The 56,570-nt window shown below is 43.4% G+C and carries 44 protein-coding genes and 1 other RNA gene; 39 read left to right on the forward strand and 6 right to left on the reverse strand.

What is annotated here, in order from left to right; translation table 11 throughout:
* Window positions 1–179: 179 nt before the first annotated feature.
* Window positions 180–650, reverse strand: coding sequence for a COG2426 family protein (locus HMPREF2926_RS10130; protein ID WP_003002130.1), 471 nt, complete (start codon window positions 648–650; stop codon window positions 180–182).
* 154 nt (window positions 651–804) lie between these two features.
* On the opposite strand from HMPREF2926_RS10130, the gene HMPREF2926_RS10135 reads away from it, so the two are divergent.
* The 16 genes from HMPREF2926_RS10135 (at window position 805) to HMPREF2926_RS10205 (ending at window position 22,656) form a co-directional block, all read left to right on the forward strand.
* Window positions 805–1,326: a Dps family protein gene (locus tag HMPREF2926_RS10135; RefSeq protein WP_003001978.1), complete on the forward strand. Its 522-nt coding sequence runs from the start codon at window positions 805–807 to the stop codon at window positions 1,324–1,326.
* 489 nt (window positions 1,327–1,815) lie between these two features.
* A complete protein-coding gene (locus tag HMPREF2926_RS10140; protein WP_070587769.1) occupies window positions 1,816–8,652 on the forward strand; it encodes an Ig-like domain-containing protein in 6,837 nt (2,278 codons plus the stop codon).
* 104 nt (window positions 8,653–8,756) lie between these two features.
* Entirely contained in the window at window positions 8,757–8,885 is a 129-nt protein-coding gene (locus HMPREF2926_RS10815) for a YSIRK-type signal peptide-containing protein (protein WP_141751792.1), read from the forward strand.
* 70 nt (window positions 8,886–8,955) lie between these two features.
* Window positions 8,956–12,468, forward strand: coding sequence for an alpha-L-fucosidase (locus HMPREF2926_RS10145; protein ID WP_070587771.1), 3,513 nt, complete (start codon window positions 8,956–8,958; stop codon window positions 12,466–12,468).
* A 217-nt stretch (window positions 12,469–12,685) separates the two neighbouring features.
* On the forward strand, window positions 12,686–13,150 hold the full coding sequence (locus HMPREF2926_RS10150) for a CtsR family transcriptional regulator (protein WP_070587774.1): 465 nt from the start codon (window positions 12,686–12,688) through the stop codon (window positions 13,148–13,150).
* The gene (locus HMPREF2926_RS10155; RefSeq protein WP_070587776.1) at window positions 13,151–15,580 is read left to right on the forward strand and encodes an ATP-dependent Clp protease ATP-binding subunit; all 2,430 of its coding nucleotides are present in this window, start codon (window positions 13,151–13,153) and stop codon (window positions 15,578–15,580) included.
* A gap of 9 nt (window positions 15,581–15,589) precedes the next feature.
* Window positions 15,590–16,078: an ECF transporter S component gene (locus tag HMPREF2926_RS10160; RefSeq protein WP_070587780.1), complete on the forward strand. Its 489-nt coding sequence runs from the start codon at window positions 15,590–15,592 to the stop codon at window positions 16,076–16,078.
* Complete coding sequence (locus HMPREF2926_RS10165; protein WP_070587783.1) at window positions 16,056–16,463, forward strand: DUF4430 domain-containing protein; 408 nt, start codon at window positions 16,056–16,058, stop codon at window positions 16,461–16,463. The genes HMPREF2926_RS10160 and HMPREF2926_RS10165 overlap by 23 nt, the downstream gene beginning before the upstream one ends.
* Window positions 16,464–16,782: 319 nt before the next feature.
* Window positions 16,783–17,517: a hypothetical protein gene (locus tag HMPREF2926_RS10170; protein WP_070587786.1), complete on the forward strand. Its 735-nt coding sequence runs from the start codon at window positions 16,783–16,785 to the stop codon at window positions 17,515–17,517.
* 164 nt (window positions 17,518–17,681) lie between these two features.
* Window positions 17,682–18,743, forward strand: a complete 1,062-nt coding sequence (locus tag HMPREF2926_RS10175; RefSeq protein ID WP_070587790.1) for an AAA family ATPase — start codon at window positions 17,682–17,684, stop codon at window positions 18,741–18,743.
* Between the two features lie 10 nt (window positions 18,744–18,753).
* Window positions 18,754–19,536, forward strand: coding sequence for a nicotinamide riboside transporter PnuC (pnuC, locus tag HMPREF2926_RS10180; protein ID WP_070587866.1), 783 nt, complete (start codon window positions 18,754–18,756; stop codon window positions 19,534–19,536).
* Entirely contained in the window at window positions 19,537–20,313 is a 777-nt protein-coding gene (locus HMPREF2926_RS10185; RefSeq protein ID WP_070587793.1) for an NUDIX domain-containing protein, read from the forward strand. It abuts the gene before it with no gap.
* A gap of 316 nt (window positions 20,314–20,629) precedes the next feature.
* Window positions 20,630–20,824 carry a helix-turn-helix transcriptional regulator gene (locus tag HMPREF2926_RS10190; protein ID WP_021154050.1) on the forward strand — a complete coding sequence of 65 codons (195 nt, stop codon included), beginning with the start codon at window positions 20,630–20,632 and terminating at the stop codon, window positions 20,822–20,824.
* Window positions 20,825–20,841: 17 nt separating this feature from the next.
* Window positions 20,842–21,384, forward strand: a complete 543-nt coding sequence (locus tag HMPREF2926_RS10195) for a DUF6773 family protein (RefSeq protein WP_070587796.1) — start codon at window positions 20,842–20,844, stop codon at window positions 21,382–21,384.
* Between the two features lie 10 nt (window positions 21,385–21,394).
* Window positions 21,395–21,730 (forward strand): hypothetical protein, encoded by a 336-nt coding sequence (locus HMPREF2926_RS11375; RefSeq protein ID WP_045759986.1) that lies wholly within the window; start codon window positions 21,395–21,397, stop codon window positions 21,728–21,730.
* Window positions 21,731–21,969: 239 nt separating this feature from the next.
* The gene (locus HMPREF2926_RS10205) at window positions 21,970–22,656 is read left to right on the forward strand and encodes a YoaK family protein (protein WP_070587799.1); all 687 of its coding nucleotides are present in this window, start codon (window positions 21,970–21,972) and stop codon (window positions 22,654–22,656) included.
* A gap of 37 nt (window positions 22,657–22,693) precedes the next feature.
* Here the strand turns inward: HMPREF2926_RS10205 and dusB are convergent, their stop codons facing one another.
* Together dusB and hslO are read right to left on the reverse strand one after the other, a co-directional pair.
* Window positions 22,694–23,671 carry a tRNA dihydrouridine synthase DusB gene (gene dusB / locus HMPREF2926_RS10210; protein ID WP_003012894.1) on the reverse strand — a complete coding sequence of 326 codons (978 nt, stop codon included), beginning with the start codon at window positions 23,669–23,671 and terminating at the stop codon, window positions 22,694–22,696.
* Complete coding sequence (hslO, locus tag HMPREF2926_RS10215) at window positions 23,658–24,530, reverse strand: Hsp33 family molecular chaperone HslO (RefSeq protein ID WP_070587802.1); 873 nt, start codon at window positions 24,528–24,530, stop codon at window positions 23,658–23,660. The genes dusB and hslO overlap by 14 nt, the downstream gene beginning before the upstream one ends.
* 319 nt (window positions 24,531–24,849) lie before the next feature.
* Here hslO and HMPREF2926_RS10220 point away from each other — a divergent pair, with 319 nt between their 5' ends.
* The 17 genes from HMPREF2926_RS10220 (at window position 24,850) to HMPREF2926_RS10300 (ending at window position 42,336) form a co-directional block, all read left to right on the forward strand.
* Entirely contained in the window at window positions 24,850–26,142 is a 1,293-nt protein-coding gene (locus HMPREF2926_RS10220) for an adenylosuccinate synthase (protein ID WP_070587805.1), read from the forward strand.
* 210 nt (window positions 26,143–26,352) lie between these two features.
* Window positions 26,353–26,997, forward strand: a complete 645-nt coding sequence (locus HMPREF2926_RS10225; RefSeq protein WP_003002091.1) for an HAD family hydrolase — start codon at window positions 26,353–26,355, stop codon at window positions 26,995–26,997.
* Between the two features lie 118 nt (window positions 26,998–27,115).
* The gene (locus HMPREF2926_RS10230; RefSeq protein WP_003009004.1) at window positions 27,116–27,394 is read left to right on the forward strand and encodes a hypothetical protein; all 279 of its coding nucleotides are present in this window, start codon (window positions 27,116–27,118) and stop codon (window positions 27,392–27,394) included.
* A gap of 144 nt (window positions 27,395–27,538) precedes the next feature.
* Window positions 27,539–29,116: an ATP-binding cassette domain-containing protein gene (locus HMPREF2926_RS10235; RefSeq protein WP_049498605.1), complete on the forward strand. Its 1,578-nt coding sequence runs from the start codon at window positions 27,539–27,541 to the stop codon at window positions 29,114–29,116.
* A 302-nt stretch (window positions 29,117–29,418) separates the two neighbouring features.
* The gene (gene tadA, locus HMPREF2926_RS10240) at window positions 29,419–29,928 is read left to right on the forward strand and encodes a tRNA adenosine(34) deaminase TadA (protein WP_176745542.1); all 510 of its coding nucleotides are present in this window, start codon (window positions 29,419–29,421) and stop codon (window positions 29,926–29,928) included.
* Window positions 29,929–29,969: 41 nt separating this feature from the next.
* An RNA gene (gene ffs / locus HMPREF2926_RS10245) (signal recognition particle sRNA small type) lies at window positions 29,970–30,055 on the forward strand.
* Window positions 30,056–30,482: 427 nt separating this feature from the next.
* Window positions 30,483–31,832, forward strand: a complete 1,350-nt coding sequence (locus HMPREF2926_RS10250) for a glucose-6-phosphate isomerase (protein WP_070587807.1) — start codon at window positions 30,483–30,485, stop codon at window positions 31,830–31,832.
* 297 nt (window positions 31,833–32,129) lie between these two features.
* Entirely contained in the window at window positions 32,130–33,017 is an 888-nt protein-coding gene (locus HMPREF2926_RS10255; protein WP_256263037.1) for an LPXTG cell wall anchor domain-containing protein, read from the forward strand.
* 118 nt (window positions 33,018–33,135) lie between these two features.
* A complete protein-coding gene (locus HMPREF2926_RS10260) occupies window positions 33,136–34,221 on the forward strand; it encodes a hypothetical protein (RefSeq protein ID WP_070587812.1) in 1,086 nt (361 codons plus the stop codon).
* A 117-nt stretch (window positions 34,222–34,338) separates the two neighbouring features.
* On the forward strand, window positions 34,339–35,037 hold the full coding sequence (locus HMPREF2926_RS10265) for a hypothetical protein (protein WP_256263038.1): 699 nt from the start codon (window positions 34,339–34,341) through the stop codon (window positions 35,035–35,037).
* Window positions 35,038–35,042: 5 nt separating this feature from the next.
* Window positions 35,043–35,732, forward strand: coding sequence for a hypothetical protein (locus tag HMPREF2926_RS10270; RefSeq protein WP_070587816.1), 690 nt, complete (start codon window positions 35,043–35,045; stop codon window positions 35,730–35,732).
* A gap of 14 nt (window positions 35,733–35,746) precedes the next feature.
* A complete protein-coding gene (locus HMPREF2926_RS10275; RefSeq protein WP_256263039.1) occupies window positions 35,747–36,661 on the forward strand; it encodes a hypothetical protein in 915 nt (304 codons plus the stop codon).
* Window positions 36,662–36,726: 65 nt separating this feature from the next.
* Window positions 36,727–37,425 carry a 2,3,4,5-tetrahydropyridine-2,6-dicarboxylate N-acetyltransferase gene (gene dapD / locus HMPREF2926_RS10280; RefSeq protein WP_070587822.1) on the forward strand — a complete coding sequence of 233 codons (699 nt, stop codon included), beginning with the start codon at window positions 36,727–36,729 and terminating at the stop codon, window positions 37,423–37,425.
* Window positions 37,426–37,478: 53 nt separating this feature from the next.
* Window positions 37,479–38,612: an N-acetyldiaminopimelate deacetylase gene (locus HMPREF2926_RS10285; protein ID WP_070587824.1), complete on the forward strand. Its 1,134-nt coding sequence runs from the start codon at window positions 37,479–37,481 to the stop codon at window positions 38,610–38,612.
* A 109-nt stretch (window positions 38,613–38,721) separates the two neighbouring features.
* Window positions 38,722–39,261, forward strand: a complete 540-nt coding sequence (locus HMPREF2926_RS10290; protein WP_070587827.1) for a 5-formyltetrahydrofolate cyclo-ligase — start codon at window positions 38,722–38,724, stop codon at window positions 39,259–39,261.
* A complete protein-coding gene (locus tag HMPREF2926_RS10295) occupies window positions 39,245–39,922 on the forward strand; it encodes a rhomboid family intramembrane serine protease (protein WP_049491404.1) in 678 nt (225 codons plus the stop codon). Before HMPREF2926_RS10290 ends, HMPREF2926_RS10295 begins: the two co-directional genes overlap by 17 nt.
* Before the next feature lie 449 nt (window positions 39,923–40,371).
* Window positions 40,372–42,336: a C69 family dipeptidase gene (locus HMPREF2926_RS10300; protein WP_070587830.1), complete on the forward strand. Its 1,965-nt coding sequence runs from the start codon at window positions 40,372–40,374 to the stop codon at window positions 42,334–42,336.
* 160 nt (window positions 42,337–42,496) lie between these two features.
* Here the strand turns inward: HMPREF2926_RS10300 and galU are convergent, their stop codons facing one another.
* Window positions 42,497–43,405, reverse strand: a complete 909-nt coding sequence (gene galU, locus HMPREF2926_RS10305; protein ID WP_070587833.1) for a UTP--glucose-1-phosphate uridylyltransferase GalU — start codon at window positions 43,403–43,405, stop codon at window positions 42,497–42,499.
* 45 nt (window positions 43,406–43,450) lie between these two features.
* Complete coding sequence (locus tag HMPREF2926_RS10310; RefSeq protein WP_070587836.1) at window positions 43,451–44,467, reverse strand: NAD(P)H-dependent glycerol-3-phosphate dehydrogenase; 1,017 nt, start codon at window positions 44,465–44,467, stop codon at window positions 43,451–43,453.
* Window positions 44,468–44,740: 273 nt separating this feature from the next.
* Between HMPREF2926_RS10310 and HMPREF2926_RS10315 the strand changes: the two genes are divergently transcribed.
* Window positions 44,741–45,430 (forward strand): gamma-glutamyl-gamma-aminobutyrate hydrolase family protein, encoded by a 690-nt coding sequence (locus tag HMPREF2926_RS10315; RefSeq protein WP_070587839.1) that lies wholly within the window; start codon window positions 44,741–44,743, stop codon window positions 45,428–45,430.
* 149 nt (window positions 45,431–45,579) lie between these two features.
* Here the strand turns inward: HMPREF2926_RS10315 and HMPREF2926_RS11465 are convergent, their stop codons facing one another.
* Window positions 45,580–48,486: a SpaA isopeptide-forming pilin-related protein gene (locus HMPREF2926_RS11465; protein WP_070587842.1), complete on the reverse strand. Its 2,907-nt coding sequence runs from the start codon at window positions 48,484–48,486 to the stop codon at window positions 45,580–45,582.
* A gap of 417 nt (window positions 48,487–48,903) precedes the next feature.
* On the opposite strand from HMPREF2926_RS11465, the gene HMPREF2926_RS10325 reads away from it, so the two are divergent.
* The 5 genes from HMPREF2926_RS10325 to HMPREF2926_RS10345 all read left to right on the forward strand — a co-directional run.
* Entirely contained in the window at window positions 48,904–49,350 is a 447-nt protein-coding gene (locus HMPREF2926_RS10325; RefSeq protein ID WP_009731797.1) for a dUTP diphosphatase, read from the forward strand.
* A gap of 1 nt (window position 49,351) precedes the next feature.
* Entirely contained in the window at window positions 49,352–49,891 is a 540-nt protein-coding gene (locus tag HMPREF2926_RS10330) for a histidine phosphatase family protein (protein WP_070587845.1), read from the forward strand.
* Window positions 49,892–49,904: 13 nt separating this feature from the next.
* The gene (gene radA, locus HMPREF2926_RS10335) at window positions 49,905–51,266 is read left to right on the forward strand and encodes a DNA repair protein RadA (RefSeq protein WP_083307965.1); all 1,362 of its coding nucleotides are present in this window, start codon (window positions 49,905–49,907) and stop codon (window positions 51,264–51,266) included.
* A gap of 134 nt (window positions 51,267–51,400) precedes the next feature.
* On the forward strand, window positions 51,401–51,895 hold the full coding sequence (locus HMPREF2926_RS10340) for a beta-class carbonic anhydrase (RefSeq protein WP_070587849.1): 495 nt from the start codon (window positions 51,401–51,403) through the stop codon (window positions 51,893–51,895).
* A gap of 220 nt (window positions 51,896–52,115) precedes the next feature.
* Window positions 52,116–56,570 (forward strand): Spy0128 family protein (locus tag HMPREF2926_RS10345; protein WP_141751795.1); only part of this gene is annotated, 4,455 nt, incomplete at its 3' end.

The raw sequence follows: 56,570 nt of genomic DNA on the forward strand, positions 1-56,570 counted from the left end.
TCTAGCACTTTTCTCACAGCGGAAAGTTTTAGTAGATGACTGAGTAATTCTAATAAATAAATTTTTTTGTTTTATAGAATTTATTAGATTTTAAAAAAAAACAGTTTGTCTATACTCTTAGAGGAACGGAAGCCTCTTTTTTGTATGCAAAAACTGAAGCCGTTGCTTCAGTCTTTTGCTTAATGTGCGAAGGTATCGATTCCTAGGAGCAGGGACAGGGTTCCCATGATGAGGCCGGCTAGTATCACTCCGAGCATGACTGCGAGGCTACTGCGTTTGAAGTCCCAGTCAAGGATAGAAGCTGCAAGGGCACCGGTCCAGGCACCAGTTCCCGGAAGAGGGATTCCAACAAAGAGCAATAAGGCCCAGAAGATTCCCTTGTCTCCTGCAGCTTTTTCTAATTTCTGTCCGCCTCTATGGCCCTTATTGAGACACCAGCTAAAAAAGCCTCCGATAATTGGTTTTTTTGCCCCCCAAGTAAGAATATGGCGGGCGAAAAAGAAGATCAGAGGGACAGGGAGAAGATTTCCGATCACTCCGATCAGGAGCGCTGTCCATAAGGGAATACCATTTGCAATGGCAAAAGGGATGGCCCCGCGCAATTCAACAAGGGGCACCATGGAGATCAGGAAGGTAAAGATATATTTCATTAGTCAAGCCTTTCGATTAGTCTTCTTCATTCTATCGTATCTTTTCTCAATTGACAACTATGATCTTTTTTAATCTTTTATCTTGACTTTCTGGTGGAGGAAGCATATAATAAAGACATAGTTAATTAGAATCATTATAAAAAGGAGAAATGACATGACAACTATGAAACATGAAGCAGCTACTGATGTAGCAACTTTTGCACCTTCAAATAAAGAAACTCTTCCAGAAACAAAAGCTCTCTTGAACCAAGTCGTAGCAGATCTCTACGTGGCTCACATTGCCCTTCACCAAGTACACTGGTATATGCGTGGACGTGGCTTTATGGTTTGGCATCCAAAAATGGACGAATACATGGACAGCTTGGATGCAACCTTAGATGAAGTGAGCGAACGCTTGATCACTCTTGGTGGTGCGCCATATTCTAGCATGACTGAATTTTTGGAACACAGCAATATTGAAGAACGCCGTGGAACATTTACAAAAAATGTAGAAGAAAGCTTGACACGTGTTCTTGAAATCTTCCATTACCTTGATGGCCTTTACCAAAAAGCTTTGGATGTTACCGATGCTGAAGGCGACGATGTAACCAACGATATCTTTGTTGGGGCTAAAGCAGAACTTGAAAAGAACATTTGGATGGTGGCTGCTGAACTTGGTCAAGAACCAGGATTATAAGATCATAAAAAATAGAAGCCGTTGGCTTCTATTTCAGACTGAAGACAAAGTCTTCTTAGAAACTTTCCTTAGGTGAGTACGGACGTCAGCGAACTTCTTTGAAGTTCCATGACTAATTATTGAGCCTAAGGTCTCAATAATTCCGAGTGCCTGAAACGTTATTGTTTCAGGCACTTTTCTCACAGCGGAAAGTTTCAGTAGATGATTGAATAATTCTAACGAATAAATTTTTTTATATTATAGAATTTATAAGATTTGTAAAAAAGAACAGTTTGTCTATGCTCTCAATAGGAGCCGTTGGCTTCTATTTTTTGCCTCGTAGGGGATTTCCACTAATTAAAGGAATTCTTAATCTAACTATAGTTGGAGCGAAATCGAGGCCTATCGCTCCTATTTTTTTGGTATAGTTAATATGTGATTTTCTGTAAGTGTTCGCAGACAGAAGAAAGCGCTTACAAATTTAATTGTTAATCCTAAGAGGAGGTTTTTATGGGAAAGTCTTTTTTTGAAAAGCGTCCTGTTTTTAGTATTCGTAAGCTCTCAGTTGGAGCTTGTTCTGTTGTGATTGGGATTTCTGCCTTGGGTCTTTCAAGGGTCCATGCGGAAGAAAAGCCAGCCCTCGAAAGTGAACCGACTTCGATTGAGACACCAAGTGTTGTGACGGAAAACTCAGAAGCGGAAGTTCCTGGAGCTGGTGCAAGGGTTTCAGAAGCTCCAGCTGTCATCACCCCTACCAGAGCTGAGGAAAAGCCGGCGCCTCAAGGCGAAGGCCAGCCCGTTTCAGCTTCATCTGAGCGTGCTACAGGAACGGAAGAAACAGCTGCTCCAGATCAAAATCGTGTAGCGGAGGATATTGTGCAAGATCGAGAACGTGATTTTAATAAAGATTGGTATTTTAAATTAAATGCAGCTCCTGGTGCAGAAGGGCGTCAAGTGGATGTCAAGGATTGGAAAAAATTAGATCTTCCTCATGACTGGTCTATTTTCTTTGATTTCGATCACAACTCTCCTGCTCAAAATGAAGGGGGGCAATTAAACGGAGGGGATGCTTGGTATCGTAAGACCTTCCGTTTGGACGACAAGGATCTAGATAAGAAGGTCCGCTTGGAATTTGGCGGGGTTTATATGGATTCCAAAGTCTATGTAAACGGACAATTCGTTGGTCATTATCCAAATGGCTACAATGCCTTTTCTTATGATATTACTCCTTATTTGAATGCGGATGGAAGCGAGAATACCATCGCCGTTCATGTGGTCAATCAACAACCAAGTAGCCGTTGGTATTCTGGTAGCGGGATTTATCGGGATGTTAAGCTGAGTGTAACGGATAAGGTTCATTTAGCGCAGTATGGGACAACGATTACGACCCCTCAGTTGGAAAAACAGCAAAATGGGGCAGTGGATACAGTAGTGAAGAGCCGCATTGTCAACCAAGATGATCAAGCCCATAGTATTTATGCGGAATATGAAATTGTCGATCAAAATGGCCAAGTGGTGAGCGAAAAAACGCGCAGTGAAGCACAAGCTGTTTTAGCAGGTCAAGAGATCAACCTTTCTCAAACCTTGCATGTTGAAAAACCAACCCTCTGGGATGTGAAAACGGATCATCCAGCTCTCTATACCTTGTATACACGTATCTATCGGGATTCGCAGTTGGTAGATGTGCAAAAGGAACGCTTTGGTTATCGCTATCTCAACTGGACGCCAGAAGGTGGCTTCTTCCTCAATGGGGTGGCGACGAAATTCCACGGGGTATCTCTTCACCATGACCACGGGGCTCTTGGAGCTGAGGAAAATTACAAGGCTGAATACCGTCGTCTCAAACAGATGAAGGACATGGGAGTCAATGCCATCCGGACGACTCACAACCCAGCCAGTGAACAAACCTTGAAAATTGCGGCTGAGTTGGGCTTGATGGTCCAAGAAGAAGCCTTTGATACCTGGTATGGTGGCAAGAAGCAATACGATTACGGTCGTTTCTTTGAAAAGGATGCCACTCACCCAGAAGCTCGGAAAGGCGATACTTGGTCCGATTACGATCTACGGACCATGGTAGAGCGGGGCAAGAACAATCCAGCCATTGTCATGTGGTCAATCGGTAATGAAGTCGGTGAAGCAGATGGTTCAGACAAATCTGTCGCAACTGTTCGTCGGTTAGTCAAGACCATCAAGGACGTGGATGCAACCCGTTATGTCACCATGGGAGCTGATAAATTCCGCTTTGGTGATGGCTCAGGAGGCCATGAAAAGGTAGCAGCAGAGCTTGATGCGGTTGGATTTAACTATTCAGAAGCCAACTATGAAAGCTTACGGGCAAAACATCCAAACTGGCTCATTTATGGTTCTGAAACCTCTTCTGCAACGCGGACACGGGGCTCTTACTATCACCCTGAAAGAGAATGGGTAGGAAGCAACCAAGAAGACCGCCATTATGAACAATCAGACTACGGCAATGACCGGGTTGGTTGGGGTCGGACAGCGACCGCCTCTTGGACCTTTGACCGTGAACATGCCGGCTATGCAGGACAATTTATCTGGACCGGTACGGACTATATCGGCGAGCCAACACCATGGCACAACCAAAATGACACACCTGTAAAAAGTTCTTATTTCGGTATTGTCGATACTGCCGGCCTTCCAAAGAATGATTTTTATCTCTACCAAAGTCAATGGGTGTCAGCTGAGAAACATCCAATGGTCCATCTCTTGCCACATTGGAACTGGGACAATCCAGAATTAGCCAATCGTGTCATGGATGAAGAAGGACGGATTCCTGTTCGGACCTTCTCCAATGCCCACAGTGTGGAATTGATTGTCAATGGGGAATCACAAGGAGTGAAGACCTTTACCAAGAAGACCACAGCTGATGGCCGGACCTACCAAGAAGGGGCAAATCCGGATGAACTCTATCTAGAGTGGTTGGTCCCTTATGTACCAGGTAAAGTAGAAGCTATTGCGCGCAACGAAGCAGGAGAAGTGATCGCGAAAGATCAAGTCGAAACAGCCGGCAAGCCTGCGGGTGTTCGTTTGTTGAAAGAAGAACATGCGATCGCAGCGGACGGTAAGGATTTGACCTATATTACCTACGAAATCATCGATGAAGCAGGTCGTGTGGTGCCAACTGCCAATAATTTGGTGCATTTCCATTTGCATGGACAAGGCCAAATTGTCGGTGTCGATAATGGGGAACAAGCCAGCCGTGAACGCTACAAAGCGCAGGAAGATGGCTCATGGCAACGCAAAGCCTTCAACGGCAAAGGGGTGGTCATTGTCAAATCAACTGAGCAGGCGGGTGCCTTTACCCTGTATGCAGACTCAGATCGCTTGCAATCAGACCAAGTCAGCCTCTTTACAGGTAAGAAGGACCAAGCAGAACGCACTGTATTAGGTGTGGAACCTGTTCGACAAAGTGCTTATCTAGGAGAAAAACCAACCTTACCAAGTAAGGTCAATGTGGTCTATAGCGATGGCAAGGCCCAAGAAGAAGCCGTTGAATGGGATGCGGCAGACTATAGCCGTGCAGGCCAAGTCCGTGTGACAGGACATGTTCAAGGACGCACGGTCGAAGCTCTGGTCGATGTGATCGGCGTGGAACAAGTCCTTCCAGTCATCAAACAAATCCCACAGGGAGCAGATCTAGCAACGGTGGATAAAGCTGTGCAATTGGTCTTCACAGATGGCCGGACAGTTAACTATGAAGTCGATCAATGGACCTTGGAAGCTGGTCAAGAAGATCAGTTGTCCACACCAGGAGCACGCTTGAAAGCGACAGGACTCCTAGGCAATGGGGAAACGGTCCAAGCGACACTAGTGGTTGCAGGAGGAGATGTAGCCAAGGCTAAGAAACCAACGGTTCAGCTAGATGGAGTAGCTCTTCCAAAATTTGGTAGTGGCAACCATACCATTTTCCGTTCCCTCGCTTATGGTCAAGAGCCAGGTCAAGTCACAGCAAGTGCAGAAAATGCTCAAGTGACGGTCCTACAAGCTAGCCGTGAAAATGGTTTGAAAGCTCAAATCTTTGTGACTGCTCAGGATACGGGAGCTGTACAGACCTATGTGGTCCAATTCCAAGAAGAAAGTCCACAGATCGAGCGTTTGGAATTGCGTCTGCCAGAAGGACAGGAACTCAAGGAAGACCAAACGGTACCACTTGAAGTCATTGCCCATTACCAAGATGGTAGCCAGGCAAGTCTCAAAGCAGATCAAATCGATGTGAAAACAAGAGCTGGTAGCCAAGGAAAAGCCGTCGCAACCAATAAAGGTTTGGAATTGCGAGAAGCAGGATTGGTTCATTTAGAAGCCAACTACCAAGGACAAACGGGAGAAGTCACCTTTACCATCACGCCAAATCCAGAAGAAAAGACGGTTGTCAAGGTGCGTCCTGTACGGATTAGTACGGATCGAAACGTTTTGCCAGCTCTTCCAGAGACCGTCTTGGTCGAGTATGACAAGGGATTCCCGAAAGAAAAACGCGTGACCTGGGATGCTGTGACCGCAGATCAAGTCAAGGATTACCATAGCTTTACAGTTACCGGTCAGGTAGAAGGAGTGGAAAAAGAAGCCCAAGCTCAAGTGACCGTTGAAGGCATTATCGCTGTAGAAGAAGTCAGCACCACCACTCCAGTCGGAGAAAAACCAGCCCTTCCAGAAAGCATACGGACCTATCACTCTAATGGCAAGACCTATGCTGCCAAGGTAGCCTGGGATGCGGTAGATCCGCAACTCTTGGCCCAAAAAGGAGAAGTTGTTGTCTCCGGTCGTGTAGAAGGAACCAACCTTCCAACACGTCTTCATATTCGTGTTTCCGCAAACACAGTCAAAGGGGCCAATGTAGCAGAACAATGGACAGGCTCTGTCTTGCCACTCGCTTTTGCAAGTGATTCTAACGATGCGGATCCAGTTGCTAAGGTCAATGACAAGGCCATCTCCTTTACTGATGCTCCAGCCAACCGTTGGACCAACTGGGGCCGTAACAATGCGGAAGATTCTGTCGGTATCTTGTTTGGGGACTCTGGTATCTTGACCAAGCGTGCAGTGGACAACCTCCATGTTGGTTTCCATGAAGACCACGGTGTTGGAGCTCCAAGTGAGTATGTGATTGAGTACTATACAGGGGAACAAATCCCAACGGTTCCAAGCAATCCAAATCGCGTCAAAGATGAAACAGACCATCCATTTAACAACCCAGCTAACTGGAAAGAGGTCAGCCACCTAACCGTTGAAGAACCGGTAGCAGCTGGCAAGATGAATCATTTCAGTTTTGATAAAGTTGACACCTATGCTGTTCGGATCCGTATGAAGACGCCAGAAGGCAAGCGTGGAAGCTCTATTTCAGAGATTCAGATCTTTGCCAATAAGGTTGCGCCAGAAGAAAAGAGCCAGGTGACCATTCGTGTCAATGGTGAGGTATTGCCAGGTGTCAACCCAAGTGTGATAGATTACTACATCGATGCGCGTGATCGGGCTTATCCACAAGTGGAAGCGACAGCCAGCCATCACGGCCTTACAACGGTTGTGCCAAGCGTTCATGAAGGGGAGCCAATCCGTGTCATCCATAAAGCGGAAGATGGTACTATCTTACAAGAATACCGCCTCCATCTCACAAGCGATGCAGAAAAACTGAAACAAGCTGCCCCAGTAGCAGTGGAAGCAGGTAGCCGTTTTGTGAAAGTCGGTCAAGATCTGGTTCTACCATCTACTGTAGGTGTTTACTTTAAAGGGGATACAGGCTATGAACGCAAGGATCTCACTGTGGATTGGCAGGCTGTCCCAGCTGATGCGCTTTCTCATGAAGGAAGCTTCACGCTGGAAGGAAAAGTCATCGGCTATGATCTGAGAGCTCAGCTGACCGTCCGGGTGTCAGAAAAGACAGGAGAAATCCTCTCTGTGAACCGTGACTACAATGCAGAGGATAGCAGAGCCTTTGCCAGTGAAACCAATGATCTCGATCCAAACCAAATCGACTATATCGATTACATCAATGATGGTGGCTACAACGAGTACTATCGTTGGACCAACTGGAAGAGAGAACCAGATCAAACAGAAGTGTTTGCTGGTCTCATCTTCAAGAAAAATGGTCAAGTAACAGAGCGTTTGGTCAATAAAGTAGCAGTCGACTTCTTTGCAGATCAGGAAACAGGCCTGCCAACGAAAACGGTTCTTGAACGCTATATTGGTCCAGACTTTGATGTCCCAGATGACTATGGCAATCTGAAAAATCTTCCAGATCACCCATTTAACCAGGCCTCTAACTGGGAAGAAATCCCGTACAGCTTGGATTATGCCTTTGAACCTGGTTATATCTCTAACCTCAGCTTCAATGAAACCAGAACCAAAGCCATCCGTTTAAGAATGGTTCGTGATGAAAATCTTAAAGGAATCGGAATTATTGAATTGAGTGCCTACGCCCCAACAGAAGAGGCTCAGGCAACAACTGATGTCACCATCCAAGTGAATGGCAAAGACCTAGAAGGCTTTAAACCAGATGTGACAGATTATCATCTAGAGTATGAGGGAGAACGTCCAATCGTTTCAGCACAAGGCAAGAATGGAACAGCCGTTACGGTCATCGATGCTAAAAGTGCCAATGCTCCGGTTCTTGTCAAGGTTGTCTCAGAAGATGGCAAGCTCGAAAAAGTATATCAACTTTCTCTATCCGCAAAAGCACCTACAGGCTCAGCTATTCCTGAAGAAGGGGTTAAGAATCTGGTTCATACCAAACCAGAGTTGGTGATTGAGCCAGAAGAGATGGACTTTGAACGCCTAGAACGTCCAAATGCGGATCTTCCAAAAGGTGAGAAACGTGTGGTTCAAGAAGGTCAAAAAGGCCGCAAATTGCGCTTGGTGGAAGTCTCTCAAGAAAATGGTGTAGAAAGCCGGAAGGAACTAGATGCCTTTGTAGAGCTAGATCCAGTGGCAGAGATCACAGAGGTGGGCACGAAAGAAGTACTTCCAGATACTCCACAACCAGAGCCACAGCCAGAGCCACAGCCAGAACCACAACCAGAGCCACAGCCGCAACCACAACCACAACCGCTTCCGAACCCAGAGCGCCCTCATGTCTTAGAAGGACCAGAGCCAACAGAAACTTCTAAGTCATCTGTTGGGGTGGAACCTGTCAGTCAGAAAGGAATCGTTTCAGAAAGGAAGGAAGTCGAGAAAACAGCTCAAACACCAGCAGTTTCAGCTGCTCCAGTTTCCGAAGGAAGATTACCAAATACAGGAACGGAAGAAAGCGTCGCAAGCCTCGTTGCTGGAATCTTAGCGGCAGGCCTTGCCAGTGCTGTGCTGGACGATCAGAAAAAAAGAGCCAATAAGGCCAAGTAAAACAGCTAGAGAAACTAGCAAAATACGGTGAAAAGTTCACAGGTAAAAAGAAGGAGGATGGGGAAGCCCCACCCTCTTTACCTGGTGACATAAAGGAATAGAATATGGGAAAAAGATTAGTTGATCAGAGAAATCGATTTGGCATTCGTAAACTCTCAGTGGGCGTCTGCTCGGTAGTCGTAGCGACTTGTTTTTTTAGGAGCTACTACCAGTTACGCAGAGGAACAAGCTGAGAGGAGTGAACCACGTGAAGAACGGGTTGAAACGAGCGATGTCGATCACCAAGGAAAGGAGGAAAAAACTGTGAACGAGCACCAAGAAGAATCAGAACAGCCCTCACCAGCTACTAGTGAGAAAGAAAATCGCACAGTCAGCCAAGGGACAGAAGCCACTCAACCTGCCACTTCTCTAGACGAGGAGACTGAGATTGCGGATTACGGACCACTTCCAAGCAAGTCTCAGATGCAATACCACCGCGAAGAACTAGCAGCTTTCATCCACTTTGGGATGAATACTTACTACGATCGTGAGTGGGGAGATGGGCAAGAAGATCCTTATTATTTCTATCCAGAGCATCTGGATACCGATCAGTGGATCAAAACCCTGAAAGATGCTGGCTTTAAACGGACGATCATGGTCGTCAAGCACCACGATGGCTTTCTCTTGTACCCTTCCAAATACACCGACCATACCATTGCCAAAAGTGGTTGGAAGGAAGGAAAAGGCGATGTCCTAGCCGAGGTTTCTGCTTCTGCCAGCAAGTATGATATGGACATGGGGGTCTATCTCTCTCCTTGGGATGCCCACAGCCCGCTCTACCATGTGGATACAGAGGACCAATACAATGAATACTATCTCAACCAGCTTAAGGAAATCCTTGAAGATCCAAAATATGGGAACAAGGGTAAGTTCGTAGAAGTCTGGATGGATGGTGCGCGTGGCGATGGAGCTCAAAAGGTCACCTATACCTTTGACAAGTGGTTTGAAGCCATTCGCAAGGCCCAAGGGGATATAGCTATCTTCTCAGCTGAGCCGACCAATGTTCGTTGGATTGGAAATGAAAAGGGGATTGCTGGAGATCCGGTTTGGCAAAAGGTCAATCCGGATAAGATCCGCAACAATCCATCTAATAGCTACCTCAATCACGGGGATCCGGAAGGGAATCAATACTCAGTGGGAGAAGCCGATGTCTCTATTCGCTCCGGCTGGTTCTACCATGACAACCAAGAGCCTAAGTCCTTGCGCGAATTGATGGACATTTACTTCAAATCGGTTGGCCGTGGAACTCCACTCTTGCTCAATATTCCACCCAACCAAGACGGAAAATTTGCGGAGGCTGACGTGGCCCGTTTGAAAGAATTCCGTCAGACCTTGGACCAACTCTACAGTGTGAACTATGCGGCAGGAGCTTTGGTAGAAGCTGACTCAACACGACGCAATCCTCTCTACAAGGCCAGCCATTTGACAGATGGCGATGAAAAGACCAGTTGGGCCCCGGCTGATGATGCCAAGACCGGCTCTTTTGTCCTGGATCTTGGAAAAGAACAGCATTTTGATGTGGTAGAGCTCAAAGAAACCATCGAGAAAGGCCAACGGATTTCTGGTTTCACCATTGATGTGGCAGTGAATGGCCAATGGGTTCCATATGGGGCTGGCTCAACTGTAGGATACCGCCGATTAATCAAAGGGCAACCAGTTGATAGTCGCTATATCCGGGTGTCCATCACCGATGCCCAAGCTACTCCAATCTTGAACGGAGTCTCTGTCTATAAGACGCCAGCCAGCATTGAAGAAACCGATGGCTATCCGCTTGGTTTGACTTATCATTCCGACCGGACAGCAGAGCGGGCCAATGGCCAGTGGAATGAAGAGGGAGAAGGCGTTCGAGGCACCTCTATGTGGACCAAAGAAAAGGGAGCTTCGGTGACCTATCAGTTTGAAGGCACCAAGGCTTATGTCGTCGCAACTGTCGATCCTGGTCATGGGGAAATGGATGTCTATGTCGATGGCCAAAAGCTAGCGACCGTCAATACCCAAAGTCCAAGCCGCAAACGCAGCCAAAAGGTCTATGAAACACCGGATTTGGCAACAGGATCTCACACCTTGACCTTGGTCAATAGCAAAGGAGATGCGATCGCAACGGAAGGGATTTATGCCCTCAATAATCAAGAAAAGGGGCTCTTTGAGTTTGCTCAGCCAACCCTAGCTGTTAAAAAAGGCGACCCAGCACAAGTCGTCGTCAAGAGAAAAGGTGGCTCTAAAGGAAGTGCTAGTCTTAAATTGATCACAGAACCAGGAACAGGGGTTCATGGCAAGGTCTATAAAGATACCAACGTCACCCTTGAGTTCGCAGATGGCGAGACAGAAAAAACAGTCCAAGTTCCAACCCTTGATTTTGCAGGAAAAGCGACCGACGTCTATGACTTTAAGGTCAAATTGCTCCATCCGGATCAAGGAAGCCTGGTCGGCTTTATTCCAGAACTGACAGTCCAAGTGATGAATGAAGACCAGTTGCCAGAAAATCGCAAAGAAGTGGATGATCAAGATCCAAAACTGCATTACAGTGAGGGTTGGCACCACGAGACAGACAATCCAAACTTCTCGAATGGCACAGAATCTTGGTCGAGCTTTAACCAAGTGACCGATGAGGAAGGCAAGAAACACATTGAAGTGACCATTACCTTTAAGGGCACAGGTGTGGAGGTTCGAGGAGTGGTCGACCCAAGTCATGGTCTCTACAGCGTCACTTTGGATGGAAAAGAAATGGCCTTCGAAGAAGGGCGTGGCCATGATTATGAGATCGACGGCGATCATTATTTCAGTGGCTACGGAGATCAACGCAAGCTCGACCAGAGTTTGGTCAATCTGCAAGGCCTAGCAAAAGGCTACCACCAGCTACGCTTGCATCTGGATCCAGCCCTCAATGACCCTCAGTCATCCAGAGCCATCCAGGTAGATCAATTTATCCTATCAGGGAAAGATAGCCAGTTGCTCAGTCAAGAAGAGCTGCAACAGATCATCAGAGAAGGAGTAGAAAAGATCAAGGCTACTTCTCTCGATCGCTTGAAAGCAGACCTCAAACCGACGGTTCAAGGACAATTGACGGACTTGACTCAGTTGTTGAATCAAGAGCGACCAGATTTGGTTGCTGCAGCTAATCAAGTGGAAGCCCTTGAAACCATCTTAGGAGATGCTCACAATTATGAACCGCTGACGCAGACACGACCAGAAGAAGGTGTTCGGGATTTGATTCTTGAAAAACCAGAACTTCTCATCGAAGCGGAGGAGATTCCATTTGAGAGTCAAACACGTGAGAACAAGGACTTGGCCAAGGGCGAAAGCCGGATCCTTCAAGCAGGGAAGGTCGGACGCCGGTTGAAATTGATCGAGGTTCGACAAGAAGAAGGCAAAGAAATTCGGACAGAAGTCGATGCCTTTGTCGAAGTGGAGGCCCAGGACCAGATCACAGAAGTCGGAACGAAGGAAGCGGAAAAAAGTCCGTTGATAGCTGATATGCCGACTCCAACCACTCCTGTCACCCCAAGTAAGGTGCAACCAGAAGTTATGACTCTTTCTCAAGCTGAAGACAAAAAAGAAAAAGGAAGACCTGTTCTCTTGCAACCGAAAACCCCAGAAGCAGTTTCTGTTTCGACTTCAGACCATTCGGAAAAAGAAGGTGTTGAAAGTCCGTCTCTACAATCGGAAGGAAAACTTCCTCAAACCGGTACAAAACAAAGTGGATTGTTTGCTTGGTTAGGTCTTCTTGGTCTAGGATTCTTGGGCGGAGGCGCCAAATTCGCTCGTCGCAAAGAGTAGTTCATTCTTCGCATAAGAGGTTAGTTCTCGCTAGCCTCTTTTGTTTTGCCTTCTTAAGAGATTCCTATTTCCATGGAGTCTTTGCTTTATTTACAGCCGTAAAAATTGTATAATAGTCAAATAAGGTCAATGATGAGAAGGAACACTCCAAGGCCATTTTTTATGGGCCAAAGAGCAGAGTATCCATCTAGAAAAAAACAAGCCAGAAAGGAGCATCATGGCAAATAAGAACACATCTGATAGCATTGAAGCTTATATCAAGGCTTTGCTGGCTCAAGCTGGCATGGCAGAGCTCAAAAGAAGTGAGTTAGCCGATGTCTTTCAGGTTGTACCCAGTCAGATTAACTATGTCATTAAGACTCGCTTTACCGAGAGTCGAGGCTATATTGTAGAGAGCAAGCGCGGTGGTGGGGGCTATATCCGCATTGGCAAGGTCCAGTTTTCAGATCACCATCAGATGCTCCAAGACTTGGCAGCCAATATTGGAGAGACCATCAGCCAGCAGGTCTTCAATGATATCCTCCAGATGCTCTATGAAGAAAAATTATTGACACAACGTGAGACTCAGCTCTTTCTTGCGACGACCTCCGATGAGGTCCTAGGTCGAGATGCTCTCATCCTACGAGCAAGTATGCTGAAAAAAATCATTCAACAAGTAGATAGAAAAGGAAATACCGACTAGATGAACTATTCAACAGCACTGTTAGAAAGTATAGAAGCGGCCCAAATACTAGCAGGCCACTATCAGGGGCATACCTTAGATACTTGGCATCTCCTGACGGCTATGGCCAATAATCCCTATAGCGTGGCAGGTTCTGTGCTTAATGATTATCCTATGCAGATCGATGAGTTTCAGGATGCAGCGGAGCATATTACAGGCCAAGCTTTTCAAAGCGACAATCGGTATGAAATCTTCCCATTTTCTTATCGGATGGAAGCCATTATGAAGCACGCAAGAGAGATTGCCCAGGTTCTTCATGCCAAGACCTTGGGAACAGAGCATGTGCTCCTCTCTCTTCTAGCAGACCGTGGGACCTTGGCGAGCCAAGTCATGGAGTTTGCCGGCTTTGCCTTTACAGAGCAAGACAAGGGAGTTCCTATTGCCTCCCTTCGCAAGAATTTAGAAGACAAAGCAGGCTGGGACAAGAATGATATCAAAGCCATTCGAAGCCTCTATCGGGCCCAAAACCCTAACCGCCAAACCATGGGAAATATGATGGGCATGCCCCCAAGCACCAGTGGAGGTCTTGAAGATTATACTCGTGATTTGACAGAAATGGCGCGTGCAGGCCAGCTTGAGCCTGTGATTGGTCGGGATGCAGAGATTTCACGCATGATCCAAATCCTCAGCCGCAAGACGAAGAACAATCCTGTATTGGTGGGAGAAGCAGGGGTCGGAAAAACCGCCCTTGCCTTAGGTCTGGCCCAGCGTGTCGCTAGCGGCAATGTTCCAGCTGAAATCGCGCAGATGCGTGTTCTGGAATTGGATCTCATGAATGTCGTTGCTGGGACGCGCTTCCGTGGGGACTTCGAAGAACGGATGAACAATATCATCCAGGACATCGAAGAAGACGGTCACGTGATTCTCTTTATCGATGAACTGCATACCATTATGGGCTCAGGATCCGGTATTGATTCGACCTTAGACGCAGCCAATATTCTAAAACCAGCCTTGGCGCGAGGAACCTTGCGTACAGTTGGGGCCACGACTCAAGATGAGTACCAAAAGCATATCGAAAAAGATGCAGCCCTCTCTCGGCGTTTTGCGAAAGTCACCATTGAAGAGCCAAGTGTTGCAGATAGCATCCAAATTCTCCAAGGCTTGAAAGAAACCTACCAGGACCACCATCATGTGACCATTACCGATGAAGCGATCGAAACAGCTGTCAAATATGCCCACCGCTATTTGACCAGCCGTCAATTGCCAGATTCAGCCATTGATCTCTTGGATGAAGCGGCAGCTACTGTACAAAACCGCGATTCCAACGGTCACGTAAAAGAAGAGTTGACCGCCTTGGATCGGGCCTTGATGGACGGCAAGTGGAAGAAAGCAGCCCAACTCTTACAAGTAGAGGCCGCTCCCATTGTCTACAAAAAAGAAGTCACTGACCAAGATGTCTTGCTGACCTTGAGCCAATTATCTGGTATTCCAACTCAAAAACTGACTCAAACCGATGCCAAGAAGTACCTCAACTTAGAAACAGAATTGCACAAGCGCGTGATTGGTCAAGACCAAGCCGTTTCGAGTATCAGTCGGGCTATTCGACGCAATCAATCAGGTATCCGTAGCAACAAGCGTCCGATCGGTTCTTTCATGTTCCTGGGACCTACCGGTGTCGGAAAAACAGAGCTAGCCAAAGCTTTGGCGGAAGTTCTGTTTGATGATGAATCGGCCCTCATCCGTTTTGATATGAGTGAGTATATGGAAAAATTCGCAGCGAGCCGCCTCAACGGTGCCCCTCCAGGCTATGTGGGCTACGAAGAAGGAGGCGAGTTGACCGAGAAAGTCCGCAACAAACCGTATTCGGTCCTCTTATTTGATGAGGTGGAAAAAGCCCATCCAGATATTTTCAATGTCCTTTTGCAAGTCTTGGATGACGGAGTCTTAACCGATAGTAAAGGCCGGAAGATTGACTTCTCCAATACCATTATCATCATGACCTCAAACCTGGGAGCAACAGCCCTTCGGGATGATAAGACAGTTGGCTTTGGTGCCAAAGATATCCGCTTTGATCAAGCTAATATGGAAAAACGCATGTTTGAAGAGTTGAAGAAGACCTATCGTCCAGAGTTTATCAACCGGATTGATGAAAAGGTGGTCTTCCATAGCCTATCCAGCGAGGACATGCAGCAGGTGGTGAAAGTCATGGTCAAACCGCTCATCGCGACCTTGGCCGAACAAGGCATGACCCTCAAATTCCAGCCTTCAGCGCTCAAGTTGCTAGCAACCAAAGGCTATGATCCAGAAATGGGAGCTCGCCCACTGCGTCGTGTCTTGCAGACCGAAGTGGAAGATCAGTTAGCAGAGCTATTGCTGAAAGGTCAAGCCCAAGAAGGACAAACGATCAAGGTTGGAACGACAGCCGGAACGATCAAGTTCGAGATTGTCTAGGAGGATGTCATGACGCTTCAGCGATTAACCCGTATTTCGCTTTTGGCGGCCCTTTGTGTCGCTCTACGTCAGGCTTTTGCCCCTTTCCCAAATGTCCAACCTATTTCTGCTATCTTTTTTCTCTTGGTGATATTTGAAGGGTATAACTTTGCTTTTCTTGTGATGATGATCACCATGTTTGTCTCTGCCTTTTTCCTGGGGATGAGCTTGATTGTGTTCTTTCAGATTGTCGCCTTTGGCTGTTTGATGCTCATTTGGCGCATCAGTTACAAGTGGTTGCCCTTTGTCCTTCAGATCCTTTTTGTGGGCCTACTGTCCTTTGCTTATGGGGTCTTGATCGATAGTGTTCATGCCTTGATGTACCATATTCCTTGGTGGACCTATGCTTTGGTCAATGGTTTTAGTTTTAACCTTGCCCATGCTCTGTCGACGATCATTTTCTATCCCATTATCTATCAAATCTTTAGGAGATTTTATGTTGAAAAAAACCATTTCTAGCTTGATGACCTTACTTGCAGCTCTTCTTTTAGCGAGTTGCGCTTCGTCTCATAGCACAAACCATCAAACAACAGCTTCTAGCACAGAAGTTGCCAAGAAAAACGAAATTTCGATTACGATTAGCGTGACGCCAGAAGGTCAAAAAGCGCAATCGAAAACCTTGAAAGTAGCAGAAGAGAGCAACCTTATGAAAGTGCTCAAAGCCAACTACAAGATTGAAGAAAAAAATGGCATGATCACCTCGATTGACGGTCACAGCCAAGATGAAGCAAAAGGTCTTTACTGGATGTACAAGATCAATGGCGAAATGGCTCCAAAAGGTGCTGCTGAAACCACCGTTAAAAAAGGGGATAAGATCGAATTCTATCAAGAAGTGTATAAATAATGAGGAGAGAGTGGGACAGAAATCGGTAATTCGTTAGAATTCGATTTCGTCGTCCCACCTCCGCACAGTTGAGTAGGGCTGTAAAAGCTGATGAAATCAGCGTAGTAGAGCCCACTCAACCACTGCGTCTTGCTCAACAATCCAAAAATAATTGAGAGGCTAGGACTTTTGTCCCCAGCCTCTTTTTTGCTAAAGTTTAGAACTTACTTAAAACTTCTTTCAAATTAGAAAAATATTTGAGAAACTATTGACAGCCTCATATAACAGTGTTACAATAATGTTACAAAATATTACAAATGTTACAAAAAGAGGTTCTGTTATGAAAAACAAAAAAATCATTTCCCTAGCAGCCCTAGCTTTGACAGCTAGTCTTTTCCTAGGAGCTTGTGGCGGGAATAAAGAAGAAAAGACAACAGAAGCAAGTAGTTCAAAGACCAGTCTGGTTAAACAAACAAGTTCTTCTTCTAAGAAAAAAGTGATCACTAGTAAAGATCCGATTGCCTCTTCATCCTCTGATAGCAAATCAGAAGAAAGTCATACTGTTGGTAGCAAAAATAACCAAGCTGCAGCTAGTCAAACACCTGCTCCAGCCAAAGAAGCAACACCAGCAGCACCCGTAACAAAAGAAACAAAAGAAACAAAAGAAGTAGCCACTCCAGCAACACCAGCGAAAGCAAAATTGCCAAGTCTAGAAGACGGTCATGCCCATGCTAAGAAGCAAGCTTCTGCTACGGAGAATGCCCAATACAAGGGAGTCTATTCTGTAGCAGCAGGGGATTTCTCTGCAGCAGCTGGGAATTGGTCTGACAAACGCGACACTGGAGTCACTATTGGCCAAGGTGGTCAAGTGACCATCCAACTTCCTGGGGGCCAACCCGTAGCCTATGGTATCAGTGCTTATAACTATACCTTGGATGATGGCCATTACCATGCTAATCTCTCAGCAGGCGATGGGTCTGCGGCTACTCTAGATATCGTAGTTGGAAAAGATGGCTCTGTATCTAGTGTGACGGTTTTGAAAGACGGTGTCAGCCACTCCCTCACTCGTGAATAAAATTCGAAAGATCTGAAAGGATAAGCTTCTCTTTTCAGATCTTTTTTTGTTGGTTTGAAGAAAAATATATTTTTTTATAAAAAACTATTGACAGATGGAAAATATAGTTTATAATAAAAACATAAAGAAAATCTATTTATAAAAAATTATAAAAAGGAGTTCATATGAAAAAAGAAAGAATTGCCCTGGTTTTTGGAACCTTTGCGCCTCTTCATCAAGGGCATATTGACCTGATCCAGCGGGCCAAGCGTCAGTGTGATCGCGTTCGTGTCATCGTATCTGGTTATGAAGGGGATCGTGGCGAAGAAGTCGGGTTGACTTTACAAAAACGCTTCCGTTATATCCGCGAAGCCTTCTCTAATGATGAGTTGACCCAAGTCTATAAGCTAGATGAGACAGAACTTCCTCGTTATCCTTTGGGCTGGGAGCCTTGGTTACAAACAGCCCTTGACACCATCCAGTATCAAACAGAGACAGAAGAGTTGATCTTTTATGTAGGGGAGAAAGCCTATAAGGAAGAGTTGGAAGCTAGAGGGTTTGAAGTTCACTTAGAAGAGCGTCGCTTTGGGATCTCTGCTACCATGATCCGGGAAAATCCAAGCAAATACTGGAAATACATTGCCCAGCCCTTCCGTCGCCAGTTCACGAAAAAAGTCTTGATCATGGGGAGCGCCAGCAACGGGAAAACGACCCTTGCAAAGGACTTGGCTCGCTTTTACGATGCACCTGTTAGTCTTGAGTATGCACGTGAATACCAGATCAAGAACAATGTTCGAGATGATGAGCTCACGCCAAAAGATTACTATTACCTACTCTTAGGACAGTATGATCAAACCTCTAAGCTCATCGATAGTAGTGCCAATCGAGGCCTAGTCATCGCAGATACCAATTCCCTGGTGACCAAGGGTTACTACGACTACTACATGGAAGTCGAAGGCCAGGATACCAGCATGACCGATACCTTTGACAACCTCTTTGTTAGTATTTTGTCCAAAGAAAAATGGGATTTGATCCTCTTTGTACAGCCGATCGGCTCTTATGTCAATGATGGTTTCCGAGATATGACCATGGCTGATGAAAAGATCCGCACCAGCTTTTCAAATTACCTGGACCAATTGCGCCAGCAATACCTAGGAAACATTCCGACTACTTTCCTCGCATCAGACTACCTCGGCAACTACGAAGAAGCCAAGAAGGTGATCGATGCCATCTACCAAGCCGACTAAGGAGCAGCTTATGAAAAACCTATCTGAAAAATTCGCAACTTTTAGCCAAGACTTTAGAAATGTTCACCAAGAAGCGAAAAAGCAAGGCTTTGTCAATATTATGAAACTCCTGTGGAAGGACCTTTTTGTAGGACGCACAGCCTTTCAATGGATCTATCTCCTGCTTCTTTCCAGTGTTCCCTTCTTCTTAGAATGGACCAATCGGACAGGACAGCATGATTGGCTGGGACTGTTTGCCTCTTGGACAGGCATTGTTTGTGTTATCCTGGTTGCCGAAGGACGTGCGAGTAACTACCTTTTTGGAGCAGTGAATTCAGCGATCTACCTCGTTTTAGCCCTCAATAAGAACTTCTACGGGGAAGTTCTGACAACTCTTTATTTCTTCATCATGCAACCAATCGGCCTTTATGTTTGGCTCTCTAATCGGATCAATGATCAAGGTAAGGTCGAAGAATCTCACTTTGAAGCCAAGAAATTGAACTTGATTGAGTGGATGCGCTACTTGGCCTTGTGTGCTGTGATTTGGATTGGTATGGGCTTCGCGTATCAGAGTATCCATAGCGCTCGCCCTTTCCGTGATAGTATCACCGATGCGACCAATGGGGTCGGCCAGCTCCTAATGACCCGCCTTTACCGGGAGCAATGGATCTTCTGGATTGCGACCAACGTCTTTAGTATCTATCTCTGGTGGGATCAGAGTCTTCACATTCAAGGGATGTACTGGGTTTACACCCTCAATAGTCTAGTGGGCTGGTACCAATGGACCAAAGCCCTCAAGAAGGAGGTGGCTTAGATGGCAAGTCTCTCAATTCCAGCAGGAATGACGGAGAAAGAGTATTTTGAGACGGCCGCTAGTGAAGCAGACTTTCTCAAGTGGTACAAGGAGCAAGACCTGCCGACTTATGAAACTCCAAGTGTCACAGCGGACATGGTAGCTTACTGTTTTGTTGAAGGCAAGCTCAAGCTCTTAGCCATTCGCCGCAAGGCCCACCCTTATCAACACCGCCTCGCCTTGGTGGGGGGCTTTGTGAACAAGGATGAAGATGCGACCCATGCCTGCATCCGAGAAGTCAGAGAAGAAGTTGGGCTCGATCTGCCAGTGAATAAGGTGGAGCAGCTCATGACCGTTTCCACCCCTGGGCGGGACCCCAGAGGCTGGGTCATTACCATTGCCCATCTGGTCTATCTGCCAGCAGAAGCAGTAGACTTAGCCCACGCAGGGGACGATGCCAAGGAAGTCGTTTTTCTCGATGTCGATTTCAAACAGTCACAGTGTTTGCTTGATGGAGAACCCTTAGCTGCTTCTGATTTTGCCTTTGACCACTACCAGATTATTCAAGAATCGATCAAGCGGATTCAGGGGCGTCTGGATTGGAATCCAACCTTCCTCTATCTGTTAGAGGAGCCCTTCACCGTCTATGAAGCGACGGAGTTGGTTAACCTGATCAATCCAGGACGCCCCATCGTTAGCAATAACTTCCTCGTAAAATTCGGAGAATTCGTGGAAGAAGTGGGTGTCAAGCGGGTACCTAAGAAAAAACCGCGCAAGACCTATCGCTTAAAACAGTAGGTAGAGTCGCGTTCTTTCCGGAAATGAGAGTGGGACAGAAATCGGTAATTCGTTAGAATTCGATTTCGTCGTCCCACCTCCGCACAGTTGAGTAGGGCTGTAAAAGCTGATGAAATCAGCGTAGTAGAGCCCACTCAACCACTGCGTCTTGCTCAACAATCCAAAAATAATTGAGAGGCTAGGACTTTTGTCCCCAGCCTCATTTTTTTGTTCTAGTAAGAAATATTTAAAAATATGTCAAAAATAGTTGACATTTTATATTCAGAATACTATACTATAGTCAAATATATGCGACATTCATTGAATAGGAGGAAACATGAACCGTGTGAAAGAATTCCGCAAGGAATTGGGCATGTCTCAACTCGAACTTGCTAAGGATATCGGTGTCTCAAGGCAAACCATCAACATGATTGAAAACGACAAGTACAATCCGACCCTGGAACTCTGTCTCAATCTCGCTCGTACCCTCCAAACAGACCTTAATAGTCTCTTTTGGGAAGATGATTTTTAACAAAAAGGAAAAAGAAAATGAAACAAGAAACTTTTACTGAAAAACTGATTAAACGCACATATGGCATTTCTGGACCACTTGATGAACACAAACGACGCGAGGCAGATCGCATTGGAAATAAGGTCTTTATGGTCCTCTTTTACCTGATGATATTTGGCAATCTCATTCCCTTTGTCCTTGCTTATAAGTATCCTCAGGTTGTCGCTTTTGGTTATCCAATCATTATCCTTCTGGTTTCTATGGTTTGTGCTATCTATGTCAGCACTCAAACTAAAAAAACAGGTATTACTGCTATTGATCCTGATATGTTGAGCCAAAAAGAAAGCAAACAATTGCGCTACCCTGGTCTTAAAGCTGGTCTGCTCTATGGAGTTTTTATGTTCTTTGGAATACCACTTCTCAATGTCTTAACGGATAATAGCAAGAACTATTTTACCTATCTTTTCAATCTAGGTCATTTTATATCAATCCTTTTCGCAGCTTTCTTCTTCGGATTGGTGATGCAAATTATCGTCTGGCTTCGCATTCGAAAAGCCAAAAATGATCAAGACGACGATTAGGAGGAAGCTTATGAAATCATTACAAACTTTAATCTTCAGTCATATTTTAGTTAGCATCTTTGTTACCTTTTTCCTAGTCTATGGCCAAGTTACGCGTCCTTTTCTGATCATTTTCCTTTTAGTTCTTCCAGTCTTGAATAAGGGACAAAGATTTCAGAAAATCACATCAAAAAAAATACGCTTCTTGAACGCATCTCTCTGCTTTATCCTCGTATCTCTCCCACAATTGATAACGAATTCTATGGATTGGAGATATCTCCTATTTCTAACCATCTGTATTATTTTTAGTCTCATTTATATCTATACTCTCTATCAACTCTTTAAAGAAGGCAAACAATGTTTTTAAGAGGTCACTACCATGAAAAAAGAAGATAGGACAACGGACTTATTTTGAACTTTCTTTCACGAACTACGAAAGTTATGAATTAGGATTCTCTTAGCACTATACTGTGATAGGAAAACTCTAATTATTGATGATCTTGATGTAAACCACTTGTTTGATGAGTGGTTGTGATTGATTTTCAATACTCAGCTATGGTGCAAAGTGGTATAATAAAAATAATTGAAACCACAAGGGACAAGACTATGGAAGAAAAAATAATTTTACCACAAAATACACGACTGATGGGGGCTCTGCTTGGTTTTATCGGAGGAGGTCTCGATGTCTTTTGCCACATGCACTACCGGAGTTTGGTCGCAACACAAACTGGGAACCTCTTACTCCTTATCGCTGATTGGCACGATCCTCGTGTTGAAAATACCATCATGCGTTTTTCATCTATTATATTTTTCTCGATCGGCTTTCTGGTTGCCCTCCATATCAAAGAATATCGCAAGACAGCCTTTTGGCGGACCAAGATGTTGCTTCCTTTATTTGTGGTGACGCTTCTAATTCCCTTGGTATCTGTTATACCGCCCATCGAAGTCCCCTTTATTGCTTTTGGAACAGGGATGATGATGTTGACCTTTACAGGGAGCTTGATTGAAAACCACCCTTATGTGATCTTTATGACTTCCGGTAATTACCGCAAGATGTTGACAGCCTTGTACCGAATCGCTCGAGGTGAGGGGAATTTGGTCGAGTATCGCAGACAGGCGATGAATTACGGGATTGTTGTTGGAAGCTTTGTTGCGGGAGCTATTAGTGTCGCCATCCTCATGCATTTCATTCACCAATGGGCCATCTGGCTGATCACAGTGAACCTCTTTTTGATCATGACCTACTACACCGCCAGAGTCAAACAACTCGGCCTGCAAACAGATAATCTATAAAAACAGGACCTCATGCGAGGTCCTGTTTTTTGTGTTCCTATGCTTTTAATTGAAGAAGTTCTTCAATCTCTGCTAGAGTGCTAGCTTGCGAGATGGCTCCGCGGAGTTTGGCTGCGCCAGAGGTTCCACGAAGGTAGTGAGGGGCAAGTCCGCGGAATTCACGAACGGCAATGTGCTCACCTTTGAGATCGATCAAGCGTTTCAAGTGTTCGTAAGCGATCTTCATCTTGTCTTCAAAAGTCAAATCAGGCAGAATTTCTCCTGTTTCAAAGTAGTGATTGATTTGGTTGAAGAGATAAGGATTGCCCATAGCAGCGCGACCAATCATGACCGCATCAGCACCGACTTCTTCGATCCGTTGTTTGGCATCTTGAACCGTACGGATATCTCCGTTTGCGATAAATGGAATCTTAGTTAGGGCCTGTGCAACCTTGTGAAGGGTCTCAAGGTCCGCATGACCCGTATACATTTGCTCTCGAGTCCGTCCATGCATGGCGAGGGCAGAGACACCTGCGGCTTCAGCAGCAAGGGCATTTTCAACTGCTAGGGAAGGATCCGACCAACCCGTCCGCATTTTAACAGTGAGGGGGATATCGAGGACGGATTGAACCTTATTGATGATGGAGTAGATCTTGTCTGGGTCCTTGAGCCACATCGCACCAGCCTCGTTCTTGACGATTTTATTCACCGGGCAACCCATGTTGATATCGACGATATCGGTCTTGGTATTTTCTTGGATAAATTCAGCTGCGCGTGCCAGGCTATCTTCGTCACTTCCAAAGAGTTGGATCGATACAGGGTTTTCTCCTTCATCGATATGGAGCATGTGAAGCGTCTTTTCATTGTTGTACTGGATTCCCTTGTCAGAGACCATTTCCATCACAACGAGCCCTGCCCCCAGTTCTTTGGCAATGGTCCGGAAAGCTGAGTTGGTCACTCCGGCCATTGGGGCTAGGACGGTACGGTTAGGGATTTCGACATCCCCGATCATAAATGGCGTATTAAGATTTGTCACGAATGAGTTCCTCCAAGTCATTTTCGTCAAAGTGGTAGTGTGTTTGGCAGAATTGGCAGGTAATCTCTGCACCGTGATCTTCATCTTTCATCTCTTCTAGATCACTAGCTGGCAGACTTGCTAAAGCGTTCAAAAAGCGCTCACGGTTGCAGTCGCACTGGAAGCGAAGTTCTTCTTCAGAGAGGCGTTTGAAAGGTTCATCCCCATAGATAGCAGAAAGAAGAGCTTCAATATGATCTTCAGATTCCAAAAGTGTTGAAATAGCAGGCATTTCTTGGATGCGTTTTTCAAAGCGCGCGATTTCTTCTTCCTTGGCATTTGGCAAGACCTGAAGCAAGAAACCACCAGCCACCTTGACCTTGTCTTCGTCATCCAACAGAACATTGAGTCCAACTGCAGAAGGTGTTTGTTGGCTTTCCGTCAGATAAAAGGCCAGGTCTTCTCCGATTTCACCTGTGACAAGAGGGGTCATGGAGTTATAAGGATTGCCCGTACCATAGTCAGTGATGACCAGGAATTCTCCGTTTCCGACAAATGGTCCCACCAGGACTTCACCAGTTGCTGTCTTCTTGATATCCACTCCAGGATTTTGTACGTAGCCTTTAACATTTCCCTTGGTGTCTGCCACGGTGATGATGGCTCCGAGTGAGCTAGTCCCAAGGACTTTGACCGTAATTTTAGTATCTCCTTTCTCGTTTGCTGCCAAGATTTGACTGGCAATGAGGGTACGGCCAAGTGCGACCGTGGAGCTAGCTTGTGTATGATGTTTTTCTTGGGCTGTTCGTACAGTTTCTGTACTGTCTAGTACATAGGCACGAAAAGCGCCGCTTTCTGAGATAGTTTTAATAATTTTGTCCATACCTACTATTTTAGCACAAATCAAGCAAAGTGGGGACAAGGAGAATTCCGAAAATCAGTCGTTTCAGAAGAAGGACAGGAAGAAAAGAAAATTCCGAACGTTATTTTTAGAAAGAAGCAATTTCCAAGTAAAAGACGAGTTTCATAGAGAAGTTGGTTTAAAAAGGAAGGAGAAAAATAAACGATAGCTGAGTGGATCTTGAAAAAACATTAAAAATTGCTTATAATAGAGTGTAAGACAAACTTGCAGGTGAGACTCCTGCCCTTAGTTTGAAGAAAGGCATAGATAGGCAACTATCTATGGTATATGAAAAAGAATTATGACATCAGTTGTTGTAGTAGGAACCCAATGGGGTGATGAAGGAAAAGGGAAGATTACAGACTTCCTATCAGCCAATGCAGAAGTCATTGCTCGCTATCAAGGTGGGGACAATGCCGGGCACACCATCGTAATCGACGGCAAAAAGTTCAAGTTGCACTTGATTCCTTCTGGTATCTTCTTCCCTGAAAAGATCTCTGTCATCGGAAACGGCGTGGTGGTCAACCCTAAATCATTGGTCAAAGAGTTGGCTTATCTTCATGAAGAAGGTGTGACAACGGACAGTTTGCGCATTTCAGACCGCGCCCATGTTATCCTTCCTTACCATATCGAATTGGACCGTCTCCAAGAAGAATCTAAAGGAGACAACAAGATCGGAACGACGATTAAAGGGATTGGCCCAGCCTACATGGACAAGGCAGCGCGTGTGGGAATCCGGATTGCGGACCTTTTGGACCGTGACGTCTTTGCAGAACGACTTCGTATCAACTTGGAAGAAAAGAACCGTCAATTTACCAAACTCTATGATGCAGAGGCTCTTTCATTTGACGATATCTTCGAAGAATACTATGAATATGGTCAACAAATCAAACAATATGTAACCGATACTTCTGTCATCTTGAACGATGCTTTGGATAACGGCAAGCGCGTGCTCTTTGAAGGAGCCCAAGGGGTTATGTTGGATATCGACCAAGGAACTTATCCATTTGTTACTTCATCAAACCCTGTTGCAGGTGGGGTGACTATCGGATCAGGTGTCGGCCCAAGTAAGATCGACAAGGTTGTCGGTGTATGTAAAGCCTATACCAGCCGTGTTGGTGATGGACCATTCCCTACGGAGCTTTTTGATGAAGTGGGGGATCGGATCCGTGAAGTCGGTCATGAGTATGGGACAACAACAGGTCGTCCACGTCGTGTCGGTTGGTTTGACTCAGTTGTCATGCGCCATAGCCGTCGTGTTTCAGGAATTACTAACCTAAGCTTGAACTCGATCGACGTTCTATCAGGCTTGGATACAGTGAAAATCTGTGTGGCCTACGACTTAGATGGCGAACGCATTGATCACTATCCAGCCAGCTTGGAGCAACTCAAACGTTGCAAACCAATCTATGAAGAATTGCCAGGTTGGTCAGAAGACATCACCGGTGTGCGCCACTTGGATGAGCTTCCAGAAAATGCCCGCAACTATGTCCGCCGGATCGGTGAATTGGTTGGTGTGCGCATTTCAACCTTCTCAGTCGGACCAGATCGTGACCAAACCAATATCCTTGAAAGTGTCTGGTCAAGTAAATAATTTAAAAAAGAGAGTGAGACAGAAATCGGTCATTCGTTAGAATTCGATTTCGTCGTCCCACCTCCGCACAGTTGAGTAGGGCTGTAAAAGCTGATGAAATCAGCGTAGTAGAGCCCACTCAACCACTGCGTCTTGCTCAACAATCCAAAGACAATTGAGAGGCTAGGACTTTTGTCCCCAGCCTCTTTTTGAAAGCAGAAAGAGGAAAAAATGTATCAAACGATTTTATTTGACCTAGACGGCACCTTGACCAATTCAGAACTAGGGATTACCAACTCGGTGGCCTATGCCTTAGGAAAATATGGGATTCAAGTGCCAGACAAGAAAGCATTGAGAGTTTTCATCGGTCCGCCCTTGCAGGAGTCTTTTGAGCGCTTTTATGGATTTTCTAAGGAAGAATGTTTAAAGGCCATTGACTACTATCATGAGTATTTTTCCGAAAAAGGCCTTTATGAAAATGAGGTCTATCTAGGCGTTCCTGACTTGCTGGCTTCTCTCAAGCAGGCTGGCAAACAGTTGATTGTAGCTACGTCAAAGCCTGAAGAATTTTCCATTCAAATTCTCAAACACTTTGGTTTGTATGATTATTTTGACTTTGTCGCTGGTGCGACCATGGATAGAAAACGTAGTAAAAAAAGCGATGTTATCCAGTATGCCTTGGAGCAAAATGGGATTACAGATTTGGCGCATACCATCATGATTGGAGACAGGGAGCACGATGTGCTTGGCGCTCAAGCGCAAAAGCTTGATTCTATCGGTGTCCTTTATGGCTTTGGAAGCAGGGAAGAATTGGAAGAAGCCGGCGCCACCTATATTGCTCAAGAAGTTGGCGAAATTGCAGCTTTTATAGGATAACCTTTTCCAAAATATTAAAAGTTGGAACTTTTCTAATCTGCTGAATATTGCTTTATTTAATATTTCTATCGGTGTATACTTACTGTAGGTTAAGTCACACAGATTAAGAGGTGATAATATGAATTTGTCACGATATATATTAAAATATAGTACTGATGATGGTACGTTGTATTTTAATACTAAAACCAATCATTCATTTTTTCTTACGAATGAATTGAATAGAGTAGTCGACAGCAATGATGTGATTAGGAAAGAGTTTCATGCTTATCTTGATAAAAATAAATATTTAAGTGAGGGTGAGTATGAGGTCGAAAAGTATCTATCTAAAATAAGCGATACAGATGCTGAATTATTGGAACTAACAATTTTGACACATGGAGATTGTAATTTTCGGTGAAGGTTAAAGTGAATAACAAATTCGATGACAAAATGAATGCTAAACCTAGAGTATTTAACTATAATTGTGATTGTAAATAATCACGATTTTAAATAAATTAGAGAAGAGGGTTGTGCTAGCCCTCTATTTTGATGGATGATAATTATGAGAAATATTTATAAGTACATTGATAAGAAGTATCTTTTTCCTATTTTTTTAGGGCGTATTGTGAATAGTGGTTTGGTGTTGGCGCAACCTCTGATTTTAACGAAGGCCTTGAAGTTAGATCAAGACGGCCTTTCTTATGGAAAAATTCTCAATTTTGTTTTATTTGGTTTGTCTGTCTATCTTGTTATTTATAGTCTGATGCTGTTTTCAAACCATTCGCACAATATATTCCGAAGAGAAATCAACAAAAGTGTCCGTGCCCTTTTATTTAAGAAAGTCATATTGAATCCTAAATTTTCCAATGATGAAAAAGTTAGTCTGCTAACTCAAGATATGGAATATGTGGGCGATAATTATTTGGAAAATATAAATGTTATGGTGAGTTGGGGATTTGTCGCCCTTGTTACAGCCATTTATATTGTTTCACAAAATTTTCTCTTAGGACTTATTTTTGTCATTTTTACGATTATGAGACCTATTCCTCAGTTCATCATGAATCGTCGTTTACAAGATTCGGGAGACAGCTGGTCCAAGCTTAGAACGAAATTACATGGGCTTGTCTCGGATAGTATGCAAGGCAGCCAAACCTTACGGATTAATCAGGCCATGAGGCTGAATGAAGAGCGCGTGAATGATTTAAACGGAGAATATCAAAAAGCCATCCAAAGATTTTGTTTCACACATAATATTATTTTTTTCTTTAATGGATTTATGGTCTTTTTTAGTCAGGTTGTTCCTCTTGCTTTAGGCTTTTATTTGAGTTTACAGGGAAATTCTATTTCTATTACAAGCCTCATCTCTATGTATGTTGCTGCGGGGATGCTGGTAGAACCGATCCAAACTCTGATGTACAGTGCAGCCAATCTCCAAGGTGCCTTGCCGACTGCGAACCGCCTGTTTAAGATTATCGAGGAAGAACCTGATTTCGAAGAGACAAAGGATCAATTTGTTGAAAATCTCGAATCGTTGCGCTTAAATCATATTTCAAAAAGTTTTGCTGAACGTCAGCTTTTTTCTGATTTGACGGCGACGATTTCAGTAGGTCAGAAGGTCTTAATCAAAGGACCGAGCGGGTCTGGAAAGACGACTCTTTTTCGCTTGATTTTAGGAGAAGAAGTATGTGATGAGGGTGACATTTTCGTTCAGTATGATGGAAATCAAATAACGAGTCATTTCCAAGGGAATATCGGTTTAATTAGCCAGCATCCCTTCCTGTTTAACGATACTATCCGCTATAATCTAACTTTTGGTCAGCCTTTTCAGGACCATGAATTATTGGAGGTATTGGACCGAGTTGGCTTAATAGATGAATTTCAGGATATTTTGAATGTAGAAATTCATAATAATGGTGAAAACATTTCAGGAGGTCAGCGTGTCAGATTAGAGTTGGCTCGTTTTCTCTTACGCGAGAAGGATATTTTATTAGCGGACGAAGTGACATCAGCTTTGGACGAAAAAAATAGTCGTCTGGTTAGAGACCTAATCTTTTCTTTGCCGATCACGGTACTAGAAATAGCCCATCATATTGATGAAGAAGAGCGCTATGACCAAATCCTTGAGTTACGTAAAGGATGAGCGATGCCACAATAGTTGGTTCTGCGACAAAGCGGATAGTAGTAAGCCAGCAATTTGTCAGATATTTTTGAGATTCTAAGTGGTGATATTTCCAAAATCATCAATACTCAGAGAACTTAAGCTTTATTTAAGATAGGCCAGCTATACTAGAAGCATAAACAAAGACCTCCTAACTTTATTTAAACCTCCTAAACTTTTTCATAATAATCTCCCATAAGAGTCGCCCAATCGGCGGCTTTTTTTGTGAGTCGTAAGCTGCCTATGGTATAATGAACAAAGAAACTAAAAGGAAGAAGGAAGAGATGGACTACACGATAGAGGAAAAAGCGATGTTTATGAGGGAAGCCCTGAAGGAGGCGGAGATTGCCTTGGCCCATGAGGAAATACCGATTGGCTGTGTCATTGTCAAAGACGGTGAGATCATTGGACGTGGCCACAACGCACGAGAGGAATTGCAACGAGCGGTCATGCATGCGGAGGTGATGGCGATTGAAGAAGCCAATCAGCATGAAGAGAGCTGGCGTTTGCTGGATACGACTCTTTTTGTGACCATTGAACCCTGTGTTATGTGTAGTGGTGCCATTGGACTAGCCCGGATTCCCCAGGTGATTTACGGTGCGACCAATCAGAAGTTCGGTGGAGCAGGTAGTCTCTACGACATTTTGGCAGATGAACGCCTCAATCACCGAGTCGAAGTAGAAACAGGAATCTTGGAAGCAGAATGTGCAGCCATCATGCAGACCTTCTTCCGCCAAGGTCGAGAACGAAAAAAACAAGCCAAACTCGCAGCCAAGGCCGAAACACAAGAATAAAAACCGGACCTTTGCAAATCGAACAAATTATGATATAATACCTACCGGAGCAACAGTTCTGCGTGAAGCGGGTCAGGGGAGGAATCCAGCAGCCCTAAGCGAAGTGAACTGTGTGCTCTTTTCTATTGCTCTTGATGCGTCAAGTCCAAGGGACGCAGACGAATCCTAGAGCAATGGATGCAGTTTTTCCCGTTAGGGAAAAAGCTGTAAACCTATAAAAGCTCTTAACGAATCAAGACTGAAAGTCGCAGATGAGTTTAGAGATATTGACCCTGAGGAGCGAAGCGACGTGAGGGCTATAGCTCACCAGAGTCATGTAGAAATGACTTTGATATCCAAAGAATAAAAGAGAAAAAATAGAGTTTCGTGAGAAGCTTCTTTTTTTGATTTTCTAGCCAAAAATAGTGCAAATATGCAAACGATTGCTATTGCGTCGTTGCTTGATTTGTGAAAATAAAAAAATTAGCAAATGAAAACGTTTTATAGATTGGTTTCCCTTGATTAAATCCGTGTAAAGCGATATCATAGAGAAGAACAAAATTTGGAGGAATAACATGTCTCATATTAAATTTGACTACTCAAAAGTTTTGGGTAAATTTGTTGCCCCACATGAAGTGGAATATATGCAACCACAAGTGACTGCAGCTGATGAATTGATCCGTAAAGGAACAGGTGCTGGTAGTGACTTCCTAGGTTGGTTGGACCTTCCTGAAAATTATGACCGTGAAGAATTTGACCGCATCTTGAAAGCTGCTGAACAAATTAAATCAGACAGCGATGTCTTGGTCGTTATCGGTATTGGTGGGTCATACCTTGGAGCGAAAGCTGCCATTGACTTCTTGAACCACCACTTTGCAAACTTGCAAACAAAAGAAGAGCGCAAAGCGCCACAAATCCTTTACGCTGGAAACTCAATCTCATCTACTTACCTTGCTGACTTGGTAGAGTACGTAGCAGACAAAGACTTCTCAGTAAACGTGATTTCTAAATCAGGTACAACAACTGAACCAGCGATCGCTTTCCGTGTCTTCAAAGAACTCTTGGTGAAGAAATATGGTCAAGAAGAAGCCAACAAACGTATCTATGCAACAACTGACCGTGCCAAAGGTGCTGTAAAAGTAGAAGCAGATGCCAATGGTTGGGAAACATTTGTAGTTCCAGATGATATCGGTGGACGCTTCTCAGTCTTGACACCAGTTGGATTGCTTCCAATTGCTGCATCAGGTGCTGATATCAAAGCCCTTATGGAAGGTGCGAATGCAGCCCGTAAAGAATACACTTCAGACAAACTTTCTGAAAACGAAGCTTACCAATATGCAGCTGTTCGTAATATCCTTTACCGTAAAGGTTATGCAACTGAAATCTTGGTCAACTACGAGCCATCACTTCAATACTTCTCAGAATGGTGGAAACAATTGGCTGGTGAGTCAGAAGGGAAAGACCAAAAAGGAATCTACCCAACTTCAGCTAACTTCTCAACAGACTTGCACTCATTGGGTCAATTTATCCAAGAAGGAACTCGTATCATGTTTGAAACAGTTGTCCGTGTGGACAAACCACGTAAGAACGTGATCATCCCTACTTTGGAAGAAGACCTTGACGGACTTGGTTACCTTCAAGGAAAAGACGTTGACTTTGTAAACAAAAAAGCAACTGACGGTGTTCTTCTTGCCCACACAGACGGTGATGTACCAAACATGTACGTAACTCTTCCTGAGCAAGATGCCTTCACTCTTGGTTATGCCATCTACTTCTTCGAATTGGCCATCGCCCTTTCAGGTTACTTGAATGCAATCAACCCATTTGACCAACCAGGTGTTGAAGCCTACAAGAAAAATATGTTTGCCCTTCTTGGTAAACCAGGATTTGAAGAACTTGGAGCAGAACTCAACGCTCGTCTTTAATCAATAGACAAAACGACTTCGCAAGAGGTCGTTTTTTTACTTGTAAAATAATTTCATAAACTTTCCCCTTAGATCCAATTATAAAAACACTAATTAGTTATTATTCTTAATCATTTGCTAATCTCATTTCTAAAATACTGATGATGCAGGCTTTCTAGCTAGGCGATAGCTAACGGCACGGATTTTATACTCAAATCCTTTAATATAAAAAGTTATTTGAACATAAAAGTTGTCATTTGTCGTTTCATATTATAAAATATAAAATGAATGAAAATATTTGAAAAAGGAATGAAAATTATGAAAAATAACTTGGCTAAATTCTTGTTACTTTCATCTATGCTTGGTGGTATGGCTATTGCTCACCCAGTTTCTGCGAATACAAAAGCTGCGATTTATGAGTACAAAAATGGTCAGCTAGACCTTGTTCAAAAACCAACATATGAAGGTTTCGAATCGAATCAGCTTTCTTTGAAATTGAAAACAGGTCGTGTCGATGTAGTGGGAGCGCGTGAAGGCAAGAAAGAAAGTGCGCATGATGCAGGAGCCTACCAATTTGCATTGATCTACAAATCTGAAGGTGGCGAAGAAGAGACCGTTGCTAAAGGGCAAAATACAGCTGATGGGACGATCGAATTTGATGACGTGGATCTCTCTGGACTGAATTCTGGAACTGTTAAACTCTACATTCGTCAAACTACAAAAGATGATGGTCGCTTCAAACAGTTGGATAATGGAGAAGGGGAAGTAACAGTGTCCCTTGCTTATGATGGGTCAGGACGCTTGATGGTGGATTCACTTGAAAGTTCAAACCCAATTTATCGTAATTTCATTACAGGCTATAAAAGTCCTGGTACAGATGGGTCGACTTCACCAAGTACAACAAGCCCATCCTCAAGTTCAAGTAGCTCAAGCAGTTCGTCTTCTAGCTCAAGTAGTTCCTCTTCTAGCTCAAGTAGCTCATCGAGCTCATCTTCAAGCAGCTCATCTTCAAGCTCCTCAAGTTCAACTTCTTCATCGAGCTCAAGTTCTTCTTCTAGTTCTTCCTCAAATTCAAGCGACTCAAGCAAATCTGTAGTTGGCCGTTTATTGCCAAAAACAGGTCAAGAAACAGGTGTCGTTTTGGCAACATTGGGCTTGCTCTCACTTGCAGGAATTGCTATTGTCTCCCTTCGCAAGAAATTTTAAGATAAGCATCTAAAAGGTCGGATATCTCTCCGATCTTTTTTAGTCCATCAAGACAGGAGTTGGTCCTTGCTTGGTTTTATGTTATAGTAGAAGAGAAGAATAAAAAGGAGAATTCGAAATGTCCGAGAAAGATCAAGAACAATTTATGAAACATACTCCCGTAGAGGGTGCGCCTCAATTTGATGTGGCTGCGCCAGCCTTTGTCCCAAAAGAAGAAGCCGAAGAGTTGGTCGTTCCAGAAGCTAGTGGCCTTTCAGTGACGGAGACGAAAGCAATGAAAGAAGAGGCAGAGCCAGCTATATCAGAAACTATGGAGCATCCAAAAGCAGATGAAGCAACTGTTGGAGAAAATCCAGATGTAGTTGCTGCTCCTCAACTGACTCCTCCATTCCAACCTGCGCCTCAAGCTCCTCAAAACATGGCAGCTGAACCAGTTGGTCCGCAAACAGTGCCTGTTCCTGAGACACCTATTCCACAAGCTCCTCTTTCTCCTGTTGGAAGACCGATGGATACTGCAGACAAGAAGGCGATTCGTTTTGCCCTTGGGATTTTAGTTGGGCTTCTTATCGGTGGAGTCAGCGGCTATTTAATTGGTCATGCTAGCCCTAGTACGTCACCATCTAGAAAGCAGACTTCTTGGTCAGGTAACCAGTCTGGTTCTTCTTCCAATATCGATTTGGAGCAATTGACCGCAGAAGACGCGGAAGCCAATTTTAGCTGGGAACAATCTGATATCGAGCAACTTCAGTTTTTGACCGGAAAGGATTCTGGGGAGACTCCTGAGGCAATGGTCGACGCTTATGGAAAGGCTAGTTCTGTCCAATTTGATAGTGGAGAATTGAAATTATTCTGGGATGATAACTCTTATAATAAAGAGGTCAAAGCGACCTACTCTAAGAAAGGAAAAGAATTACAGCTTGTCAAATTTGAGTTTAATCAATTTGGGAAAAATCTTACGGTTGAGGACAACTTTGCAGATGGATTCAAAGTTGGAAATAGTGAGACCGGTGCTGGAGGAACCTCTTACAAAGAGCTTTTAGAAAAATACGGTGATGCAGTCAATCTGACGGTGAGTTCATCTGATGATTCAGACGAGATAGAATTGGTCATGGACTTCCAAAAGAAAAACGGGGACTATGTAGATTTGACCTTTATTCGCCAAGAAAATGGAGATTTCCTCTTAAGTAGTAAAGACAGCTATTAAATCACTGAATAAAAGAAAGAGGCAAGCGCCTCTTTTTTGGGATAAGACGAGACAAATACGCTAATTTTCTATACAATAGAAAGAGTTTGAATAGAAAGAGCATGAAGGATGGAAGAAATGAAAGAGTGGATAGAACGTCATAAGCGGATCCTCCAAAAAGCTGCAAGTGCTTTGCTGGCTTTTATGGTTGGTGTTTGCTTGGTGTTTATGATTCATCCAGTGAAAATCTTGCCCAAAGATCGCTTGTTGAGTTTGTCTCGCATGCAAGAAGATAGCCAGCGATTTGTTGCGTCTTCTTCCAAAGAGCCGGCTTTAGAAGACTTGTTGTCATTGGACCTTACAATGAAAGAAGGAAAGACGCAAAAAAATTGGGTGACTTTGTCTGCATTTGTCAAAAAATTTGGAAAAGCAGCGAGTTTTACACAAGAAGATACGAGTTTTGGAGCGCAAGTCCAGCTAGGCTATGGGACTCCTGTGCAGGGGATTCATCCTTATACCATAGAATTTCAAAAGCAGGATGATACCTTTTATTTGAACTCGATTCAAAGCTTTTCACCCAAGTCGGCTCACTATCAGAGCAAAAAGAACTTAAAACTGGTAGATTTTACAGGCTATCAGACGCTAGATGGAAAAAAGGAAAAAGGAACGTCAGTAGAAGATGTTTTGAAAAAATCAGGTCTTCCCAATTCTCTTAGTTTGACCTCTGCAAAGGACAAGCAAGTCTTAGCCCTGTCTTATCAGGTGACAGATGGACTGGTCTCTTTGACCTTTGAACGCGACCAGACTGGTCAGTATCGTTTGACGAAGAAGGGGTGAAGCAGATGATCGAGTGGATGAAAAAGAATCGAAAAGAACTCTTGCTGCCGTTTTTGTGTTTTGTTTTAGGGCTCTTACTTGCGATTGGAAGCATCCAGGTGCAAGAGCAGGGAACCGATACCAAGGAGGACCAAACACTGACTCATTTCCAGCCAAAGGATTACAAGAATTTGGTCAGCAAGGAACAAGAAATCAAGCAGTTTAAATGGACCATCGAAGCTGTGGCGAATTTGAAAGTTCGTCTTAAGCAGAGTCAGCAACCAGGAACCCGCTTGGAAACAGTTGTGACGGAATGGGGAAAAGCTCAAAAAGTTCGCTACACTAAGACAGCCCAAGGGGATAAAACGGTTCTTGTCTTGACTTATGCGGCTAAGCAAACCGATCAGGGCAAGAAAAGTGTGACCTTGTGGTTTGAACAGGAAAGAGACCAGGGGTATCGCTTGACGATGGTGGATGCGACGAATTTGTTGGATGCAAAAGAAAAAGCAAGCAGTGAGAAAGAAATCACTACTGAAAAAGAGAAAAAAGGTACAGAATTCGCCCAGCTCATTAAGAAACTAGGAAATCCTCAACGCTTGGTCTGGGGGGAAATGCCAGATGGCGGAATGGGCTATCGCGCGACTTACCAGCTACCAGGGCAACCAGAAGTGGTGATGGAATTCAAGAAAAAAGCCAAGAAATTGGTGTTGGTATAAGAAAGGAGACATCATTGGACGATCAACGGACAGACATCAAGGCAGCTTCCTCTCACCAGGGTGGGAGCCGCTTGATTTCAGAAGCGGACCTGGCTTCAATAGGGGGAAGCAGGCATTCAGAACCAAGACAACCTGTACTAGACTCCCAATCGGATAGGGCGAAAACCTACTCTCCTTCCTCTAATAGTGGAGGGTCTTCGCTGGCAGCCTTTTTTGGATTATTGGCCATGCTGGGATTATTTGCCTATCTGGCTTCAGGAGGTATCCATAGTGAGGAACATCCTTCTTCTACTACTAGTGAATACGGAAGTACTGGCCGGTCTTATGGAACCAGAAAGGAAACCTTGAAGAGTGGTACGAGTACCTTGATTGCACCGGAAGGTGAATTTCAGTTTCAAGTGACCTATGAGAAGGCGATTTCCCTGATTCCTGGTTTAAGTGAGGAGGATCAAGGCCGTACCTCTTCAACTTATCTGTCTCCGCAGGATGTGGTAGCTGTACTGGGCAAGGCTAGTAGTGGGGAAGAAACCTACCAAGAGGGTAGTGTCGGTCCTTTCATGACAAGCTTGGATTATGAGGCTGAAGGATCCCCTTCTTCTGTATCTGTTTTGCTTTCAAATATGATTAGTAGCCGTCTATCTTCTCTTAATTTTGAGAACTTAAACAGTGAGCGATTAGCCAATAAAAATGGCAGTTTGAACAGAGAGGATTTTGCCAATATTAAAATAGGAATCAGCTATGCAGATCTTGTGAATACCGTAGGAATTCCTAGCCGTGTTTCTTGGTCAAGTATGATGAGTTCAGAGTCCTTCTTAATCTTTTACTATAAACTTTCTGATTCGCACTCAGTCATTATTCACTTTGGAAGCAATCGTACCATCAGTGAAATGACAGGCCTGGAGGATTCGGCTACAACCACGTCGCCTTAGGTGTTCATCTCTTTGGGTTTGTGGTATAATATGGATACCTTTAATTGAAAAGAATGGAGAATCTCATGACTGCACAAAAAATGTCTGCACAAGAAATTATCGCTTTTATCGGGAATGCAGAAAAGAAAACAAATGTGAAAGTAACCTTTGAAGGGGAATTGGCAACAGCTGTTCCTGCTTCTGTTACCAAGCTGGGCAATGTGTTGTTCGGTGACTGGAAAGATATCGAGCCCCTTCTTGCCAACTTAACGGAGAACAAGGATTATGTGGTGGAACAAGATGGTCGGAATTCAGCTGTTCCATTGTTGGATAAGCGTCACCTGAATGCGCGTATCGAACCAGGTGCTATTATCCGTGACCAAGTAACTATCGAAGACAATGCTGTCGTGATGATGGGGGCTGTCATCAATATTGGTGCTGAAATCGGTGCAGGAACTATGATTGATATGGGGGCTATCCTTGGTGGTCGTGCAACAGTTGGTAAAAACAGCCACATCGGTGCAGGTGCCGTTCTTGCGGGTGTCATTGAGCCAGCTTCTGCTGAGCCTGTTCGGATCGGTGACAATGTCTTGGTCGGTGCCAATGCAGTTGTGATTGAAGGGGTTCAAGTTGGAAACGGTTCAGTCGTTGCCGCTGGAGCGATCGTTACTCAAGATGTCCCTGAAAATGTGGTCGTAGCTGGTGTCCCAGCTCGCATCATCAAGGAAATCGACGAAAAAACACAACAAAAAACAGCGTTGGAAGACGCCTTGCGTAATTTGTAAGATATGAATGGTAGAGGCCGCAAGGCCTCTATTCTAATAGAAAGAAGACGACGATGACATTGGATTTAATCAAAATCAGACGGGATTTGCACCAAATCCCTGAAATTGGCTTGGAAGAATTTAAAACTCAAGCCTACCTCTTAGAGCGAATCGCAGAGATCACAGCGGGCAAGGACTTTGTTGAGCAACGGACTTGGCGGACTGGGATCCTAGTTTATCTCCATGGGTCTGCACCTGAAAAAACTATCGGCTGGCGGACGGATATCGATGGCTTACCGATTGTGGAACAAACGGGCCTTGATTTTGCCTCCAAGCACGAAGGACGGATGCATGCTTGTGGTCATGATATGCACATGACGACAGCCCTTGGACTTTTGGATCAACTGGTTCAAGTACAACCAAAAAATAACCTTCTATTTTTATTCCAACCAGCTGAAGAAAATGAGGCTGGTGGAATGCTCATGTATAAGGACAATGCTTTTGGCGACTGGCTTCCTGATGAATTTTATGGTCTGCATGTGCGCCCTGATTTGAAAGTGGGGGACATTGCGACCAATACGGGTACCCTTTTTGCAGGGACCTGTGAAGTCAAGATCACCTTTACAGGAAAGGGAGGACATGCTGCCTTTCCACATGAGGCCAATGACGCTCTTGTAGCAGCCTCTTACTTCATTACCCAAGTCCAATCGGTCGTGAGTCGAAATGTCGATCCGATTGAAGGGGCTGTGGTGACCTTTGGTTCCATGCATGCAGGAACAACCAATAATGTGATTGCTGAGACAGCCTTCCTTCATGGGACCATTCGGACCTTGACCATGGAGATGAACCTTTTGACTCAAAAACGGGTCAAAGCCATTGCAGAAGGAGTTGCAGCAGCCTTTGATGTGAAATTGGACCTGGAACTCAAGCAAGGAGGCTACCTGCCTGTGGAAAACCAACCAGAATTGGCCAAAGAACTCATGGACTTTTTCACAGCTGAGGAAGACGTGAACCTGATTGATATCCTGCCTGCGATGACAGGAGAAGACTTCGGCTTTCTCTTGAGCAAGGTCCCCGGAGTCATGTTCTGGCTGGGAATTGATACCCCTTATGCCTTGCACCATCCGAAGATGAGCCCAAATGAAGCAGCCCTTCCCTTCGCTGTGGAAAACATTGGTAAATTTTTGAAAATGAAGGCTAACCAATAAAGGAATGATTCAACTCCGTCTGGAGTTGGATTTTTTCTTTGTCGTATAAAAACTGTTCGGATCTTTCCTAAAAAATGATACAATAAAAGCTAGACAAAAGGAGTAGGGAATGAAGAAAACACTACGAAAAGAAACCATTGCAGCCATGAAAGCACTGCCGCAAACTGTGAAAACCCAAGCAGATGAAGAGCTGACTCAGCGCCTCTTGGAGCTCCCAGCTTTTCAAGAGGCAAAGACCCTTGCGACCTATCTGTCTTTTGACCATGAAGTTTCCACAGCTGGCTTGATCCAAGCAGCTCTTCAACTTGGGAAACGCGTCTGTGTTCCCCGTACCTATCCACAAGGGCGAATGGAATTTGTGGAATACGATCCTGACATTTTGGAAAAGACACGCTTTGGTTTGCAGGAGCCCAATGAAAAAGGGAAGCTTGTGGATCAGTCAGAGATTGATCTGATCCATGTACCAGGCGTGGTCTTCCAGTCAAAAGGCTACCGAATTGGCTATGGTGGTGGCTATTATGATCGTTATTTGGAAGATTTTACTGGAAAAACGGTTAGTACGATTTATTCCATCCAGCAGAAGGAGTTCCAGCCAGATACGTTTGATCAGGCAGTTCAGGAGGTGCTAGTCTATGAAGTTACTCTTTGATCGTCGTTATCCTGTGACCAGCCTCTTATTGCTCGTGACAACGGCAGTCTTTCTTTCCATGTTTATCCGATTTGGAGGCGACTACCAAACAGGTGCCGCTGTTTACTATAGCGGTGGGATTATTGGAGAGGTTGTGAAAGTCGATCCTAGCCAGTTATGGCGAATCGTGACAGCTACATTTGTTCATATCGGCCTAGAACATTTTGTGCTCAATATGATCACTCTCTATTACTTGGGACGTTTGGCAGAAGATCTCTTTGGATCGAAGGCTTTCTTAGCTCTCTATCTCTTATCAGGCATGATGGGCAATGTCTTTGTTGCTATTTTTACGCCAGATGTGATTGCAGCAGGAGCTTCTACAGCCCTCTTTGGACTGTTTGGGACCATTGGTGCTCTGCGCTTTATTGTCCAAAGTCCCTATATTCGCCACTTGAGTCAGTCCTATACCAGCTTGATTGTGGTCAATTTGATCTTTAGCTTCATGCCAGGAATCAGTATGGCGGGGCATATCGGTGGCTTAGTAGCTGGGGTCATGTTGGCTTATGTCTTTCCAGTAAGAGGGGAAGCTCGTTTTATGAACCGAACCTATCAGATGAGTGCAGCCCTATCTTATCTCTTGCTTTTGCTTTATTTCTTAGGTAAAATCTTGAATCTATTTTAAGAGTGAGTGGGACAGAAATCGGTAATTCGTTAGAATTCGATTTCGTCGTCCCACCTCCGCACAGTTGAGTAGGGCTGTAAAAGCTGATGAAATCAGCATAGTAGAGCCCACTCAACCACTGCGTCTTGCTCAACAATCCAAAAATAATTGAGAGGCTAGGACTTTTGTCCCCAGCCTCCTTTTTTTCTAAAAAATGTAGCAAAATCGTAAACTAACAGAAAATTGTTTGAAATGCAAAGAATTGTATATATTTATTATAATATGTTTGCATGAGTCAAGTGAGCCCTCTATTGCTAGGTCCATAGAGAAGGCAATCATGGGTAAAGAGGTATAAAAACGCAAAATAGAAAGCGCTTGCAAAAGGACTGAGAAAGGTGTAAACTGGAGATATAAAAATCAAAAATAGTGCTATTTTGTCAAAAGTAGTGCAAAAACAAAGGAGATTTGCCATGAAAAAATGGTTGTTAAAACTCTCATTGGTAGCGATGACACTTTTGCTCCTACCAATTCAAGCTGTTCAAGCCTGTTGCGGTTTTATCATTGGTCGCCAATTGACCAAGGATGGGACCACTCTCTTTGGTCGGACAGAAGACTACCCTTACTATCCAAATGGTGGCAAGCACAACAAAAACTTTGTAGTTGTTGATGCGAAGAACTATAAGGAAGGGGATCAACTGGAAGACGAATCCAATGGTTTTACCTACCTACATGCTGCTAGTGAAATGAAATACACAGCGACTTATGACTCTGCTCGTGGAGATGGTAGTAACGGTGCTTTTGGTGAACATGGATTTAACGAAGCCGGCGTCTCTATGACATCAACTGTTACAGCAATTCCAAACAAAAAAGTCTTGAAGACTGACCCATTGACAGAAAACGGAATTCCTGAAGCTGCTATGTTGGACGTAGTTTTACCACGCGTTAAGTCTGCTCGTGAAGGGGTTGAATTCCTAGCTAAAGTCATTGAAGAAAAAGGATCAGCAGAGGGGAATGTTGTCGTTTTTGCGGACCAAAAAGAAACTTGGTATATGGAAATTCTTTCTGGTCACCAATATGTAGCTGTTAAAGTCCCAGAAGACAAATATGCAGTCTTTGCAAATACCTACTACCTTGGTCATGTGGATTTGAATGACAAGGAAAATGTAATCGCTTCGAAAGATGTCGAAAAAGTAGCCAAAGAATCTGGTAACTACAAGACAGACAAAGATGGTAACTTCCATATTGCTAAATCTTATGGACCAGAAAAATATGCTGAAGGAGACCGTTCACGTACATACGCAGGAATCACTCTTTTGGATCCAAATTCAAAAGTGACTTATGAAGATGATGAATACGAACTCTTCCGCTCACCAACAGATCCAAACAAGAAATTTACTTTGGAAGATGCCTTTGCTTTCCAACGCAACCGTTTTGAACATTTGAATGGTCGTTTTGTTCCAGACGATCAAATTGGTGTCAAGAAACAAGGGGATAATGGTAGCAATGATGCTGTTCGTAAAGACCAATACAAGTATGCTTTAGGAAACGAAAACGTTATCGATGCCCATGTCTACCAAATCAATCCAAAACTTCCAAAATCATTTGGTGGTACTTTATGGCTTGGTATGGGACCATCTCGGAACACACCTTATGTTCCATTCTACGGTAATCTAAAAGATACTTACGAAGCCTTCAAACCTCAAACAGCAACTTATGATCCAAATTCATGGTATTGGACAGTATGGCACATTGACAATATGGCGATCAATAACCAAGATGTCTTTGGAAAATCAGTCCAAGATCACTGGAAAGCTCTTGAAAAACAATTTATTGTTGATCAAGAAAAGAAAGATATTGAATATTATTCATTGAAAGATCAACCTGAAGCTGCAAAAGCTGCTGAAGATAAGGTGACGAAAGATGCACTGGAATTGTCTGATCGTCTTTTCCAACACTTCAAAGATTATGAAAAATTAATGGAAAAACAATTAGAAGCAGCTGGACGTAAATCTGATCCATATCGTGCTTCTCAACCAGATAATTATAAAGATCCTGAAGAATCTAAGAAACCTGAAGAACCTAAGAAACCAGATACACCAAAAGTTCCAGAAAAACCACAAGTTGACGGAAATATTACAAAAATTGAAATTCCTGCTTCATATTATAGAGCTACCCCTTCTAATAAGGATATCCCAGCAAATGCAGAAGGAAATCCAAATAACCGTTTTGGCTATGCAGCAACAAAAGCAATGCCTACATATGGATCTGGAAAAGCAGAAACGGTTGTAAAACCAGAAGCGAAAGTTCAATCTACTTCAGAGGCTACTGTAGCAGAAAATGTGAACAACAATAATAATCGCTTCGGTTCTAATTTCAATCCAGGCGAAATTGAAACTTTCCCAAATACCAATTATTCTTACAATGTTCATCCTTAAACAATAAGAATTAAAAAGTGAATTGGACCAAGTCCAATGAAATGAAAGAGGCCGGATTTTATCTAGCCTCTTTTTTATAAAAAAAACTGACCATTGTAAGGCAGCAAAGCTCTTACATGATATGGCCAGTCTCTTTTGTATTCTTTAGATTTGAGAATGATTAGTCTGCAGTTTGTTCAGATGCTTCTAATTTTTTTCCAAGGTCGATAATATATTGTTTGAGATCATCTTTGACTTGAGGGTGTTTCAAGGCATAGTCAATCGAAGTTTTCATGAAGCCGAATTTATCACCTACATCGTAGCGTTGGCCTTTAAATTCACGGGCAAAGACTCGTTGGGTCTTATTGAGGGTATCGATCGCATCCGTCAATTGAATTTCATTGCCAGCACCTGGTTCTTGATTTGCAAGAATATCAAAGATCTCAGGAGTCAAGAGGTAGCGTCCGATAATGGCAAGGTCACTTGGTGCCTCCTCGGGTGCTGGTTTTTCGACAAAAGTTTCAACGCTATAAAGACCGTTAATGCCTTCGCCTTGAGGTGCGATCACACCGTAAGAAGAAACCTCTTCGTGAGGGACTTCCATCACAGCGATGGTTGACGCATGGGTTTCATCGTAGTCGTTCATCAACTGTTTGGTCAATGGCAAGGCATCATCATTGGTGATGTCCATCAGATCATCTCCCAACATAACGACAAAAGGCTCATTTCCAACAAAGGCCTTGGCTTGAAGAACAGCGTCCCCTAAACCTCGAGGGTGACTTTGGCGGATGAAATGAAGATTGATCGCTGTTGTATCATTGACCAACTTGAGTAAGTCAGTCTTTCCTTTTTGCTCGAGATTGTATTCCAATTCGAAGTTAGAATCGAAATGGTCTTCGATCGAACGTTTGGCCTTCCCTGTTACGACAAGGATTTCCTCAATTCCAGATTTCAGAGCTTCCTCTACAATAAATTGAATCGTCGGTTTGTCAACGATTGGCAACATTTCTTTTGCCAGAGCTTTGGTAGCTGGGAGGAAGCGGGTCCCTAAGCCAGCTGCAGGAATGACTGCTTTTCTAACTTTAGTCATGCGGTTTCCTTTCTAAAAGGTAGGATTTGTGATGGGGTGGTTGACTTATTTCCACTCGTTTTCTTCTTTAAATTCATTGCTCATCATGTGGTGGATGGCTTCGCGGATATCTTTCCCCTCATAAATGACTTGGTAAATGGCTTGTGTAATCGGCATGTAGACATCCAATTCTTGGGCCAGCTCGTGGGCGACTTTGGTCGTAGAGATCCCTTCGATGATCATACCCATGTTGGCTTCGATATCTTCCAATTTTTCGCCACGTCCGAGAGCATCCCCAGCTCGCCAGTTGCGAGAGTGAACAGAAGTACCAGTAACGATCAAGTCACCGACCCCTGATAAACCGCTATAGGTCAATGGACTAGCTCCGAGCTTAACGCCAAGGCGCGTGATTTCAGCGAGACCGCGCGTGATGATGGCTGCTTTGGCATTGTCACCATAACCAAGACCGTGCAAAGCTCCAGCTCCGACTGCGATGATATTCTTCAAGGCTCCAGCAGTTTCCACTCCGATAACATCTGTATTGGTATAGAGACGGAAGTAGTGATTGCTAAAGAGTTCTTGAACATAGCGAGCAACTTCTAAATCTTTTGAGGCTGCTGTAATAAGGGTGATATCCCGTACGATGGTCTCTTCCGCGTGACTTGGTCCAGAAACAACTACAATCTCACTGCGAAGAGAAGCAGGAATTTCTTCTTCAAGGATTTGAGAAATCCGATCGTGTGTACCAGGTTCTAGTCCCTTGGAAGCATGCATGACTGTTACAGGGTGATCTAGTGTTTCAGCGACTTGTTTAGCAACCAAGCGGGTCACCTTTGTAGGAACGACAAAAAGGATAGCATCCACACCGTCCAAAGCAGCTTTCAGATCGGTCGTAGCGGTAATTTGATCGCTAATAACGATGTCTTTGAAATAGCGTTGATTGGTATGAGTGGTATTAATTTCATCGATTTGTTCTTGGATATTTCCCCAGAGACGGACTTCATGGCCGTTATCATTGAGGACTTGTGAAAGGGCTGTTCCCCATGAACCAGGACCCAATACTGCAACGGTTTGTTTTTCCATTGTATCTTCCATTTCTATGTCTATTTTTTCAACAAGGCTAGGAATCTAGCACTTGCACCTTCGAAACGGCCTAATGTGTGCCTTGAAGGACGATTCTATTTTCCTCTCTATTTTAACATAATATAGGTAAAAAAACTTGTATGATCATCAATTGTTTTGTGAGGAAGGTGAGGGTGATAAATAAAATCTATCACGGTTTTAAAAAATACATATTAGACACGATCGCTAATGGGTGGTAAGATAAGTAGTAGTTAAAATGAAGGAGGAATGAATATGTGCAGAACAATTGTTGGAGTATCCGCTAATCTCTGTCCGGTGGACCCGGAAGGGAAAAACCTTCATTCCTCCGTGTCTAGTCAGTTTGCGGAAGGGATCCGTCAAGCAGGTGGACTTCCAATGGTCATCCCGATGGGAGACCCTTCTTTGGTTAAGGACTATGTTGAAACGATTGACAAGTTGATCTTAAGTGGAGGCCAAAATGTCGATCCTAGTCTCTATGGCGAAGAAAAAACCATCGAAAGCGATGATTACAATATCGAACGGGACCAATTTGAGCTTGCCCTGCTGAAGGAAGCGGTTCGCCAAAACAAACCGGTTCTAGGAATCTGCCGTGAGGTTCAGTTGATCAATGTGGCTTTTGGAGGAACACTCAACCAAGAGATTGAAGGACATTGGCAAGGTCTTCCATTTGGGACTTTCCATTCTATCGAGACTAAAAAAGGCAGTGTGGTGGAGCAGCTCTTTGGTCGGGCTAGTCGAATCAATTCTGTGCACCGTCAAAGTATCAAGGATCTTGCACCAAATTTCCGTGCAACTGCCTTTGATCCGCGTGATCACACCATCGAAGCCATTGAAGCAGTAGACGGTCATCGGATTATGGGATTACAATGGCATCCAGAATACTTGGTCAATGAAGAAGAAGGGAATTTAGAACTCTTCCGTTATTTATTACAGGAATTGTAAGAAAAAGAGAGGTTGGACTTGAGCCAATCTCTCTTTGTGTGTCTAAGGAAATATAGACAAAACGCTGGTAATAAGATGAAAAAATAGGATAATCGTTACGAAAAAACAGGTTCATTTAGCAATGCTAGATGAATACCTGTTTTAAGAACTTATTCGTGGCGTTTTTTAGCAACGAGCATGCTTCCAGCACCTGCAAGGGCAAGTCCTGTCATGAGAAGTCCAGCACTTACTGTCTCACCAGTAGAAGGAAGACTTTGTTTTTTACCTTCTTTTGATTGTTTACCAGAAGGCTGATTTCCTTTCGGTTTATCAGTTGAAGGCGTTGGAGGTGTTGAAGGAGTAGTTGGCGGAGTTGGAGGTGTCTTCTTGTTAACGACATTTCCTTTATCCACTACACTGTTTGAACCAACCAAATCACTAGCTGCGATCTTGATGACTTCATCTGATAATTGGTAACCGTCTGGAGCTGTAAGCTCTCTTACTACATAATCTTTTGCTTCTAATCCTGTAAAGGTTACAAGACCGTTTGCATCAGAGGTAGCAGTTGCTTGACCTGCACCATAAGGGTTCGCTACAGGAGTCGTACCATCGGCTTCAAAGAGACCGAATACGGCACCAACAAGAGCTTTCCCTTCTTGGTTCACTTTGTGCAATTGGATGCTGTAGAGTTTCAATTCAGGTTTGTCAACAGTCGGAGGAGTTGGTGGAATTGAAGTGAATGGTTTGTTGACCACTGTTCCTTTGTCTACGACGAGGTTAGTCGCAGCTTTCAACTCGCTAGCAGAAACTTTAATCACATCTGCTGATAGTTGATAACCTTCTGGAGCAGTAAGTTCTTTCACCACATAATCTTTTGCTTCAAATCCTGTAAAGGTTACAAGACCATTTGCATCAGAAGTTGCAGTCGCTTGACCTTCACCGTAAGGGTTAGCGACTGGAGTAGTCCCATCTGCCTCAAAAAGCCCGAATACAGCACCTGCAAGAGCATTTCCGTCTGCGTTAGCTTTGTGCAATTGAATGTTGTACAGTTTCAATTCTGGTTTGTCAACAGTCGGAGGAGTTGGTGGAATGGAAGTTGTTACCAATTTGTTAGTGAATGATTTCTTATCACCATATGCCACAGAAGCTTTGAGTGTATTGCTTGCATCATCTTTTGTGACAGTTACAGTAGCATCAATACTTCCTTCATCGTAGGTCATTCCTTTTGCTTTGCTTTCAGGAACAACTTCTTTAATCGTGTAGTGGAAGGTTTTTCCTGCGTCCTCTGATGAATATGAAATGTCATCAAAGGTTACCGTACCATCTGCAGCATTTTGTTTTGTTTGAAGAACTTTTCCGGTTTCATCCAACAATTGGAAATTGAATTCGCCATTCTTCAATTCAGCACCTTCTAAAATCTTGCTAGCTGAAATTTTAGCTTTTGCTGGTTGAGGAGCCGTATAAGTGTTGTTAAATGTTTTATTCTCTGGATAGACAAGATCAGCTTTTAGAGCTTGTCCGTCTTGTGTAACCTTCACGGGCACTTGTTTTTCAGTTGTATCATAGGTGATACCTGGTGTATTTCCAACAACTTCTTTTACAGTGTAAGTGTGTTCTCCTGCTTCCTTATAAGAAATCGGATCAAATGTGACCTTGCCGTTTTTATTGGTAACAGTTTGAAGCTTAGTTGCACCCTCGTACAATTCAAAGCTAAACTCACCGTCTTTTAGATCACGACCAGTAAGAGCTTTATCCAGTTCGATGGTAGCTTTTGTTTCTTTTGGCTTCGCTTTTGGATTGACGATCGTCTTCGTAACCTTATGGTCCTTACCAAAATCTTCAGCATTTACGAAGGTGTCAGCCTCCTTGATCGTATAACCCGCAGGGGCCTCGGTTTCTGTTAAGATGTATTTATCTTTTAAGAGCGCATTAACCGTAATATCTCCGTTCTCATCTGTAACGTATTCCCCAATCACTTGGTTGTTGGCTTGACGAACGATTTTAAACTTAGCCCCAGCAAGTGGTTGGTTTTCATCGTCTACTTTGTGGACATGAATGGTAAAGACGTAACCAACGCCAAAACCATAGGGAATTTGAACTGCTGCAACATTTGTCACATCTTTTTGATCAAATTGTTTTCCTTTCAGGGTAGCATCATTTTTAAGAAGTTCCCCGTCCACAGGGTCGTAATTTAAACGAACATCATAAGCGATTCGGTATTGATCGTTTTCGCTAATGTCTCCCAGTTTAATGACAAATGATTGTCCATCTTCACTAATGGTAGCAGGGTGTTGATTCGTCACATCAACGCGATCTGAAAAGACCCATTCTCCTGTTTCAAAAGAGAATTTCCCTTTTAGGACTTTAATACTATCTGGTACGTAGGAAGCATTTGTAAACTTCAAATGGTCTTCAATAGTAACTTCTTTAATATTCTGTTTTTTTCTGTTAACTGAAATAGTATAGGAAACTGTTTTATGGTCGTTTGTATTGACCCAGCTAGTTTTTGTTAAAGCTCTTGGATTCCCATCACCAATTCCTTTAAAGGAAACTTTCCCACCTATCTTGGTTTCCCCGTTGACGGTCATTTCAACAGGAATCTCACCTTTTTGGGGATGTTTTTTAAAGTCAATACGTGCATAAAAGAAAAATGATCCTTTGATATCTGAATGTGTTTGAACATAATCGGTGTATGTCAGTGATAATCTCTTATTGTCTTTATCGACCTTGGCATTGGCAATGACCTCATTCGTATTAACATCACGAATTTTAAAATTGTCAGAGGTGATCATCAATGCGTCTGGAACAGTGATATCAGTTGTGTCGCCTGCTTTGACATCCTTACCTGCTAAGTCGAAATCAGCATTGATACGGAACGTTGCCCATTGTTCTAAATCCCAAGTAAGGTTACCACCTTCATTGTTGGTTACTTTCATATTTTTGATTGTATCGACCAATTTTCCGCTTACTGTCACTCCAGGAGTTTCTGCTGAAGTGCGATGCAGACCTAAAGCGAAAAGCATGGTCACTATACAAAGGACAAATGAGAAAATTTTAATATACCTTTTCTTTTTCATTTTATCTTCCCTTTTCATAAAAAAATAGTGCCTAATCATCAATGTCTGATTACTCTTAAAGATCGGGATTTTTCGAATCCTATCTGTTGGTAATAAGAATTGAATGCTGAGACACGACCTCCACAAAATAATTTTACAGGGTAAAATTTTTTAATTTCAAAATTATTCCCTACACAGGGAATTATAGCAAAAATAATGCTTATCTTCAAGCTTAAAATAGCATTATTTAGCACAAGTTATATGTCAAATCTGTCATAATAGCATATCATTTTCAGAAAAAACATGAAAACAACATGTAACTTCCAAATTGAAGAGAATTTTTAAAAAAATACGAATAGTAGTATAGGGGAGACGCTAGGGCGAAGTGATGGTATAATAGAAAAAATAGAAACAATTTAGAATAAAAGAGGAATTATGATGACAAAAATTCGTGGATTTGAACTTGTATCAAGCTATACCAATCAGGATTTGCTGCCAAAACGGGAGACAGCGCATGCGGCCGGCTATGACTTAAAAGTGGCCGAGCGCACGGTCATTGCTCCTGGGGAAATCGTCCTCGTGCCAACTGGGGTCAAGGCTTATATGCAAGCGGGTGAGGTGCTTTATCTTTACGATCGCTCGTCCAACCCTCGCAAAAAAGGCCTGGTCTTGATCAACTCTGTTGGGGTTATTGATGGAGACTACTATGGCAATCCAGGAAATGAAGGCCATATCTTTGCTCAGATGAAAAACATTACTGATCAGGAAGTTGTCCTTGAAGTTGGCGAACGCGTGGTTCAGGCTGTCTTTGCTCCTTTCTTGATTGCAGATGGAGATGAAGCAGACGGTGTTCGTACTGGTGGATTTGGGTCAACAGGGCACTAAGATGAAGATTATCTTTGTCCGTCATGGGGAGCCAGATTATCGTATGCTTGATAAACTTGAAAATCCGCAACTCTATAGTGGTTTTGGTCGTGATTTAGCACCATTGACAGGAAAAGGTCGCAGTCTGGCAAAAGAAGTTGCTAAAACTGCATGTTTTGGAAAGGCAGAGATTATTATTTCATCGTCTGTGACGAGGGCTTTAGAAACAGCACATTATATAGCAGTTGAAACAGGATTGGACTTATTTGTGGAGCCATTTTTTCATGAGTGGCGTCCAGACTTAGATGGCACTAACTCTGATTTAACTAGTGTATTGGTAGCTCATGAATATTATCTAAAACATCAAGGAGGTTTATCTGAAGATTCTCCTTATCGCTATGAAACTGATATAGAGATGCGTCATCGTTTTTTAAGAGCTTTGGGAAAATATAAAAATTATAAAACTATTATCATTGTAACTCACGGAATGCTCATGCGCCAGTTTGTGCCAAATGAGAAGATTGATTTTTGCCAAGTGATTGAGTGTGAGATAGAGATTTAGAAAGAGGTTTATCATCGCAAAGAAAAAAACGACATTTGTCTGTCAAAATTGTGCCTATAATTCACCCAAATACCTAGGGCGCTGTCCTAACTGTGGTTCTTGGTCTTCCTTTGTCGAGGAGGTCGAGGTCGCAGCGGTCAAGAATGCACGGGTATCCTTGACGGGTGAAAAGACCAAACCCATGAAACTGGCGGACGTGAGCTCCATCAATGTCCATCGGACCAAGACCGAGATGGAAGAATTCAACCGCGTCCTTGGTGGCGGTGTGGTACCAGGGAGTCTCGTCCTTATCGGGGGAGATCCTGGGATTGGGAAATCAACTCTGCTCTTACAAGTCTCAACCCAGCTGTCTCAAGTGGGGACAGTTCTCTATGTCAGTGGGGAGGAGTCTGCTCAACAGATTAAACTCCGAGCAGAGCGTTTAGGTGATATTGATAGTGAGTTTTATCTATACGCCGAGACCAATATGCAGAGCGTGCGGGCAGAAGTGGAGCGCATCCAGCCTAACTTCCTCATCATCGACTCGATTCAGACCATTATGTCTCCTGAGATTTCAGGGGTGCAGGGGTCTGTTTCTCAGGTGCGTGAGGTGACAGCTGAGCTCATGCAGCTGGCCAAGACCAATAACATCGCTATCTTTATCGTAGGCCATGTGACCAAGGAAGGAACCTTGGCAGGTCCTCGGATGCTGGAGCACATGATGGACACGGTGCTCTACTTTGAGGGTGAGCGCCACCATACCTTCCGGATCCTGAGAGCGGTCAAAAACCGTTTTGGTTCCACTAATGAAATCGGGATTTTCGAGATGCAGTCAGGCGGGCTGGTTGAGGTCCTTAATCCGAGCCAGGTCTTTCTAGAAGAACGTTTGGATGGGGCGACTGGATCGTCCATCGTTGTGACAATGGAAGGGACTCGTCCGATTCTAGCCGAGGTGCAGGCCTTGGTGACTCCGACCATGTTTGGTAATGCCAAGCGGACGACGACTGGGCTTGATTTCAATCGAGCCAGTCTCATCATGGCGGTGCTAGAAAAACGCGCAGGCCTCTTGCTTCAAAATCAGGATGCCTACCTCAAGTCTGCTGGTGGTGTCAAGTTGGATGAGCCAGCTATCGACCTAGCCGTAGCTGTAGCCATTGCTTCCAGCTACAAGGACAAGCCAACTAACCCGCAAGAGTGTTTTGTTGGAGAGTTGGGCTTGACAGGAGAAGTTCGCCGGGTCAACCGAATCGAACAACGGATCAATGAAGCTGCTAAGCTCGGTTTTACCAAGATTTATGTTCCGAAAAATTCTCTGACGGGGATCATGACGCCGTCGGGGATCCAGGTGATCGGAGTGAGTACATTGTCTGAAGTCTTGAAGAAAGTATTTCAATAGTAGAAAAGTCTTAAACGGGAAGTTTAAGACTTTTTTTCAGATGTGACAGATGACAGGAGGTATCCCCTGACAGAAAGGATCGGATATGGTAAAATAATAGATGATTTGAATTTCAAAGGAATAAAGGAGAGACCATGTCTTATTTTGATAATTTTTTAACAGCCAACCAAGCTTATGTGACGCTACATGGAGACCTCCGTCTTCCGATTAAGCCCAAAACAAAAGTCGCCATTGTGACCTGTATGGATTCCCGCCTTCACGTGGCACCGGCACTAGGTCTGGCTCTTGGAGATGCCCATATTTTGCGGAATGCTGGAGGGCGCGTGACAGAGGACATGATTCGGTCTTTGGTCATCTCCCAGCAGCAGATGGGTACCCGTGAAATTGTGGTCTTGCACCATACAGACTGTGGTGCTCAGACCTTTGAAAACGAGAGCTTCCGTCAGTATCTCAAGAAAGAACTGGGAGTGGATGTGGGAGATCGAGATTTCCTTCCCTTTCAAGACATTGAAGAGAGTGTCCGCGAGGATATGGATCTTTTAAAGGCTTCTCCTTTGATTCCAGAGGATGTCGTTATTTCGGGAGCTGTGTATGATGTCGATACTGGTTTGATCTCAGAGGTGAAATAGAAGAGGTATCAAATTGATACTTCTTTTTTTGGTATGTTAAAAAATCGTCTATTATAGGAAAAAAATAAAAAAAAGTGCTAAATTTCCTACTGTTTTGTAATATGCTAAAAGAAAATAACGAATTATATTTTTTTAGTACAACAAATTGACACTATATGTTTCTTTTGATAAAATTCAAAATGGGTCGTAAGATCAAAAAAAAACAAGGAGATCCAACAGGATGAAGGATATTTTCAATAGACGCCAGCGCTTTTCATTGCGAAAATATAGCGTTGGGGTTTGTTCAGTTCTTTTAGGAACGGCACTCTTTGCTGCAGGAGCTCAATCTGCATCAGCGGATGAAGCAACAGCAGCCTCTGAATCTGCGGGGACAGCAGCTTCAGAAGCAGCACAACCTGCTAAAACAGAGTCAAGTCAAACAGGAGCACCAGCTGCTTCTAAGGCATACGGGGAAGGGGCATCAGTTCCAAAAATTGACCTTTCTGGAACAACTGCTGCAACTTCAGAAGCACCAGCGCCAGCGACTGAAAAATCTGAAGGAACTGAGAAACCAGTTGCTACAGAAAACAAGGAAGCAAAAGCTGAGCCTAAAAAAGAAGAAAAAGCTGAAACTAAAAAATCTGAAGAAGCTCCAAAAACGACAGCGTCATCAGAAACAAGCAAACCTGTAGAGAAGAAAAAAGAGTCAAGCTCTAAACCAGCTTCTACACCAGCTGCTACTACAGAAAAATCTACTGCAACTCATGCTGCAACAAGTGAAAACTCAGAAGCACCAGCAGCAAGTGAAGCACCAGCAGTAACAACTACTTTTTCAGCTACTGTAAATCCAGCAGCTCCAATCACTGGTACGGAAGCAGCTGCACAAGATAGAGCGGCAAGTACAGATGCTGCTGCGGCTGTGGCAACTGCTAATGAAGAACGTACAAATGCAGGAGCTTTAGCAGTAAGTAGCCGTCGTCGTAGCCGTCGTGCTGTTACTGATGAAGCTGTAACTGGAGACCACAACTCTAACCCAGTAGCGGTAACTACTTACTTAAAAGATGGGGAAAAAGTAACTCCGGAAATCAAAGATGCTAACGGTGCAACTGTAAGATCTCAAACAGTACCATCTGGTTACTCTGCTAAAGAAGGAGATTGGTACACTTACAGTATCGTAGATCTTACTAAGTTTAATGAACGTTATGGTAGAAATTATTATACACGTGCGTACAAGAGATTTGATGAATCTACAGAAACTATAGTAGAATTAATTGATAAAACTACTGGTAATGTACTAGAAACTAGAACTGTTAATGCATCTAGTGGTGTTCAAAAATTCACTACTACTACAGCAGCGTCTAATGGAGAATTAACTTGGCAAGTTGAATACGATAAAGGAGAAGGTGCTGGACCTGGGAAAACTAACCAACCATTTATTCAATTGCAGTATGAAGTTGGTGCTCATATCCAAGCTTTTGTAGCTTCTGGACATAACCTTACTCCAGATGAGCAAAAATTATACGATGCTGTTTATGCTGCTCGTAGATCAACAGATATTATTAACGTTGTAGAACCAGCTTACAATGGGCGTTCAATTACTGAAACTAACGCTAAAATTCCAGTGTCAGTTGACAAAACAACTTACTATAGAGTAGTTGATAAAAATAACCCAACATTTAACGCTAATAAAACAGATAAAACTGTTCAAGACTACGTACCAAATGGTAATGAAGTAGACTTAGCTAGATACACTCTTAAAGCTATGGAAGGTCAAAGCTTTACAGCATCTGGAGAGCGTCAATTCGATGGATATAAACTTTATCAAACAGCTGATGCGAACGATAAATCAGGTTTTGTAAGCCGTCCTTATACAGTTGGTACTAAATTCATGGATGCGGACCGTTATGGTATTAAACGTATTAAAGAAATAGTAGGTGAAGATGGAACTGTAGTAGTTCGAGTTTACTTACTAGATCCAAAACAACAAAGCAAACGTTCTGATGGTACATTAAGCACAGATGGATATATGTTACTAGCAGAAACTAAACCTATTAAACCAGGTGATTACAATAAAGAAGATTTAGTAGTTAAGAAATCACCTCTTAACACAATTGCTTTCACTGGTACTGACGGTGTTAATCATCCTAATGGAGTAGAAGTTGATTTTGGTTTCCAAACTGCAGCAGGATATACACCTAAGAAAACAGTATTTGTACCATTCTTAGGGGATGGTATTGGTCACTCTTCACCAAATTCACAGTTAGAACGTGGTGTAGGAGGTATTGGTGTAAATGTTGACTTATTAAACTCACTAACACCATATAAACAACCAATTTACTACTATGTAAAACAAGAGCCAGTTGAAGTAACTCCAGAAGTTGAAAAACAACTTGAAGGACGTGTATTAGCAAATGGTGAGTTTACATTCAAACTAAAAGAAGTACAACCAAACAAATCAATCTCAGCTCATGAAGAAACTGTAACTAACAAAGCAGACGGAAAAGCTACATTCAGCAAATTAACATTTAACAAAGCGGGAACTTACACTTACACAATCACTGAGACTCCAGGTTCAGATGCAAACGTTGAATACGATGCAATGACAGTAACTATGACTGTTAATGTAACTGAGAACGCTCAAGGTGATTTACAAGCTACAGTTAAATACAGTGCTGAAGGTGGATTCAAATCAAGTGCTGATGATAAAATCTTCAACAACTACGTTGTAGCACCTGTTAAAACTAAATTCGACTTCACTAAGAAATTAGCTGGGCGTGAACTTAAAGACGGAGAATTCAAATTCGTTCTTAAAGATGCAAACGGACAAGAAGTTGAAACAGTAACTAACAAAGCTGATGGAACTGTAACATTCACTGAAATCTCATTCGACAACTCTAAAGTTGGTACTCACACTTATACTGTAGAAGAAGTTGTTCCTGCAGCTAAAGAAGCTGGTATGACGTATGATACTATGAAAGCTACTATTACTGTAGAAGTTGCTAAAAATGGTCATGCATTAACAACTGTAACTAACGTAGTTTCTACAGGTGGGGTAGATGCGAATGGTAACGCAACTGATGGAACAGCGGATAAAGAGTTCAACAACAAGATCACTCCTCCAGAAACTCCTGAGTTCCAACCAGAAAAATTCGTTCTGAACAAAGAAAAATTTGACATCACTGGTACAAAACTCGTTGACGACGATGATGAGTTGACAGATGAGTATGCAGATACAAATGCAAACCCATATGCTGACAAAACTACTAACAACGAAGCAGAAAACATCAATACCAAGACTGTTGAACGCGGTGAAAAATTAGTTTACCAAGTATGGTTGGATACTAAGAACTTCACTGACAAGAACAACATCCAAGCTGTAGGTATCTCTGATACATACGATGCAGATAAATTGACTGTCAACACTGCTGATATCAAAGCATATGACAGCGTAACTGGTGAAGATGTGACAGCTAAATTCGACATCAAGGTTGAAAATGGTGTCATTACTGCAACTTCTAAATCTTCTATGAACAAATCTTTAGGTGATGCTGATAACACTCAAGTTATCGACACAACTAAATTTGCATTTGGTCGCTACTACAAATTCGATATTCCAGCAACTGTTAAAGATTCAGTAGCAGGTGGAGTAGACATCGAAAACAAAGCTAACCAAATCGTTCACGTTTACAACCCAGTAAGCAAATCTGTAGAAACTCCAGAAAAACCAACTCAAAAACGTGTGAACAGTGTCCCAATCACTGTAGAATTCAACTTCACAAAACGTTTGGAAGGTCGTGAGCTTAAAGCTGGCGAATTTACATTCGAGTTGAAAGACAGCGACAATGTTGTGATTGCGACTGCAACCAACGATGCAGCTGGTAAGATCTCATTTGCTCCAGTGTCTTACACAAATAAAGCTGGCGAAACTGTCACTGCCCTTAAATACAAGAAGGGTCAAGAAGGTACATACACTTACTCTGTAACAGAGGTGAAAGGTACAGACGCGACTGTCACTTACGATACAATGAAGGCAGAAGTAACTGTAACAGTATCTCACGACGGTACAGCGAAAGCATTGATTGCTAACGTAACTGAACCAGCTGACAAAGAGTTCAACAATACAGTAACTCCTCCAACAGAACCTAAGTTCCAACCAGAGAAGTATGTATTGAATACAGCTAAATACTCAATCACTGATAACAAACTTCTTGATGATGACGCTGAGTTGACTGATAAATATGGTGAAACAAATACGGATCCATATGTTGATAAAACAAACAACAACGAAGCAGAAAACATCAATACCAAGACTGTTAACCGCGGAGATAAGATCTACTATCAAGTATGGTTGGATACAACTAAATTCTCAGCAACTAACAAAGAAAACGTTCAATCAGTAGGAATCACTGATGACTTCGATGAAACAAAAGTTGATGTCGTTGCTTCTGAAATTAAAGCTTACGACTCAGTAACTGGTAACGATGTAACAAACAAATTCGATATCAAGGTTGAAAATGGTGTGATGACTGCAACTCTTAAAGATGGCTTTACGAAGTCATTGGGTGATGCAGAAAATACTCAAATCATTGACACAACTAAGTTCTCATTTGAACGTTACTACAAATTTGATATCCCAGCAACTGTTAAAGCTGACGTTGCAGGTGGAGTAGACATCGAAAATACTGCGGCTCAAGTA

This window comes from Streptococcus sp. HMSC078D09, assembly GCF_001813675.1.
Lineage (GTDB): Bacteria > Bacillota > Bacilli > Lactobacillales > Streptococcaceae > Streptococcus.

What these genes read in the sequence shown, in the direction of transcription:
- HMPREF2926_RS10195 (WP_070587796.1), top strand. Translation starts at nt 20,842, where the DNA reads ATGAAACAAGAAACTTTTACTGAAAAACTGATTAAACGCACATATGGC.
- HMPREF2926_RS10160 (WP_070587780.1), top strand. Translation starts at nt 15,590, where the DNA reads ATGACGCTTCAGCGATTAACCCGTATTTCGCTTTTGGCGGCCCTTTGT.
- HMPREF2926_RS10270 (WP_070587816.1), top strand. Translation starts at nt 35,043, where the DNA reads ATGATCGAGTGGATGAAAAAGAATCGAAAAGAACTCTTGCTGCCGTTT.
- HMPREF2926_RS11465 (WP_070587842.1), bottom strand. Translation starts at nt 48,486, where the DNA reads ATGAAAAAGAAAAGGTATATTAAAATTTTCTCATTTGTCCTTTGTATA.
- HMPREF2926_RS10190 (WP_021154050.1), top strand. Translation starts at nt 20,630, where the DNA reads ATGAACCGTGTGAAAGAATTCCGCAAGGAATTGGGCATGTCTCAACTC.
- HMPREF2926_RS10230 (WP_003009004.1), top strand. Translation starts at nt 27,116, where the DNA reads ATGAATTTGTCACGATATATATTAAAATATAGTACTGATGATGGTACG.
- HMPREF2926_RS10205 (WP_070587799.1), top strand. Translation starts at nt 21,970, where the DNA reads ATGGAAGAAAAAATAATTTTACCACAAAATACACGACTGATGGGGGCT.
- tadA (WP_176745542.1), top strand. Translation starts at nt 29,419, where the DNA reads ATGGACTACACGATAGAGGAAAAAGCGATGTTTATGAGGGAAGCCCTG.
- HMPREF2926_RS10130 (WP_003002130.1), bottom strand. Translation starts at nt 650, where the DNA reads ATGAAATATATCTTTACCTTCCTGATCTCCATGGTGCCCCTTGTTGAA.
- dapD (WP_070587822.1), top strand. Translation starts at nt 36,727, where the DNA reads ATGACTGCACAAAAAATGTCTGCACAAGAAATTATCGCTTTTATCGGG.
- HMPREF2926_RS10310 (WP_070587836.1), bottom strand. Translation starts at nt 44,467, where the DNA reads ATGGAAAAACAAACCGTTGCAGTATTGGGTCCTGGTTCATGGGGAACA.
- HMPREF2926_RS10285 (WP_070587824.1), top strand. Translation starts at nt 37,479, where the DNA reads ATGACATTGGATTTAATCAAAATCAGACGGGATTTGCACCAAATCCCT.
- HMPREF2926_RS10175 (WP_070587790.1), top strand. Translation starts at nt 17,682, where the DNA reads ATGAAAAAAGAAAGAATTGCCCTGGTTTTTGGAACCTTTGCGCCTCTT.
- HMPREF2926_RS10300 (WP_070587830.1), top strand. Translation starts at nt 40,372, where the DNA reads ATGAAAAAATGGTTGTTAAAACTCTCATTGGTAGCGATGACACTTTTG.
- HMPREF2926_RS10250 (WP_070587807.1), top strand. Translation starts at nt 30,483, where the DNA reads ATGTCTCATATTAAATTTGACTACTCAAAAGTTTTGGGTAAATTTGTT.
- HMPREF2926_RS10330 (WP_070587845.1), top strand. Translation starts at nt 49,352, where the DNA reads ATGAAGATTATCTTTGTCCGTCATGGGGAGCCAGATTATCGTATGCTT.
- HMPREF2926_RS10265 (WP_256263038.1), top strand. Translation starts at nt 34,339, where the DNA reads ATGAAAGAGTGGATAGAACGTCATAAGCGGATCCTCCAAAAAGCTGCA.
- HMPREF2926_RS10150 (WP_070587774.1), top strand. Translation starts at nt 12,686, where the DNA reads ATGGCAAATAAGAACACATCTGATAGCATTGAAGCTTATATCAAGGCT.
- hslO (WP_070587802.1), bottom strand. Translation starts at nt 24,530, where the DNA reads ATGGACAAAATTATTAAAACTATCTCAGAAAGCGGCGCTTTTCGTGCC.
- HMPREF2926_RS10315 (WP_070587839.1), top strand. Translation starts at nt 44,741, where the DNA reads ATGTGCAGAACAATTGTTGGAGTATCCGCTAATCTCTGTCCGGTGGAC.
- HMPREF2926_RS11375 (WP_045759986.1), top strand. Translation starts at nt 21,395, where the DNA reads ATGAAATCATTACAAACTTTAATCTTCAGTCATATTTTAGTTAGCATC.
- pnuC (WP_070587866.1), top strand. Translation starts at nt 18,754, where the DNA reads ATGAAAAACCTATCTGAAAAATTCGCAACTTTTAGCCAAGACTTTAGA.
- HMPREF2926_RS10185 (WP_070587793.1), top strand. Translation starts at nt 19,537, where the DNA reads ATGGCAAGTCTCTCAATTCCAGCAGGAATGACGGAGAAAGAGTATTTT.
- HMPREF2926_RS10340 (WP_070587849.1), top strand. Translation starts at nt 51,401, where the DNA reads ATGTCTTATTTTGATAATTTTTTAACAGCCAACCAAGCTTATGTGACG.
- HMPREF2926_RS10225 (WP_003002091.1), top strand. Translation starts at nt 26,353, where the DNA reads ATGTATCAAACGATTTTATTTGACCTAGACGGCACCTTGACCAATTCA.
- galU (WP_070587833.1), bottom strand. Translation starts at nt 43,405, where the DNA reads ATGACTAAAGTTAGAAAAGCAGTCATTCCTGCAGCTGGCTTAGGGACC.
- HMPREF2926_RS10170 (WP_070587786.1), top strand. Translation starts at nt 16,783, where the DNA reads ATGAAAAACAAAAAAATCATTTCCCTAGCAGCCCTAGCTTTGACAGCT.
- HMPREF2926_RS10235 (WP_049498605.1), top strand. Translation starts at nt 27,539, where the DNA reads ATGAGAAATATTTATAAGTACATTGATAAGAAGTATCTTTTTCCTATT.
- HMPREF2926_RS10165 (WP_070587783.1), top strand. Translation starts at nt 16,056, where the DNA reads ATGTTGAAAAAAACCATTTCTAGCTTGATGACCTTACTTGCAGCTCTT.
- HMPREF2926_RS10155 (WP_070587776.1), top strand. Translation starts at nt 13,151, where the DNA reads ATGAACTATTCAACAGCACTGTTAGAAAGTATAGAAGCGGCCCAAATA.
- HMPREF2926_RS10140 (WP_070587769.1), top strand. Translation starts at nt 1,816, where the DNA reads ATGGGAAAGTCTTTTTTTGAAAAGCGTCCTGTTTTTAGTATTCGTAAG.
- HMPREF2926_RS10295 (WP_049491404.1), top strand. Translation starts at nt 39,245, where the DNA reads ATGAAGTTACTCTTTGATCGTCGTTATCCTGTGACCAGCCTCTTATTG.
- HMPREF2926_RS10260 (WP_070587812.1), top strand. Translation starts at nt 33,136, where the DNA reads ATGTCCGAGAAAGATCAAGAACAATTTATGAAACATACTCCCGTAGAG.
- HMPREF2926_RS10220 (WP_070587805.1), top strand. Translation starts at nt 24,850, where the DNA reads ATGACATCAGTTGTTGTAGTAGGAACCCAATGGGGTGATGAAGGAAAA.
- HMPREF2926_RS10135 (WP_003001978.1), top strand. Translation starts at nt 805, where the DNA reads ATGACAACTATGAAACATGAAGCAGCTACTGATGTAGCAACTTTTGCA.
- HMPREF2926_RS10815 (WP_141751792.1), top strand. Translation starts at nt 8,757, where the DNA reads ATGGGAAAAAGATTAGTTGATCAGAGAAATCGATTTGGCATTCGTAAA.
- HMPREF2926_RS10325 (WP_009731797.1), top strand. Translation starts at nt 48,904, where the DNA reads ATGACAAAAATTCGTGGATTTGAACTTGTATCAAGCTATACCAATCAG.
- HMPREF2926_RS10255 (WP_256263037.1), top strand. Translation starts at nt 32,130, where the DNA reads ATGAAAAATAACTTGGCTAAATTCTTGTTACTTTCATCTATGCTTGGT.
- HMPREF2926_RS10290 (WP_070587827.1), top strand. Translation starts at nt 38,722, where the DNA reads ATGAAGAAAACACTACGAAAAGAAACCATTGCAGCCATGAAAGCACTG.